This is a genomic window from Sodalis sp. C49, assembly GCF_046352915.1.
GTDB lineage: Bacteria > Pseudomonadota > Gammaproteobacteria > Enterobacterales > Enterobacteriaceae > Acerihabitans.
The window spans coordinates 3,572,750-3,630,420 of sequence record NZ_CP163303.1 but is presented as its reverse complement, the minus strand read 5'-3'; the positions used below and the strand labels follow the sequence as shown (position 1 = coordinate 3,630,420).

At 55.7% G+C, this 57,671-nt stretch carries 43 protein-coding genes, 2 tRNA genes and 3 rRNA genes (2 of these 48 running past the window's edge); 28 read left to right on the top strand and 20 right to left on the bottom strand.

Annotated features, from left to right (window positions below):
• Both viaA and ravA read right to left on the bottom strand, forming a co-directional pair.
• A protein-coding gene (viaA, locus tag ABUK12_RS16310) for an ATPase RavA stimulator ViaA (protein ID WP_410012833.1) crosses the window boundary here: on the bottom strand, positions 1–100 show its 5' end (the start). Its footprint begins 1,370 nt before the window's first position; 100 of the gene's 1,470 nt are visible here — the first part of the coding sequence; its start codon is at positions 98–100; the stop codon falls past the left edge of the window.
• A 6-nt stretch (positions 101–106) separates the two neighbouring features.
• The gene (gene ravA, locus ABUK12_RS16305; RefSeq protein ID WP_410012832.1) at positions 107–1,606 is read right to left on the bottom strand and encodes an ATPase RavA; all 1,500 of its coding nucleotides are present in this window, start codon (positions 1,604–1,606) and stop codon (positions 107–109) included.
• Between the two features lie 240 nt (positions 1,607–1,846).
• On the opposite strand from ravA, the gene kup reads away from it, so the two are divergent.
• Positions 1,847–3,715: a low affinity potassium transporter Kup gene (gene kup, locus ABUK12_RS16300; RefSeq protein ID WP_410012831.1), complete on the top strand. Its 1,869-nt coding sequence runs from the start codon at positions 1,847–1,849 to the stop codon at positions 3,713–3,715.
• Positions 3,716–3,806: 91 nt separating this feature from the next.
• Here the strand turns inward: kup and ABUK12_RS16295 are convergent, their stop codons facing one another.
• Positions 3,807–4,496 (bottom strand): FadR/GntR family transcriptional regulator, encoded by a 690-nt coding sequence (locus tag ABUK12_RS16295; RefSeq protein WP_410012830.1) that lies wholly within the window; start codon positions 4,494–4,496, stop codon positions 3,807–3,809.
• Between the two features lie 467 nt (positions 4,497–4,963).
• Between ABUK12_RS16295 and ABUK12_RS16290 the strand changes: the two genes are divergently transcribed.
• The 5 genes from ABUK12_RS16290 (at position 4,964) to rrf (ending at position 10,505) form a co-directional block, all read left to right on the top strand.
• Positions 4,964–6,506: ribosomal RNA gene (locus ABUK12_RS16290) — 16S ribosomal RNA — on the top strand.
• 75 nt (positions 6,507–6,581) lie between these two features.
• A tRNA-Ile gene (locus tag ABUK12_RS16285) sits at positions 6,582–6,658 on the top strand.
• Positions 6,659–6,848: 190 nt separating this feature from the next.
• Positions 6,849–6,924, top strand: a tRNA-Ala gene (locus tag ABUK12_RS16280).
• A gap of 346 nt (positions 6,925–7,270) precedes the next feature.
• Positions 7,271–10,263 (top strand): 23S ribosomal RNA (locus ABUK12_RS16275).
• A 126-nt stretch (positions 10,264–10,389) separates the two neighbouring features.
• Positions 10,390–10,505 (top strand): 5S ribosomal RNA (gene rrf, locus ABUK12_RS16270).
• The 16S, 23S and 5S rRNA genes sit together here with 2 tRNA genes alongside, the layout of an rRNA operon.
• A 620-nt stretch (positions 10,506–11,125) precedes the next feature.
• Here rrf and ABUK12_RS16265 read toward each other — a convergent pair.
• The 3 genes from ABUK12_RS16265 to mobA form a co-directional block, all read right to left on the bottom strand.
• Positions 11,126–13,372: an inverse autotransporter beta domain-containing protein gene (locus ABUK12_RS16265; protein WP_410012829.1), complete on the bottom strand. Its 2,247-nt coding sequence runs from the start codon at positions 13,370–13,372 to the stop codon at positions 11,126–11,128.
• A 525-nt stretch (positions 13,373–13,897) separates the two neighbouring features.
• The gene (gene mobB / locus ABUK12_RS16260) at positions 13,898–14,431 is read right to left on the bottom strand and encodes a molybdopterin-guanine dinucleotide biosynthesis protein MobB (RefSeq protein ID WP_410012828.1); all 534 of its coding nucleotides are present in this window, start codon (positions 14,429–14,431) and stop codon (positions 13,898–13,900) included.
• A 10-nt stretch (positions 14,432–14,441) separates the two neighbouring features.
• Positions 14,442–15,017, bottom strand: a complete 576-nt coding sequence (gene mobA / locus ABUK12_RS16255) for a molybdenum cofactor guanylyltransferase MobA (protein ID WP_410016671.1) — start codon at positions 15,015–15,017, stop codon at positions 14,442–14,444.
• A gap of 145 nt (positions 15,018–15,162) precedes the next feature.
• Here mobA and ABUK12_RS16250 point away from each other — a divergent pair, with 145 nt between their 5' ends.
• The 4 genes from ABUK12_RS16250 to polA all read left to right on the top strand — a co-directional run bounded on the left by ABUK12_RS16250 (position 15,163) and on the right by polA (position 20,343).
• Positions 15,163–15,432, top strand: coding sequence for a YihD family protein (locus ABUK12_RS16250; RefSeq protein WP_410016670.1), 270 nt, complete (start codon positions 15,163–15,165; stop codon positions 15,430–15,432).
• Positions 15,433–15,457: 25 nt separating this feature from the next.
• A complete protein-coding gene (locus ABUK12_RS16245; protein WP_410016669.1) occupies positions 15,458–16,444 on the top strand; it encodes a serine/threonine protein kinase in 987 nt (328 codons plus the stop codon).
• A 19-nt stretch (positions 16,445–16,463) separates the two neighbouring features.
• Entirely contained in the window at positions 16,464–17,090 is a 627-nt protein-coding gene (dsbA, locus tag ABUK12_RS16240) for a thiol:disulfide interchange protein DsbA (protein WP_410012827.1), read from the top strand.
• A gap of 457 nt (positions 17,091–17,547) precedes the next feature.
• Complete coding sequence (gene polA / locus ABUK12_RS16235; protein WP_410012826.1) at positions 17,548–20,343, top strand: DNA polymerase I; 2,796 nt, start codon at positions 17,548–17,550, stop codon at positions 20,341–20,343.
• Positions 20,344–20,621: 278 nt separating this feature from the next.
• Here the strand turns inward: polA and yihA are convergent, their stop codons facing one another.
• A complete protein-coding gene (gene yihA / locus ABUK12_RS16230; protein ID WP_410016668.1) occupies positions 20,622–21,239 on the bottom strand; it encodes a ribosome biogenesis GTP-binding protein YihA/YsxC in 618 nt (205 codons plus the stop codon).
• Between the two features lie 705 nt (positions 21,240–21,944).
• Between yihA and yihI the strand changes: the two genes are divergently transcribed.
• The gene (gene yihI / locus ABUK12_RS16225) at positions 21,945–22,478 is read left to right on the top strand and encodes a Der GTPase-activating protein YihI (protein ID WP_410012825.1); all 534 of its coding nucleotides are present in this window, start codon (positions 21,945–21,947) and stop codon (positions 22,476–22,478) included.
• Between the two features lie 186 nt (positions 22,479–22,664).
• A complete protein-coding gene (gene hemN, locus ABUK12_RS16220; protein ID WP_410012824.1) occupies positions 22,665–24,038 on the top strand; it encodes an oxygen-independent coproporphyrinogen III oxidase in 1,374 nt (457 codons plus the stop codon).
• On the opposite strand, the gene ABUK12_RS16215 is transcribed toward hemN, so the two are convergent.
• From ABUK12_RS16215 to glnA, 4 genes are all read right to left on the bottom strand, one after another.
• A complete protein-coding gene (locus tag ABUK12_RS16215) occupies positions 24,039–24,161 on the bottom strand; it encodes a YshB family small membrane protein (RefSeq protein ID WP_410012823.1) in 123 nt (40 codons plus the stop codon).
• 131 nt (positions 24,162–24,292) lie between these two features.
• On the bottom strand, positions 24,293–25,705 hold the full coding sequence (gene glnG / locus ABUK12_RS16210; RefSeq protein WP_410012822.1) for a nitrogen regulation protein NR(I): 1,413 nt from the start codon (positions 25,703–25,705) through the stop codon (positions 24,293–24,295).
• 7 nt (positions 25,706–25,712) lie between these two features.
• Positions 25,713–26,762 (bottom strand): nitrogen regulation protein NR(II), encoded by a 1,050-nt coding sequence (glnL, locus tag ABUK12_RS16205; RefSeq protein WP_410012821.1) that lies wholly within the window; start codon positions 26,760–26,762, stop codon positions 25,713–25,715.
• A gap of 137 nt (positions 26,763–26,899) precedes the next feature.
• Positions 26,900–28,309, bottom strand: coding sequence for a glutamate--ammonia ligase (gene glnA, locus ABUK12_RS16200; RefSeq protein ID WP_410012820.1), 1,410 nt, complete (start codon positions 28,307–28,309; stop codon positions 26,900–26,902).
• 396 nt (positions 28,310–28,705) lie between these two features.
• Between glnA and typA the strand changes: the two genes are divergently transcribed.
• On the top strand, positions 28,706–30,529 hold the full coding sequence (typA, locus tag ABUK12_RS16195; protein WP_410012819.1) for a translational GTPase TypA: 1,824 nt from the start codon (positions 28,706–28,708) through the stop codon (positions 30,527–30,529).
• 78 nt (positions 30,530–30,607) lie between these two features.
• Here the strand turns inward: typA and deoR are convergent, their stop codons facing one another.
• Positions 30,608–31,381, bottom strand: coding sequence for a DNA-binding transcriptional repressor DeoR (deoR, locus tag ABUK12_RS16190; protein ID WP_410012818.1), 774 nt, complete (start codon positions 31,379–31,381; stop codon positions 30,608–30,610).
• A gap of 47 nt (positions 31,382–31,428) precedes the next feature.
• On the bottom strand, positions 31,429–32,106 hold the full coding sequence (deoC, locus tag ABUK12_RS16185) for a deoxyribose-phosphate aldolase (protein WP_410012817.1): 678 nt from the start codon (positions 32,104–32,106) through the stop codon (positions 31,429–31,431).
• 193 nt (positions 32,107–32,299) lie between these two features.
• Between deoC and rbsK the strand changes: the two genes are divergently transcribed.
• From rbsK to fabY, 7 genes are all read left to right on the top strand, one after another.
• Positions 32,300–33,226 (top strand): ribokinase, encoded by a 927-nt coding sequence (rbsK, locus tag ABUK12_RS16180; RefSeq protein WP_410012816.1) that lies wholly within the window; start codon positions 32,300–32,302, stop codon positions 33,224–33,226.
• 4 nt (positions 33,227–33,230) lie between these two features.
• Positions 33,231–34,568 carry an L-fucose:H+ symporter permease gene (gene fucP, locus ABUK12_RS16175; RefSeq protein WP_410012815.1) on the top strand — a complete coding sequence of 446 codons (1,338 nt, stop codon included), beginning with the start codon at positions 33,231–33,233 and terminating at the stop codon, positions 34,566–34,568.
• A gap of 16 nt (positions 34,569–34,584) precedes the next feature.
• On the top strand, positions 34,585–35,604 hold the full coding sequence (locus ABUK12_RS16170; protein ID WP_410012814.1) for an aldose 1-epimerase family protein: 1,020 nt from the start codon (positions 34,585–34,587) through the stop codon (positions 35,602–35,604).
• Positions 35,605–35,745: 141 nt separating this feature from the next.
• Positions 35,746–36,333, top strand: a complete 588-nt coding sequence (yihX, locus tag ABUK12_RS16165) for a glucose-1-phosphatase (protein WP_410012813.1) — start codon at positions 35,746–35,748, stop codon at positions 36,331–36,333.
• 29 nt (positions 36,334–36,362) lie between these two features.
• Complete coding sequence (locus tag ABUK12_RS16160; protein ID WP_410012812.1) at positions 36,363–37,217, top strand: virulence factor BrkB family protein; 855 nt, start codon at positions 36,363–36,365, stop codon at positions 37,215–37,217.
• Entirely contained in the window at positions 37,214–37,651 is a 438-nt protein-coding gene (gene dtd, locus ABUK12_RS16155) for a D-aminoacyl-tRNA deacylase (protein ID WP_410012811.1), read from the top strand. Before ABUK12_RS16160 ends, dtd begins: the two co-directional genes overlap by 4 nt.
• A gap of 32 nt (positions 37,652–37,683) precedes the next feature.
• Positions 37,684–38,625, top strand: coding sequence for a fatty acid biosynthesis protein FabY (gene fabY, locus ABUK12_RS16150; RefSeq protein ID WP_410012810.1), 942 nt, complete (start codon positions 37,684–37,686; stop codon positions 38,623–38,625).
• 39 nt (positions 38,626–38,664) lie between these two features.
• Here fabY and ABUK12_RS16145 read toward each other — a convergent pair whose 3' ends face one another.
• The 7 genes from ABUK12_RS16145 to ABUK12_RS16115 all read right to left on the bottom strand — a co-directional run bounded on the left by ABUK12_RS16145 (position 38,665) and on the right by ABUK12_RS16115 (position 48,286).
• Positions 38,665–40,353: an AsmA family protein gene (locus ABUK12_RS16145; RefSeq protein WP_410012809.1), complete on the bottom strand. Its 1,689-nt coding sequence runs from the start codon at positions 40,351–40,353 to the stop codon at positions 38,665–38,667.
• A 137-nt stretch (positions 40,354–40,490) separates the two neighbouring features.
• Positions 40,491–41,870, bottom strand: coding sequence for a nucleobase:cation symporter-2 family protein (locus ABUK12_RS16140; protein WP_410016667.1), 1,380 nt, complete (start codon positions 41,868–41,870; stop codon positions 40,491–40,493).
• Between the two features lie 184 nt (positions 41,871–42,054).
• Positions 42,055–44,136 carry an ATP-dependent DNA helicase RecG gene (gene recG / locus ABUK12_RS16135; RefSeq protein ID WP_410016666.1) on the bottom strand — a complete coding sequence of 694 codons (2,082 nt, stop codon included), beginning with the start codon at positions 44,134–44,136 and terminating at the stop codon, positions 42,055–42,057.
• 79 nt (positions 44,137–44,215) lie between these two features.
• Positions 44,216–46,333 carry a bifunctional GTP diphosphokinase/guanosine-3',5'-bis pyrophosphate 3'-pyrophosphohydrolase gene (spoT, locus tag ABUK12_RS16130; RefSeq protein WP_410012808.1) on the bottom strand — a complete coding sequence of 706 codons (2,118 nt, stop codon included), beginning with the start codon at positions 46,331–46,333 and terminating at the stop codon, positions 44,216–44,218.
• 20 nt (positions 46,334–46,353) lie between these two features.
• The gene (gene rpoZ, locus ABUK12_RS16125; protein WP_132924177.1) at positions 46,354–46,629 is read right to left on the bottom strand and encodes a DNA-directed RNA polymerase subunit omega; all 276 of its coding nucleotides are present in this window, start codon (positions 46,627–46,629) and stop codon (positions 46,354–46,356) included.
• 54 nt (positions 46,630–46,683) lie between these two features.
• Positions 46,684–47,307 carry a guanylate kinase gene (gene gmk, locus ABUK12_RS16120; protein WP_410012807.1) on the bottom strand — a complete coding sequence of 208 codons (624 nt, stop codon included), beginning with the start codon at positions 47,305–47,307 and terminating at the stop codon, positions 46,684–46,686.
• A gap of 553 nt (positions 47,308–47,860) precedes the next feature.
• Complete coding sequence (locus ABUK12_RS16115) at positions 47,861–48,286, bottom strand: MarR family winged helix-turn-helix transcriptional regulator (RefSeq protein ID WP_410012806.1); 426 nt, start codon at positions 48,284–48,286, stop codon at positions 47,861–47,863.
• A 788-nt stretch (positions 48,287–49,074) separates the two neighbouring features.
• Here ABUK12_RS16115 and ABUK12_RS16110 point away from each other — a divergent pair.
• From ABUK12_RS16110 to ABUK12_RS16075, 8 genes are all read left to right on the top strand, one after another.
• The gene (locus ABUK12_RS16110) at positions 49,075–49,479 is read left to right on the top strand and encodes a VOC family protein (protein ID WP_410012805.1); all 405 of its coding nucleotides are present in this window, start codon (positions 49,075–49,077) and stop codon (positions 49,477–49,479) included.
• A gap of 203 nt (positions 49,480–49,682) precedes the next feature.
• Positions 49,683–50,627 (top strand): ABC transporter permease, encoded by a 945-nt coding sequence (locus tag ABUK12_RS16105; RefSeq protein ID WP_410012804.1) that lies wholly within the window; start codon positions 49,683–49,685, stop codon positions 50,625–50,627.
• A gap of 2 nt (positions 50,628–50,629) precedes the next feature.
• Positions 50,630–51,547 carry an ABC transporter permease gene (locus ABUK12_RS16100; protein ID WP_410012803.1) on the top strand — a complete coding sequence of 306 codons (918 nt, stop codon included), beginning with the start codon at positions 50,630–50,632 and terminating at the stop codon, positions 51,545–51,547.
• Positions 51,547–52,515, top strand: coding sequence for an ABC transporter ATP-binding protein (locus ABUK12_RS16095; RefSeq protein ID WP_410012802.1), 969 nt, complete (start codon positions 51,547–51,549; stop codon positions 52,513–52,515). The genes ABUK12_RS16100 and ABUK12_RS16095 overlap by 1 nt, the downstream gene beginning before the upstream one ends.
• Entirely contained in the window at positions 52,508–53,518 is a 1,011-nt protein-coding gene (locus ABUK12_RS16090) for an oligopeptide/dipeptide ABC transporter ATP-binding protein (RefSeq protein ID WP_410012801.1), read from the top strand. The genes ABUK12_RS16095 and ABUK12_RS16090 overlap by 8 nt, the downstream gene beginning before the upstream one ends.
• A gap of 11 nt (positions 53,519–53,529) precedes the next feature.
• Complete coding sequence (locus ABUK12_RS16085) at positions 53,530–55,092, top strand: ABC transporter substrate-binding protein (RefSeq protein ID WP_410012800.1); 1,563 nt, start codon at positions 53,530–53,532, stop codon at positions 55,090–55,092.
• A gap of 106 nt (positions 55,093–55,198) precedes the next feature.
• Positions 55,199–56,452, top strand: coding sequence for an MFS transporter (locus tag ABUK12_RS16080; protein ID WP_410012799.1), 1,254 nt, complete (start codon positions 55,199–55,201; stop codon positions 56,450–56,452).
• Positions 56,453–56,490: 38 nt separating this feature from the next.
• On the top strand, positions 56,491–57,671 hold the 5' portion of the coding sequence (locus tag ABUK12_RS16075; RefSeq protein ID WP_410012798.1) for a CocE/NonD family hydrolase. The gene runs 817 nt beyond the window's last position; only the first 1,181 of its 1,998 coding nucleotides appear in the window; the start codon lies at positions 56,491–56,493; the stop codon falls past the right edge of the window.

The following is a 57,671-nucleotide window of genomic DNA, read 5'->3' as shown; positions in this document are numbered from 1 at the left end:
CGGCTAACTGCGGGCTGGCAAGCAGCGTCAGGATAAAATCGTCCAGCAGCTCGCCTTCGTTGATGGATAAAAATAAATCCAGAGTGCTCAAGGCCAGCATGATGGGTTAACCTTGTCCGGCTTGCGCGAGCTGGCGGGACACTTCCAGCAGGCTATCTTCTATTTTAGCCACCCAATCGCGCGGGATGAACAGACAGGCTTGCTGTTCGCTGAACCGGGCGCGCTGCTGGCGATACTGCCTCTCCACCAAGGCCAACGCCTCTTGCAGCGCTTGCGGCGGTGCCGCCGGCGGGAGTTGCTCCTCCAGCGCCAATAGCGAGGCTTGCCGGCTGATATCCAATATTTCCAGCTGTCGCTCGGCGTTGATGCGTACCTCCAGGGGCTGGGCAAAGCCGATATTATTGAGCCGCCCTTTTAAAACCGTATCTTTAAGCAGCCACTGTTGCAGCGCCTCACGCTCGACGGCGATATGGGTCACGTTGACGTCATGCAATACCAGCGGTGTTTGCAATACCAGCCGCAGGGTGCCGTCGGTTATCGCTGCGGGCAGGGAATAGACCGGTTTACGATTTATCAATCCTTTGCGCGACTCGAACGCCAGGGCCTGCCGTTGGTTTTGCCGGCGACGGTGCGCCAGGCTTTCCCGCTGTATATCCTGGATTTTCAACAGCATGGTTTGCTGTTGATAGCCTTGCTCGATAAGCAACAATTCAACCTGGCGTTCCACCAGTTGCAGACTGTCCGGATCGTGCCACAGGCAATCCTTTAACAAGATGATGTCTATCGGGGCGATGGCCTGCCGGTCGCTGAAAAACGCGCTTGCCCGCAGCAGGCGCAACGCTTTTTTCCACCGCCGGTCGGAGACATAAGGCGCCTGAGTCACGGCATCCAGGCGCTGGCGCAGCAGGTAAATCAATTCAAAACATTCCGCCGGCAGGCTGATGAGATCTATTTTCGGCTGCCATGCCAGATATTCTTCGTCGGTAACGCCCAGGCCGTCGGGTAAAGCCTGCTCCCCGCTATCAGCCGTGTGAATCAGCAACGCGTGGAAATTGGCTTTCTCTTTGACCTTATGCAGCCACAAACGGATCAGCATACGGTCATACAGGGCTTCCAGGCCGCTGTCATTATCCGGGAGTTCATTGGACGCGGTTATCAGCAGCCGCATCGGCAATACCTGCTCGGTATCGCCGTTGCGAAAACGCCGCTCGTTAATGGCCGTCAGCAGGGTATTCAAAATGGCCGGTCCGGCTTTCCATATTTCATCAAGAAAGACAATTTCCGCCTCCGGCAGGTAGCCTTTGGTCAGGCGATGGTAACGCCCGTCTTCTTTCAGGGCCTGGATGGACAGGGGGCCGAACACTTCTTCCGGTGTGGAAAAGCGCGTCATCAGATAATCAAAGGCCCGCGCATGGCTGAACGCCAGTTTAAGACGGCGCGCGATAAGACTTTTGGCGATGCCGGGCGGACCCAATAAAAACACGCTTTCGCCGCATAACGCCGCCAGCAGGCACAGGCGCACGGTATGCTGCCGTTCGTACAGCCCGCTTTCCAGCGCGCTGCTCAGGCGATAAATTCTCTCAACCAGCGGGGATGAATGAGCCATAATAAATGTCTGATCCCGAGTAATTATGATGACGCAACAATAAACTACCGCTTTTTATAATGATAGGACTGAAAACAGGCGGGAGGCAGGGTCATTTCTTCCCGACGGGCTGATATCGATGCGAAGAAAGATGATATTAGATTAGGTATTCTGCTAGTTTCATGCATACTGTGCGCTTTTTGATGAGCTATGGATTAAGCCCACCAAACGCTACGGATACATTACAGCGCGAAAGAGGTTATGAGTAGAGAGAATAAGCAATCCCTATCGGCGGTAACATTGGCCGCTATCGGCGTGGTTTATGGAGATATCGGCACAAGTCCTCTATATACCCTCAGAGAATGCCTGGCAGGGCACTATGGTTTCGGCGTTGAACGGGGCGCGGTGCTTGGTTTCCTGTCGCTCATCTTCTGGCTGCTGATCCTTATTGTTTCCTTCAAATACCTGTCTTTCGTCATGCGGGCGGATAACGCCGGGGAAGGCGGTATTTTAACCCTGATGTCGCTGGCCGGCAGGAATACGTCGGCGCGCATGACCTCGGTGCTGGTTATCATGGGGCTTATCGGCGGCAGTTTCTTTTACGGCGAGGTTGTGATTACGCCGGCCATCTCGGTGTTGTCGGCCATTGAAGGGCTGCAAATCGCCGCGCCGTCGCTTGATGCCTATATCGTCCCCTTATCCGTAGCTGTCCTGACGCTGCTGTTCCTTATCCAGAAAAAAGGCACCGGCGGCATAGGCAAATTGTTCGCGCCGGTCATGGTGGTGTGGTTTCTGGCCCTGGCGGTGTTGGGCGCGCGCGGCATCATGGACAATCCCGAAGTGCTGTACGCCCTCAATCCCAAATGGGCGGTAAGCTTTTTTATTCAATATAAAACCATTTCGTTTTTTGCCCTTGGCGCGGTGGTGTTGTCGATTACCGGCGTGGAAGCGCTGTATGCCGATATGGGCCATTTCGGCAAGCTGCCGATCCGTATCGCCTGGTTCAGCGCGGTTCTGCCCTCGCTGGTATTAAACTATTTCGGCCAGGGCGCGTTATTGCTGAAATACCCCGCCGCCATCAAGAACCCTTTCTTTTTGCTGGCGCCGGACTGGGCGCTGATTCCCTTATTGATATTGGCCACCCTCGCCACGGTGATTGCCTCCCAGGCGGTGATATCCGGCGTCTTTTCCCTCACCCGACAGGCGGTGCGCCTGGGTTACCTGCCGCCGATGCGCATCGTCCATACTTCCGAGATGGAATCCGGCCAGATCTATATCCCCTTTATTAACTGGCTGCTGTATGTTGCCGTGGTGCTGGTGATCATGAGCTTCGAGCATTCCAGCAATCTGGCGGCGGCGTACGGTATCGCGGTTACCGGCACCATGGTGCTGACCAGCATCCTGTCCTGCACCGTCGCCATAAAAAACTGGCATTGGAACCGTTTGCTGGTGTTGGTATTGCTGATATTGCTGCTGGGCATGGATATTCCCATGTTCGCCGCCAACGCCCTGAAGATTTTCTCCGGCGGCTGGCTGCCGCTGCTGCTGGGTTTCCTGATGTTTATCGTCATGACCACCTGGAAGAGCGAACGCTTCCGGCTGTTGCGCAGGATGCATGAGCACGGCAATTCCCTGGAGGCGCTGATCGCCTCGCTGGAAAAATCGCCGCCGGTCAGGGTAGCGGGCACGGCGGTATTTATGTCGCGGGCGATGAACGTCATTCCTTTTGCGCTACTGCACAATCTCAAGCACAACAAGGTGCTGCACGAACGCGTGGTGCTGTTGACGCTGCGCACCGAAGACGCGCCATTTGTACACAATGTGCGGCGCGTCACCATCGAGCAGCTTTCGCCGACCTTCTGGCGGGTGGTTGCGAGCTACGGCTTTAAAGAAACGCCGGATATGGAGGAGATTTTCCATCGCTGCGGCCTGGAAGGGCTGTCGTGCCGGATGATGGAGACCTCTTTCTTTATGTCCCACGAATCGCTGATCCTGGGTAAACGCCCCTGGTATCTGCTGGTGAGGGGCAAGCTGTTCATCGCCTTAAGCCGCAACGCCCTGCGTGCGCCCGATCAATACCTGATTCCACCTAACCGGGTTATCGAGCTGGGCACCCAGGTGGAAATCTAAGTCGCCGGCTGATCTGTACTCCAGGCGAGCCAGCCCGGCAGGCCGTTTGTTAACGGCGGCGCGGGGGCCGCTTGCCGTCTTGCGCCGCTGACTAATCGTTTCCTGCCAGCAGCCGCTGGCAGGCCGCCATCGCCTCCCGCGAATCGCCGGCCAGAATGGCATCCACGATAGCCTGGTGCGGGTCGGCCTTCACGTTTTCATCGCTGACGATGGCGCGAAAATAGTTCTGATAGATGGAACTGAACAGATTGGCAAAAGATGAAAGGAAGGGATTGCCGCTGATTTCATAGATATGCCGGTGGAACTGGGCATCGACGTGTATCCAGCGTTCACGGTCAAAATGCGCATGCAGCAACTGCATCTCCTCCATCAGCATCACCAGCCTGTTTTTTTCCTCATCGGTGGCATTCACCGCCGCCAGCGCGCAGGCCTGCGGCTCAAGGCTGGTGCGCATGACCAGGAAGTGATCCATCACGCCGTCAAAATTCTCGCGGGTGACCCACCACCCTAGTAATTCCTGATCCAGAAAATTCCACTGGTGGCGCGGTAAGACGCGCGTGCCGATACGCGGCCGGGGCAAGAGCATGCCTTTTGCCGCCAATATTTTCACCGCCTCCCTGACCGCGGTACGGCTGACGCCAAACAGATCGCCCAGCTCAATTTCACCCGGCAAAATGTCGCCGGCGGCATATTCTCCCGCCAGGATGCGTTGTCCCAGCTTCTCGGCCAGAATATAGGAAAGGTTTCGTTGTGCGGCTTGTTGTTGCGGTGTCAAATGCATCGCGTCCCGTCCCATGTGTTTTAATTGACTCTATATTATGCCTGCGCACGGGCATATGGCGGGGTAAATGTCGTAAATGCAGTCCCGATCCCTGAATTTATCCAAGATTTGCTGAAAAATAAACCGATTGGCTTATTTTTACCAATTAACCCTTGTCAGGCTGGGGAAAGTCCCTATAATGCGCCTCCACTGACCGGGAACAAACGCTAACGCGATGCCGGGTCGGGAAGGGAAAAGCGCCCGGTACGGGCAAATAAAAGCTTGACTCTTCAGCGGGAAAACGTAATATACGCAACCCGCGCCAGGTGAGATTGATGCACGCTGGCCATGCTCTTTAACAATTTATCAGACAATCTGTGTGGGCACTCACAAGACCGTATCGAAACACAAAATACCAAGTCTTGAAGAGTGAACAAACAGTTAATTCATAAGATTAACAGTATGACAATCTTTGAGCATCAAGCTTTTAATTGAAGAGTTTGATCATGGCTCAGATTGAACGCTGGCGGCAGGCCTAACACATGCAAGTCGAGCGGCAGCGGAAAGTAGCTTGCTACTTTGCCGGCGAGCGGCGGACGGGTGAGTAATGTCTGGGGATCTGCCTGATGGTGGGGGATAACTACTGGAAACGGTAGCTAATACCGCATAACGTCGCAAGACCAAAGTGGGGGACCTTCGGGCCTCACGCCATCGGATGAACCCAGATGGGATTAGCTAGTAGGTGAGGTAATGGCTCACCTAGGCGACGATCCCTAGCTGGTCTGAGAGGATGACCAGCCACACTGGAACTGAGACACGGTCCAGACTCCTACGGGAGGCAGCAGTGGGGAATATTGCACAATGGGCGCAAGCCTGATGCAGCCATGCCGCGTGTGTGAAGAAGGCCTTCGGGTTGTAAAGCACTTTCAGCGGGGAGGAAGGCGATAAGGTTAATAACCTTGTTGATTGACGTTACCCGCAGAAGAAGCACCGGCTAACTCCGTGCCAGCAGCCGCGGTAATACGGAGGGTGCGAGCGTTAATCGGAATTACTGGGCGTAAAGCGTACGCAGGCGGTCTGTTAAGTCAGATGTGAAATCCCCGGGCTTAACCCGGGAACTGCATTTGAAACTGGCAGGCTAGAGTCTCGTAGAGGGGGGTAGAATTCCAGGTGTAGCGGTGAAATGCGTAGAGATCTGGAGGAATACCGGTGGCGAAGGCGGCCCCCTGGACGAAGACTGACGCTCAGGTACGAAAGCGTGGGGAGCAAACAGGATTAGATACCCTGGTAGTCCACGCTGTAAACGATGTCGATTTGAAGGTTGTGGCCTTGAGCCGTGGCTTTCGGAGCTAACGCGTTAAATCGACCGCCTGGGGAGTACGGCCGCAAGGTTAAAACTCAAATGAATTGACGGGGGCCCGCACAAGCGGTGGAGCATGTGGTTTAATTCGATGCAACGCGAAGAACCTTACCTACTCTTGACATCCAGAGAAGACTTCAGAGATGAGGTTGTGCCTTCGGGAACTCTGAGACAGGTGCTGCATGGCTGTCGTCAGCTCGTGTTGTGAAATGTTGGGTTAAGTCCCGCAACGAGCGCAACCCTTATCCTTTGTTGCCAGCACGTAATGGTGGGAACTCAAAGGAGACTGCCGGTGACAAACCGGAGGAAGGTGGGGATGACGTCAAGTCATCATGGCCCTTACGAGTAGGGCTACACACGTGCTACAATGGCGCATACAAAGAGAAGCGAACTCGCGAGAGTAAGCGGACCTCACAAAGTGCGTCGTAGTCCGGATTGGAGTCTGCAACTCGACTCCATGAAGTCGGAATCGCTAGTAATCGTGGATCAGAATGCCACGGTGAATACGTTCCCGGGCCTTGTACACACCGCCCGTCACACCATGGGAGTGGGTTGCAAAAGAAGTAGGTAGCTTAACCTTCGGGAGGGCGCTTACCACTTTGTGATTCATGACTGGGGTGAAGTCGTAACAAGGTAACCGTAGGGGAACCTGCGGTTGGATCACCTCCTTACCGAAATAGATACTAGATTGTGTAGTGTCCACACAGATTGTCTGATAACTGTAACGAGCAAGAAAAACCTTCTATAGGCTTGTAGCTCAGGTGGTTAGAGCGCACCCCTGATAAGGGTGAGGTCGGTGGTTCGAGTCCACTCAGGCCTACCATTCCTTCCCATGCTGCGTTGCGGCGCCACTCGTTTATTTCAATAAACTTCGTGACCCCACGCCTTGCCTGGAAACGAATGGGCTATCAAGTTGTTCTCCTTTCTAAATGCCATTGCTTTGTAGCTTAATTGATGCACAGCAATTTCAGTGCGGGAAAGAGTCTGGTTGATGTTAAAAGGTTAAACGACTTGGGGCTATAGCTCAGCTGGGAGAGCACCTGCTTTGCACGCAGGGGGTCAGCGGTTCGATCCCGCTTAGCTCCACCATTTCCTGATGGGATGGGTGGTAAGATTGTCTGGTTTTTCTTATTTATTTCAGAGCACACTCTTATGAGTATGCTGCGAAATACATGCTCTTTAACAATCCGGAACAAGCTGAAAATTTGAAAAAAACATGCTGAGCAAAATCAGTATGCGATTCTCTCAAAGCAAGCAAACCTAATAAGGTCGCCGTGTCGATGGCGCCCTTGTTGAGGAATGAGCGAGAAAGTCCCGGCCAAGGCGCACGGCGCGCAGCCAGCGGAGTGGACTGTATGTCCATGAGCATGGCGAGCACCGCGCAACACCGGCAGGGACCTTTCGCAGCCATTCCGAAGACACTTTAGGGTTGTGAGGTTAAGTGAATAAGCGTACACGGTGGATGCCTAGGCAGTCAGAGGCGATGAAGGACGTGCTAATCCGCGAAATGCGCCGGTGAGCTGATATGAAGCGCTATCAGCCGGCGATGTCCGAATGGGGAAACCCAGTGCAATTCGTTGCACTATCATTACGTGAATCCATAGCGTATTGAGGCGAACCGGGGGAACTGAAACATCTCAGTACCCCGAGGAAAAGAAATCAACCGAGATTCCCCTAGTAGCGGCGAGCGAACGGGGAACAGCCCAGAGTCACCATCAGCGCCTGCATCAGGAGAACGGTCTGGAAAGTCCGGCAACACAGGGTGATAGCCCCGTATCCGAAGGTGCAAGTGCTGTGAGCTCGATGAGTAGGGCGGGACACGTGATATCCTGTCTGAAGATGGGGGGACCATCCTCCAAGGCTAAATACTCCTGACTGACCGATAGTGAACCAGTACCGTGAGGGAAAGGCGAAAAGAACCCCGGCGAGGGGAGTGAAATAGAACCTGAAACCGTGTACGTACAAGCAGTGGGAGCCTTGATTTATCAGGGTGACTGCGTACCTTTTGTATAATGGGTCAGCGACTTATATTCTGTAGCAAGGTTAACCGTTTAGGGGAGCCGTAGGGAAACCGAGTCTTAACTGGGCGTTAAGTTGCAGCGTATAGACCCGAAACCCGGTGATCTAGCCATGGGCAGGTTGAAGGTTGGGTAACACTAACTGGAGGACCGAACCGACTAATGTTGAAAAATTAGCGGATGACTTGTGGCTGGGGGTGAAAGGCCAATCAAACCGGGAGATAGCTGGTTCTCCCCGAAAGCTATTTAGGTAGCGCCTCGTGAATTCATCTTCGGGGGTAGAGCACTGTTTCGGCTAGGGGTCCACCCCGGATTACCAACCCGATGCAAACTGCGAATACCGAAGAATGTTACCACGGGAGACACACGGCGGGTGCTAACGTCCGTCGTGAAGAGGGAAACAACCCAGACCGCCAGCTAAGGTCCCAAAGTCATGGTTAAGTGGGAAACGATGTGGGAAGGCATAGACAGCCAGGATGTTGGCTTAGAAGCAGCCATCATTTAAAGAAAGCGTAATAGCTCACTGGTCGAGTCGGCCTGCGCGGAAGATGTAACGGGGCTAAACCATGCACCGAAGCTGCGGCAGCGGACATATCACTTAAGACAATTGTACGGAAAACGATTGACGGAGCGCAGCGACGTCAATGCGTTCATCACGTCGAGTTGACTTAAGGATATGTCCGTTGGGTAGGGGAGCGTTCTGTAAGCCTGCGAAGGTGGCCTGTGAGGGCTGCTGGAGGTATCAGAAGTGCGAATGCTGACATAAGTAACGATAAAGCGGGTGAAAAGCCCGCTCGCCGGAAGACCAAGGGTTCCTGTCCAACGTTAATCGGGGCAGGGTGAGTCGACCCCTAAGGCGAGGCCGAAAGGCGTAGTCGATGGGAAACAGGTTAATATTCCTGTACTGGGTGTGACTGCGAAGGGGGGACGGAGAAAGCTAGGTTCGCCGGGCGACGGTTGTCCCGGTTTAAGCGTGAAGGTGGAAAGAGCAGGTAAATCCGCTCTTTTATTCAACACTGAGGCGTGATAACGAGCCACTACGGTGGTGAAGGAATTGATGCTACGCTTCCAGGAAAAGCCTCTAAGCTCCAGGTCACATCGAATCGTACCCCAAACCGACACAGGTGGTCAGGTAGAGAATACCAAGGCGCTTGAGAGAACTCGGGTGAAGGAACTAGGCAAAATGGTGCCGTAACTTCGGGAGAAGGCACGCTGGCATTAGGTGGAGGGACTTGCTCCCCGAGCTGAAGCCAGTCGCAGATACCAGCTGGCTGCAACTGTTTATTAAAAACACAGCACTGTGCAAACACGAAAGTGGACGTATACGGTGTGACGCCTGCCCGGTGCCGGAAGGTTAATTGATGGGGTTATCCGCAAGGAGAAGCTCTTGATCGAAGCCCCGGTAAACGGCGGCCGTAACTATAACGGTCCTAAGGTAGCGAAATTCCTTGTCGGGTAAGTTCCGACCTGCACGAATGGCGTAATGATGGCCAGGCTGTCTCCACCCGAGACTCAGTGAAATTGAACTCGCTGTGAAGATGCAGTGTACCCGCGGCAAGACGGAAAGACCCCGTGAACCTTTACTATAGCTTGACACTGAACATTGAGCCTTGATGTGTAGGATAGGTGGGAGGCTTTGAAGTGTGGACGCCAGTCTGCATGGAGCCAACCTTGAAATACCACCCTTTAATGTTTGATGTTCTAACTCCGGCCCATAATCTGGGTCGAGGACAGTGTCTGGTGGGTAGTTTGACTGGGGCGGTCTCCTCCTAAAGAGTAACGGAGGAGCACGAAGGTTAGCTAATCACGGTCGGACATCGTGAGGTTAGTGCAAAGGCATAAGCTAGCTTGACTGCGAGAGTGACGGCTCGAGCAGGTGCGAAAGCAGGTCTTAGTGATCCGGTGGTTCTGAATGGAAGGGCCATCGCTCAACGGATAAAAGGTACTCCGGGGATAACAGGCTGATACCGCCCAAGAGTTCATATCGACGGCGGTGTTTGGCACCTCGATGTCGGCTCATCACATCCTGGGGCTGAAGTAGGTCCCAAGGGTATGGCTGTTCGCCATTTAAAGTGGTACGCGAGCTGGGTTTAGAACGTCGTGAGACAGTTCGGTCCCTATCTGCCGTGGGCGTTGGAAGATTGAGAGGGGCTGCTCCTAGTACGAGAGGACCGGAGTGGACGCACCACTGGTGTTCGGGTTGTCATGCCAATGGCATTGCCCGGTAGCTACGTGCGGAAGAGATAACCGCTGAAAGCATCTAAGCGGGAAACTTGCCTCGAGATGAGTCTTCCCTGTGGCTTTAAGCCACCTGAAGGGACGTTAAAGACGATGACGTTGATAGGTCGGGTGTGTAAGCGCAGCGATGCGTTGAGCTAACCGATACTAATGACCCGTGAGGCTTAACCTTACAACACCTAAAGTGTTTGACGCGAAGAGAGCGTTGCCCCGAGGGGTGGCGAGAGAATTTTCAGCGAAGTTCCGGATAAAGGCCGATGGTCATCAGTAACAGGATGACGGTTGGTAAACGAATTTGCCTGGCGGCACTAGCGCGGTGGTCCCACCTGACCCCATGCCGAACTCAGCAGTGAAACGCCGTAGCGCCGATGGTAGTGTGGGGTCTCCCCATGCGAGAGTAGGGAACTGCCAGGCATCCAATTGACGAAGCCCTCTGTGTAAACAGAGGGCTTTTTCATGTCCGTAACCCTGGCGGTTCGCTACTCGAGTAAGAGAGTAGCACCCCCGGCAACGCCGGTGGAACGGAGCCGCAGGCGACGGCCCGCAGGGTGGCCGCCGCAGGCGGACATCAACTGCCAGGCATCCAATTGACGAAGCCCTCTGTGAGAACAGAGGGCTTTTTCATGTGCGTAACCCTGGCAGTTCGCTACTCGAGTCAGAGAGCAGGACAACAGGCGGAGCCTGTTGAACGCCGCTTGCGGCGGCCCGCAGGGTGGCCGCCGCAGGCGGACATCAACTGCCAGGCATCCCATTGACGAAGCCCTCAAAGAAAACAGAGGGCTTTTTCATGTCCGTAACCCTGGCGGTTCGCTACTCGAGTAAGAGAGTAGGACCCCCGGCAACGCCGGTGGAACGGAGCCGCAGGCGACGGCCCGCAGGGTGCCTGGCGCAGTCAGGCATCAACTGTCAGGCATCCCATTGACGAAGCCCTCTGTGCAAACAGAGGGCTTTTTCATAGCGATAAAACAGGCAAGCCAGCAGGGCAAAAGGGTACCCATTGGTAATAAAATAGCATCTGGCTGGCCTGACGTATTTTATACTATTATCGGTTGAACAAATATTGGTTTATTAGCGTCCACCTGCGTCGCGGAAATAACCTCAGTACTAACTTCATCACCATTATGTTTATCATCAATATCTTCATTTTTATCACCAATTACATGTCCTCGACGGCGAGCAAGTGTTTCAATAAGACTTTTATTAAGTTTTTTTGCGGAGTGAGAAGGATCTTTTGACTCATTTGATGGAATATCCTTTTTAAGCACCTGGGGCACTGAGGCTTTAATTTTAGAAAGTAAATCATGCTCAGACGGTTGCCGCCCCAATTGGTCATGATGTTCATTCGAGAAATTACTGGGCTGCCCCGATACTTTTCTTAACCCCTCCCGCGCTTTCTGAATAACATCCAATGTTATCTCCGGCCGGTGCGGTGGCTGTTGCCCAGAGCTTTTTTTGAGAATTCGCCTTTCCTTGGATTCACTATTGAAAGGCGGCGGTGGTGGCGGCGGCGGCGGTGGCGGCGAACCATTGGTACCGCTAGTGTCAGTGGCGATTCCATTATCTTCTGTCTGTGAAGACACTGACTTAGAATTATTTTTTCCTCTGTCGCTCATATCACTATTAATATCGCTAGCGTCAGTGGGGATGCCATCATCATCTGTCTGTGAAGACACTGACTTAGAATTATTTTTTCCTCTGTCGCTCATATCACTATTAATATCGCTAGTGTCAGTGGGGATGCCATCATCATCTGTCTGTGAAGACACTGACTTAGAATTCTTTTTTCCTCTGTCGCTCATATCACTATTAATATCGCTAGTGTCATCGGGGATGCCATCATCATCTGTCTGTGAAGACACTGACTTCACATCCTTTTTTTCATTTCCGCCCGGATTAACTATAGGCTGGATAATCTCAGGTTGATTTATATTATCCTGCGTTGATATAACCATCTTGCTCTCATCTGCGGTATTTTGTTCGTTAAGCTGACGCCACGGGTAGGGCTCGGTGTTTATGGTCATCTCACTGCGATTTGACGCATTTCCCCGCTTATCATACGCAACGGCTGAGACGACATACTGGTTGGTACCATGGCTGCTGAAGTCCGGAAATTGTACCTGGTAAGCATTATTGTTGAGGGTAACGACTTGACCCCCTGCAGGCTTCAGCGCGCTGTCGTCCCATTCAATACGGCTAATATCATGTTTAGCCGAGACCCTAAAATTAATGTGTTTTCGTTCGCCTTCAACCCCGCTCAGCTCCGTGGGTAGCTGGAAATGAATTTGTTCCCTGCGCTGATACTCAAGCACAATATTATTATTACGCGCCACAACATCCAATCGGCTGCCGGCCAGGCTGCGCCGCAGCGGCGTATAATGCGGATCCAGCTGTTTTGCTAAAGGTACATTAAAATGATAATTTAATGAAAGATTGGCTTTACCCTCTGTTTTGCCATTATTCCAACGCGCATGATCCGCGCCAAATGTAATCAGCGGTACCGGAGAATAGGTCAAGCCCGCGGTAAGCGCCGAGGGGTTTCGATACCGTTCATTGCGGCTGAGGGTTACGACCTCAGCGCCGAAATAGCGCTCATATTTTACTTTGGCGCCCACCTGGGGGTATGCCGGTAAAAACGTCTCCGCTACAAGATCAAAACCATTCGCGGCGCGTTCCTTGGTACCTGTGAGTAATGAAGACGTTTTCCAATCCGACAGGCGATAATAGCCGTTAGCCGCAAGCTTAATATTATCTCCCCAGACTTCAAATCCGATACCTGCCCGTTGATGATGATTGCCTGAGATTTGCGCGTCGTAAAAGGCGTTATATCCCAGCATCCAGCTCTCGAAAAAATGACGCTGCCCCACACCAATATTGATGATACTTTTGGCATTATGCCGTCTTATACCGAGCTGGCTGAAGAGCATCCGCTCGTCCCTGTTTGTCAAGGGCACCAGGAAATCAAATGAGGCGCCAGTCAATAAATTGTGTTTTATTGGCAAATTGACTGCCGAGGTGCCAGACGGCGTTCCGTGTTTAACGCGCGGGGCTGTCGTGTTGTCCTTGGAGGAAAGGGCATTTTCATTGAGCGAAGGGATTGATAGTAAAGATTCATGTAATGTATGGTCGTTAAAATTGGGTTGGGGTAATTTTTCCCTGATGGTAATATCTTCGCCTTTATGGGTGCTGGTTTTTTTAAGTTCCTTTTTTTTGTCAGTTGAAAAACAGCCGGCCAACAAGGCCGCTATACTAATAACGGTAACGTGCCATTTTGTATAAATCATATATAATGCCGTAAAGTAAATATTTCAAGCAGTTGCCAATACTGCCACATGATTATATTTATATGCAGGAAGTTATAAATTAAAAGAGAATGAATAATCAGTTTTCTCTGGCAGGCTTCACTGCATGTTTAATGATTATTTAATCTATGATTAAAACACAGGTTCGCTCCTTTCAGGGCCGCTTAGCAGCAAAACAGGCACGATCAAGGAAATGCCCCCATCGGCATGCCGGGACCAGTATAATAAATAAAAATAAACTCATCCCTCGATGGCCTGTTATAAAGCCATCTTGGGATTTTTTAAAATACGATTTATCTGAATGAAACGATGATAATTCTCGTCTTGACCTGATGATTGTAATTTAATCTATATAAACAGTTGATAACTTATTTGAAGAAATATCTTTTTTAGGCAAGTGATGAAAATCCAATCCACTCTTAAAACTTATTTAAAAGGGATTTCAATGCCCCATCCGTCTGCGTCCGGGATCGCCGTTCGCGCGCCGTTCGCGCCGGCGTTGCCCAATCAACCTACGCCGGACTGCTGCTGTACACGCAGCCAGTTGGCGATAAAAATCGCGATAGCATCGGGTTGGTTGATATCCAGCAGCGGCAGGTTGACGTCAATCTGCACGTCGCAGGCCACGGCAATGACATGGCCGTCAATCAATGGCCGCCACTCTTTGCCGGTATCCTGGCGAAACAGGGCGATTTTAGGCACCGGCTCGTCTTTGAACCCTTCGACCAGGATCACATCGATAAGCCCGCTGTCCATTTGACCGGCCAGCCAGGGTAATGTCGGCATCGCCAGGTCCGGTGTTTCGGTCATCAACGCCCAGCGCGCCTCGCTTGCCACCATGGTTTGCCTCGCGCCTGCCTTACGCAGTTCATAGCTGTCTTTCCCGGGTGTATCGACATCCACGTTATGATGGGTGTGCTTGATGATGCCCACGCGTATGCCGGCCTGGTTAAGCCGGGGAATGAGCTGGGTCAGCAAGGTGGTCTTTCCAGTGCCGCTGAAGGCGGTAAACGCCAACAAAGGGGGAACGGCATGCGACATAAAATAGTCCTTAGGTTTTTACCCAGTTCTGCACGTCAAGGGGGGTATTGAGATTATGGAAATTCGGGTTTTTCACCGGGAATATCACTCTTTCGGCGGCGATGCGGTTAAAAAACAACATTACCTTGCGTTCTCCCTGCGCCAGGAAGGCCTCCAGCTGAGAAATCAATACCCGGTGGAGCAGCGCAAAAGCCGGATGTTCCCGCCCTCCTGCGCTGGCAAAGGCGGCAAGAGCTTCCCGCTTACCATCCCATAACCGTTGCACTAAATCCCCCGGGAAAACCGGCACATCGCAAGGGGCGAACACCACCCATTGGGTCGGCGCTGCTTGTAACCCCGCCAGCATGCCGGCAAGCGGTCCGGGATAACCGGGCATGCTATCGCTCACAACCCGCAACCCGCTTTGCCGGTAGAGAGCGATATTGCGGTTGGCGTTAAGCAGCACGGTACCGACCTGGGGCGCCAGGCCGTCCAGGACATAGCGATAAAGGGGGATTTGATTGACCATAACCAACCCTTTGTCTTTGCCGGCCATACGTGTTGCTTGGCCGCCGGCCAGGATTACGCCTGTGATGTCCGCTTTTATAATAACTCTCCTCCAAAGCCTAATCATTGATAGGCAGGCTCACATATTAAGATACAATGTTTCACATGTTACAGAACAATCATGTTTATCCTGCCTGGTGGATCTTGATACATTAACACTGGGACCTATAGAGAGGGATTGCGTTATGAAATATCACCGCCTTAATGAGCTTATCGAACTGCTGCATCCGGCATGGCAAAAAGAGCCGGATTTGAATTTGCTGCAATTCCTGCATAAATTGGCGCAAGAGGCCGGTTATGACGGTGATTTAACCGCTTTGTCGGATGATACGTTAATTTATCACTTAAAAATGCGCGGTGCCGACAAAACGCAAGCTATCCCGGGTCTGCAAAAGGATTATGAAGAGGATTTCAAAACCGCGATTCTGCGGGCGCGCGGCATCATTAAAGACTAGGCAAGGGCGACGAAATGAGCGTTTTATGAATATAACCGCATTTAATTTCAAGACGTTGATGCCGGAGCTTATAATGGATGCCCTGGAAAACGTCGGTTTACGCATAGATTCTGGGCTTACCGCCCTCAATAGCTACGAAAACCGCGTTTACCAATTCCTGGATGAAGACAGAAAACGCTACGTGGTGAAATTTTATCGACCTGAGCGCTGGTCGGTTGAGCAGATCCTTGAGGAACATGAGCTTTCATTGGGATTGAACGAGGCGGAAATCCCGGTGGTGCCGCCGATGCTTATCAATGGATCCACGCTTTTGCAGCATGAAGGCTTTCATTTTGCCGTATTTCCAAGCGTCGGCGGCAGGCAATTTGAACAGGATAATGACGAACAGCTTGAATGGGTGGGGCGTTTTATCGGACGTATCCATCGCAATAACGGCGATAAATGCTTCACTACCCGTCCGACTATCGGCCTGGATGAGTATCTGTATGAGCCAAGGCGTGAATTTGAACGCAGCACGCTTATCGCGGGCAAACAAAAAACCGCTTTTTTACAATCCGTTGACACCCTAATAGCCGAAGTTAAGTTATGTTGGACGACGCAATGGCGTCCGCTGCGTCTGCATGGCGATCTGCATGCGGGTAATATTATGTGGCGGGACGGTCCGATGTTTGTTGACCTGGATGATGCCAGAAACGGACCCGCGGTTCAGGATCTTTGGATGCTGCTTAATGGCGATCGTATCGAACAGCAATATCAGCTGTCGCTTTTGCTTGAGGCTTATAGTGAATTCATGGATTTTAATCCGCGCGAATTGGCGTTGATAGAACCATTACGCGCGATGCGGATGATCTATTACCTGGCCTGGATTAGTCGGCGGTGGGGCGATCCCGCATTTCCCTATAGTTTCCCCTGGATGGTGGAAGCTGAGTTCTGGTCACAGCAAACACTCATCTTTACAGAGCAGGTGAAGCTATTGCATGAACCACCTTTACAGCTTATGCCTACGTATTAAACATTTGGAGAATAACTTAATGAAGAAGATTTGGTTGGCGCTTATGGGGCTCGCGTTGGCGTTTAGCGTTTCGGCCGCGCAATTTACCGAAGGGCAGCAATATATCCAACTTGATAAGCCAGCGACCGGTGAGCCGCAGGTATTGGAATTTTTCTCGTTTTATTGCCCGCACTGCTATGAATTTGAACAAAACTTCCATGTTTCCAGTACCGTAAAACAGGCTTTGCCCGCAGGAACCAAAATGATCAAATATCATGTGGATTTCCTGGGCGGCGATATGGGCAAGCAGGTTACCCAGGCCTGGGCCGTTGCCATGGCGTTGGGCGTGGAGGACAAAGTCAGTCCGCTGTTGTTTGACGGTATTCAAAAAACTCAGACGGTGCAAACACCCGCCGATCTGCGTAATGTCTTTATCCAGGCCGGTGTGAGCGGCGAGGAATATGACGGCGCCTGGAATAGCTTTGTGGTCAAATCCCTGGTGGTACAGCAGGAAAAAGCCGCGTCCGATTTGCAATTACGCGGTGTTCCAGCCATGTTCGTGAATGGCAAATATATGGTCAAGAACGATGGTCTGGATATGTCGTCAAAGGATGTCTACGTCAAACAATTTGCCGACGTGGTAAAATTCCTGCTAACGCAGAATTAAATACTTTAATGTATTACTTCAAAACGCCGGCCATGTCCGGCGTTTTTTATGCAATTGATTAACCTGCCTCACTAAGTTATTTCCCGCGTTGCGCCTGTCGGTCTGGAGGTTTTGTGTATATCCTTTTTTAGCCAAAAGCGCTTATCATTTTATGCAGGACTTTAAGCGGCGGGTTATATCCACAAACGCGAAATGCTACTGATAAATATGGGATTAGTGAAAAAATACCCATAACGCACTGATAAAGAAAGGTTTTTTTGTAAATCTCAACGTTATTAAAGATATAAACATATTAGCGGTTTTTTTTACTCACAAAGTTATCCACAGCACGATCGCGCGGATCAAGTCCAATCGCCAGTTTTTTTATCGTCCTTTTGCTACGCAAACATTCGTCTCAGGCGGCCAGCTGTGGCATGCTACCCCCTATGATGGCTGACTAAAAAGATCGAATTACGCTATGGCTCATATTGCAGACAATCCGTTAATCCTGGTTGATGGTTCCTCCTATCTCTATCGTGCCTACCACGCCTTTCCGCCGTTAACCAATAGCGCGGGAGAACCGACCGGCGCCATGTACGGCGTGTTGAATATGCTGAAAAGCCTGCTCACGCAGTATAAGCCCAGTCATGTGGCGGTGGTGTTCGACGCCAAGGGTAAAACTTTTCGCGACGAATTGTTCGAACACTACAAAGCTCACCGCCCCTCGATGCCGGATGATTTGCGCAGCCAAATCGAGCCGCTGCACAGCATGGTCAAGGCGATGGGATTACCCTTGCTGGCGGTATCCGGCGTCGAGGCGGACGATGTGATTGGCACGCTGGCGCTCGAGGCGGCGCGTACCGGCCGCGAAGTTCTGATCAGCACCGGCGATAAAGATATGGCGCAGCTGGTATCGCCGACGATTACGCTTATCAATACTATGTCCAACACCATTCTCGGGCCGGAGGAAGTGCGGGAAAAATTCGGTGTTCCACCGGAACTGATCATTGATTACCTGGCGTTAATGGGCGACAGTTCGGATAACATTCCGGGTGTGCCGGGCGTAGGCGAGAAAACCGCCCAGGCGCTGCTGCAGGGACTGGGTAGCCTGGATAATATTTACAGCGACCTGGCAAGCGTGGGCGGGTTGCCATTTCGCGGCGCCAAGACGTTGGCGCCAAAGCTGGAACAAAATAAAGAGCTGGCGTATTTATCTTATCAATTGGCGACGATTAAGACCGATGTGCCGCTTGATTTGCCTTTCGATAAGCTCATCGTGACCGAACCCGACGCGGCGGCATTGCTGCTGCTGTTCAAGAAATACGAATTCAAACGCTGGCTGGCGGATTTGGAAGCGGGCAAATGGCTGCAAGGCCGCATCAGCTCGGCCCCCGTCGCGCGCACCCCGTTTAATGCCCCGCCGGCCCAGGCCGATGAGGATGTTGAGGAGGCGGTGCAGCTTTCCCAGGAGGGTTACCAGGTCATCTACGCGCTGGCGGACCTCAACAGCTGGATAGAGCGGATAAAACAGGCGGGGCAGTTCACCTTCGATACCGAAACCGACAGTCTGGATACCCTGAGCGCCAACCTGATCGGGCTTTCTTTCGCCATTGTCCCCGGCGACGCCGCTTATTTGCCGGTGGGCCACGATTATCTCGACGCGCCGGACCAGCTAAATCGCGACGACGTGCTCAGGCTGCTGAAACCGGTGCTTGAAGACCCGGCCATTCGCAAAATCGGCCAGAACCTGAAATTCGATCGCGGCGTGTTGCAACGTTATGATATCGAACTGGCCGGCATCGCCTTTGACACCATGCTTGAATCCTATGTGCTTAACAGCGTGTCGGGCCGTCATGATATGGATAGCATGGCCGATCGTTTCCTGAAACACACCACGGTGACCTTTGAAGACATTGCCGGCAAAGGCAAAAACCAGCTGACCTTCAATCAAATCGCTCTGGAGCAGGCGGGCCCCTATGCCGCTGAGGATGTGGACGTGACGCTGCGGCTGCATGAAAAACTCTGGCCGCAGATTGAGCGCGAGGACGGCCTGAAAAAGGTCTTCGAGGAAATCGAAATGCCGCTGGTGCCGGTGCTGTCGCGCATTGAGCGTACCGGGGTATTGATCGACGAGAAGATCCTGGCTGCACATTCGGTTGAGCTGACGAAACGGTTGGGCGAGCTGGAAACCGAGGCGCATGAACTGGCGGGGGAAGCCTTTAATCTCTCCTCCACCAAGCAGTTGCAGGCGATTTTATATGATAAGCAGAAACTGCCGATCTTGAAAAAAACGCCGGGCGGCGCGCCGTCGACCAACGAGGAGGTGCTGGCGGAGCTGGCGCTGGATTACCCGCTGCCGAAGCTTCTCCTCGAATATCGCGGCCTGGCCAAGCTGAAATCGACCTATACCGATAAATTGCCGCTGATGATTAACCCGCACTCAAAACGCGTGCATACGTCTTATCAGCAGGCGGTTACCGCCACCGGCCGGCTGTCCTCAACCGATCCGAACCTGCAAAATATCCCGGTGCGCAATGAGGAAGGACGGCGGATCAGGCAGGCATTTATCGCGCCGAAAGATGCCGTTATCGTGGCGGCGGACTATTCGCAAATCGAACTGCGCATCATGGCGCATCTCTCGCGCGACCAGGGCCTGCTCAAGGCCTTCGCCGAGGGCAAGGATATACATCGGGCCACCGCCGCCGAAGTCTTCGGCCTGGCGCTTGAGAAGGTGTCTAATGAGCAGCGCCGCAGCGCCAAGGCGATTAACTTCGGCCTGATTTACGGCATGAGCGCGTTTGGTCTGGCGCGCCAGCTTTCGGTTGGCCGCGCGGAGGCGCAGCGTTATATGAACCTTTACTTCGAGCGGTATCCGGGCGTGCTGGAATATATGGAGCGTACCCGCAGGCAGGCAGAGGAACAGGGCTATGTTTCCACCCTCGACGGCCGCCGGCTGTATCTGCCCGATATCCATTCCCGTAACGGGACGCGCAAAAAAGCCGCCGAGCGCGCGGCGATAAACGCCCCCATGCAGGGCACCGCCGCCGATATCATCAAACGCGCGATGATCGCCATTGACGCCTGGCTGCAAAAAGACCGGCCGGAGGTGCGCATGATTATGCAGGTCCACGATGAACTGGTGTTCGAGGTGCGGCGTGACGCCGTGGAGTCGGCCACGCCGCGCATCAAATCCCTGATGGAAGGCTGTTTCGCCCTGGATGTGCCGTTGCGGGTCGATGTGGGTATGGGGGAAAATTGGGATCAAGCGCACTAAGTGGCGATACACTAAGCATTTTTCGTAATTAAGCTACATAAAAAGGTGATTTGGGCTGGGATTATGGCGCTGGGAACACCAAAAAAGTGAAATTAAACTACAAAAAATTCTTTTGCACAGCGATAATTTGATGTAAAGTTACAGATGTAGGGTACAGAGGTAAGATGTTCTATCTTTCAGACCTTTTACTTCACGTAATCGGATTTGGCTAAATATTAGCCGCCCCAGTCATTATTGGCTGGGGCGTTTTTTATTGTGCGCCATCCCGGCGCCGCGGGTTATTCCGTATACGGCGGTTCTTCATCCGTCGCCGGCGGGGTTTCACTGAACCAAGTGTCCAGCTTAAGGCGCAGCTTGTCGACGCCGGTTTTTTTCAGCGACGAAAACGCTTCCACCTGTATATCTCCCTCAAAAGCCGCCGCGGCTTCCCGCACCAGGTTCAACTGGGCTTTGCACGCGCCGGAAGCCAGTTTATCGGATTTGGTCAGCAGCACCAGGACCGGGATATCCACCCCAACGGCCCACTGCACCATTTGCTGATCCAGGTCTTTCATCGGATGGCGGATATCCATCAGTACCACCAACCCTTTTAAACTATGACGTTTTTGCAGGTATTCGCCCAGGGCGCGCTGCCACTTACGTTTCATTTCTTCAGGCACTTCGGCGTAGCCATAGCCCGGCAGATCCACCAGGCGTATTTCCGGCTCGACCTCGAACAGATTGATGAGCTGTGTGCGTCCGGGCGTTTTACTGGTCCTGGCCAGGCTTTTTTGATTGGTCAGGGTATTCAGGGCGCTGGACTTGCCGGCGTTGGAGCGCCCGGCAAACGCGACTTCGATGCCGGTATCCGCGGGCAAATGGCGGATATCGGGAGCGCTCATGACAAAATGCGTCATATGGTAGTTGTATGAGGTGATCAAATTTTCCTCTCCCTCGGGATGACTTATTGCCGCCAATTATACGGGGTAAACGCTAAAAAGCGGTTTTTATCTTTATCCGCAACCGCGCCGCCGCCATTGTTATGACCCGATGTGAACAACCAGGCCGGTTCACGTGAGTAATCGGCATTTTGTCTTTGTAAGAGATCGGCTCGCTACTCACTAAGCATTCTCGTTTAAATTAGAATTAATTAATTATAAATCATAACGTTAAATAATCATCGCGTTAACAAGAGCCCGTTGGCGCGCGCGGAGCGTATTGCGGGTAAAGCTCATTAGGCTACATTAGCAGACAAGGCATGGAGCGCCTGAAAGTGGCACTTTGCAGCGCGCAAAGCGCCATACTTGGCCCAGTGCTCCGCTTTAGCCCGGCACAAAGCCCTTTTCCTACCTTTCCCAGGGATGAATTCTGCTCAGGATGAGCGCGTAAGGGAATACACCCTAACCAATCCGCTTCGTATAGCGTAGAATAAAACATCATCGCAGCGACGACCCGATACACAGGATGTGGACCGTCAGGTTCATTGCCGTGGGGACTGTTTTTCTCGCGAAGCACCTTTACTTTATGGTGGCAGATTAACTGCCACCTTTTTTATTGGCAGGGTTTCTGATAGATTTCGCCGCAATTCCATACTTAATGACACTTACGACAGAGCAGACAACATGAATCCATCAGCAAAAGGCGGGCGCGGTAAACCCGTCGTCGCCAAGAACAAGCGCAAAAGCCGCGAAGAGTTGAATACCGAAGGGCGCGCCCGCCAGCGTCAGAAAAAACGGCGCGGCCTGGCTTCCGGCTCGCGGGCGCAGGAAGGTAATAAAAGCGGGAGCCGTAATACCCAGGCGCACGCCCCCGATCGCCGCATCGGCAGCAAAAAACCCGTGCCGCTTCTCGCCGACGGCCCCACGGTAAAAAAACCGGTGGCGCCGGACATCGTTATTCCCGTCACCACCGCTATCCTGCCGGAAGTGGAGCTGGAGAATCTGGAAAACGACGAACGCCTGGATGAATTATTGCAACGTTTGGAGCAAGGCAAAGAATTGTCGGCGCCCGAACAGGCCTATGTGGATAAGACGCTGGATCGCATCGATGAGCTGATGACCCAACTGGGCATTGAGATCGAAGATGATGAAGACGACGACGCCAAAAATGAAGATATGCTGCAATTGCTCAAGCGCGGCCAGAAAGATTCCTTTTAATCTTTGAACCCGCTGCTGCTGCTGATCGCGACGCCGTTGACATGTTATTTAGTGTGGTTATTGAGTAAACTATGGCGGCTCTCGCGACGTAAAGAACGGTTACGTTTGGCCCGGGTCGCCAGGCGAAAACCGGCCGCGCCCGTAAAACGGCGGGGACGGCGTAAATTTGGTAAGGAGTAAGCAGCCATGTCAGTGCCAGCGATAGAATGGGATTCGGCCCTCATTCAAAAATATAACCAATCCGGGCCGCGCTACACGTCCTACCCCACTGCCCTGGAGTTTAGCGAAGGGTATGGCGAACCGGCTTTCCTCCAGGCGGTGGCGCGCTATCCCACCCGGCCGCTGTCGCTGTATCTGCATCTGCCTTTTTGCCATAAGATCTGTTACTTCTGCGGCTGTAATAAAATCGTGACCCGCCAGCCGGAAAAAGTCGATCGTTACCTGGATGTGCTCGAGCAGGAAATCCGGCGCCGGGCGCCGTTGTTCCAGGACCGGCTGGTTACCCAGATGCACTGGGGCGGCGGCACGCCTACCTTTTTGTCGCCGGCGCAAATATCGCGCCTGGTGGCGGTGGTGCGCGCGCAATTCCGCTTTGCCCCCGGCGCGGAAATGTCCATTGAAATCGACCCGCGCGATATCGCGCTGGACATGATGGATCATCTGCATGGCGAAGGGTTTAACCGCATCAGCATGGGCGTGCAGGATTTTAACCCTGAGGTCCAGCGGCTGGTTAACCGCGAGCAGGACGAGCAGCTGATTTTCGACCTGATCGGCCGCGCCAAGGCGCTGGGTTTCCTTTCCACCAATATCGACCTGATTTACGGGTTGCCGCGCCAGACGCTGGCAAGCTTCCGGCATACCCTGGAACGGGTGATAACGCTTAACCCCCAGCGCCTGAGCGTATTCAATTATGCGCATATGCCGGCGCTGTTTGCCGCCCAGCGAAAAATTAACACCGCTGATTTACCCGATGCCGCGCAGAAAATGGACATTTTACAGTATTCCATTGCTGCGTTATGCGACGCGGGCTACCAGTTTATCGGCATGGATCACTTTGCGCGCCCCGACGACGAATTAGCCCTGGCGCAGCGCGCCGGCAAGCTGCATCGCAATTTCCAGGGCTATACCACCCAGGGCGACTGTGATTTGTTGGGGCTGGGTATCTCGGCGATAAGTATGATCGGGGATAGTTATGCGCAGAACCAGAAAGAGATGAAAAGCTATGTGGCAAGCGTTGCGCGCCAGGGCAACGGCTTATGGCGCGGCGTGGCGCTGTCGGAAGACGACTGTCTGCGGCGTGATGTGATCAAAGCGTTGATTTGTCAGTTTTATATCGATTTTAATGTGCTGGAAAGCCGCTATGGCATCGTTTTTAACGAGTATTTCGCCGATGACATCGCCCTGCTGCGGCCCCTGGAGCGCGACGGGCTGGTGGCTGTGGCCGACCGGGCGATTACGGTCACGGCCAAAGGTCGCCTGCTGATCCGCAACATTTGCATGTGCTTTGACGTTTACCTGCGCACTAAATCGCGCCAGCACCAGTTCTCGCGGGTGATTTGATCAGCTGAAAAAGTTAAGCAGCGCGGCGCAAAGAATGGCGGCCAGCGCGGTTTGCGGTGCATGGCCCACCGCGGCGGTCATATCCGCGCCCTGGGACAGCAAATTGATTAATGAATCTAACATGGTCTTCCTCCCGGTCAGCGACAAGATCATACTGTCTGCAATCGGGATGTAAAGGGCAAAATAACGCCGTTTTGCACGTTATTTTGCTTTTTTCTACGCCGCTATTCCGCCAGGTTATAAAACCTGGACTTTTATTCCATGCCCAGCTCTTTTAGCTTACGCGTCAGGGTATTGCGGCCCCAGCCGAGCAGCCTGGCCGCTTCCTGTTTATGACCTTGGGTGTGGCGCAGGGCGGTGGTCAGCAGGGTTCTTTCCATCTCCGGCTGGGCTTCGGAAAGCAGGTTCTGGTGACCGGAACGCAGGGCGCGGTCCGCCCATTGCGCCAGCAGGGTGGCCCAACTGTCCGGCAATGATTGAACCGTGGCGTCCGGCGCCGTGCTTTCAAATAACTCCGGCGGCAGATCCTGGATCAACACTTCCTGGCCGGCGGCCATGACGGTTAGCCAGCGGCAGGTATTTTCCAACTGACGGACATTGCCTTGCCATGGCAGGCGGGTCAGCGCGGTTTCGGTTTCCGGATGCAGGTTTTTCGGTTCAACGCCCAGCTCCTTGGCCGCCACCTGCAGGAAATAGCGCGCCAGGCGGGGAATATCCTCCCGCCGTTCCCGCAGCGGCGGTAAATGCACCCGGATAACGTTCAGGCGATGGAACAAATCCTCGCGGAATTTGCCCTCTTGCACCCGTACCTCCAGATTCTGATGGGTGGCGGCGATAATCCTGACGTCGACTTTGACCGGCGCATAACCGCCGACCCGGTAAAACTGGCCGTCCGCCAATACGCGCAGCAGGCGGGTCTGGACATCCAGCGGCATATCGCCGATTTCGTCCAGGAACAGGGTACCGCCGTCCGCTTGCTCAAAACGTCCCTGGCGTACCTGATTGGCGCCGGTAAAGGCGCCTTTCTCATGGCCGAACAGTTCCGATTCAATCAAATCCTTCGGGATCGCCGCCATATTCAGCGCGATGAACGATGCCTTGGCGCGCGGGCTATGGCGGTGCAGGGCATGGGCAACCAGTTCCTTACCGGTACCGGATTCACCGTTAATCAAGACGCTGATGGAGGAACGGGACAGGCGTCCGATAATGCGGAAGACGTCCTGCATGGCCGGCGCCTCGCCAATGATATCGGTAGTCGGGCCATTAGGCGGCTGCGCGCGCGCCGGCTGCTGCTGTTCCAGATAGTGGCTGACCGCGCGCTCAACCAGCGCCACCGCCTCATCGATATCGAACGGCTTGGGCAGGTAATCAAACGCGCCCTGCTGGTAAGCACTGACCGCGGCGTCCAAATCGGAGTGTGCGGTCATGATGATGACCGGCAGCATCGGATGGCGCTGTTTAATCTGTTTGAGTAATGCCAGGCCGTCCATGCCTGGCATGCGGATATCTGATAACAATACGTCCGGAGTTTGGGTGGAGAGCGCTTCCAGCACTTCATTGCCGCCTTCAAAAGTGGCGCAAGTCAGTCCGGCTCCAGTGAGGGCGCGTTCAAGCACCCAGCGGATGGAGCTATCGTCGTCGACGATCCAGACTATCCCTCGTTGCATAGTGACCTCACTGGCGAATAGGCAGGAACACCGAAAATTCGGTATGCCCCGGCCAACTGTTGAATTCAATTTTACCCGAATTTTGATCGATAAGACTGCGGGCAATGGATAACCCTAAACCGGTCCCGCCCTCACGGCCGCTGACCATGGGGTAGAACAGCGTATCCTGTAATTGCGCCGGTACGCCCGGGCCGTCGTCTTCTATATCAATTCGCGCTACCAAACGATAACGAACGCCGTGCAACGTTAACTGGAACGCGGTACGGGTGCGTATCGTGATCGTGCCACCGTCTTCACCCAGCGCCTGCAGCGAATTACGGGTAATATTCAGCAATACCTGTTCCATTTGATCGGGATCGTGAGCCAGTTCAGGCAGGCTGGGATCGTAATCCCGCAGGAGAGTGACGTTATCCGGCTTTTCCAGCGAGACCAGTTGGAAAACCCGCTCGGCCACCTGGTGAATGCTTTGCGTAACGTGCATGCCGGGCTGCTGCGGCCCGAGCAATCGGTCGACCAGGTTGCGCAGGCGGTCGGCCTGTTCAATGATCACCTTGGTGTATTCCAACAGCGAGGGATCGGGCAATGCTTTGGCCAGCAGTTGCGCCGCGCCGCGCAGACCGCCCAGCGGGTTCTTGATTTCATGGGCCAGGCCGCGCACCAGATCCCGTGCCGCCACCTGCTGGGCATGCTGAATCTGTTCCTGGCTGAGGCGGCGCTGATTATCCATCGGCGCCAGCTCCATCAGGAAAAAATCCTCGGGCAGGCGTTGCACGGTAAGGGAAAGGATATGCGCCCGCCCGTCAACCACCAACGTGACCTCGTTATCGGTAAACCCCTGGCCGGCGTTAAGGCTTTCGCGCATCAGTTCGACGTTGAGCGAAAAATAGCCCAGCAGCTCAGGCAACGGCGTGCCAAAAAGCTTGCGCGAGCTTTGCGCTAAAAGTTGTTGCGCCGCCGGATTGGCGTAATGAACGGCAAGGTCATTATCCAGCAGCAATATGCTGTTGATCAGGGAATTAAGGATCTGCCCAGCATCGGGCAATGAGCCTGTAGCCATAAAGCAGTCTCCCGCACTCTACCAGTGCATTTAGTCCGTTATGTCGTCATGCGCATGGCTGCGCGCAAGCTTTGCTGGAGAAAAAAGCCCATCCGAAGATGGGCTGAAAGTTTCCACGGCAACAAAAAAACGTCAAGTTATACGCTGTAATACAGCTCGAATTCCACCGGATGCGGCGTCATGCGAATACGGTCTACTTCTTCCGTGCGTAAAGTGATATAGGCGTCGATGGAGTCGTCGGTGAAAACACCGCCACGGGTCAGGAACTCGCGATCCGCGTCCAGCGCCTTAAGGGCTTCTTCCAGCGAACCGGCCACCTGTGGGATTTCTTTCGCTTCTTCCGGCGGCAGATCGTAGAGGTTTTTGTCCATGGCATCGCCAGGATGGATTTTGTTGATAACCCCGTCCAGACCGGCCATCAGCAGGGCGGCAAACGCCAGGTATGGGTTGGCGGCCGGGTCCGGGAAGCGCACTTCGATACGACGGGCTTTCGGGCTGGCGACCACCGGGATACGGATGGAGGCTGAGCGGTTGCGGGCGGAGTAGGCCAGCATAACCGGCGCTTCATATCCCGGGACCAGACGCTTGTAGGAGTTGGTGGTCGGGTTGGTCAGGGCGTTGATGGCCTTGGCGTGTTTGATGACGCCGCCAATGTAGAACAAGGCGGTTTCGGACAGGCCGCCGTACTTGTCGCCGGAGAACAGGTTATTGCCGTCTTTGGTCAACGACATATGGCAGTGCATGCCCGAGCCGTTATCGCCGAACATCGGTTTCGGCATAAAGGTCGCCGTTTTGCCGAAGGCATGGGCAACGTTATGCACGACATATTTATAAATTTGGATCTCGTCGGCTTTTTTCGTCAGGCTGTTGAAGCGGGTGGCGATTTCGTTCTGGCCGGCGGTGGCGACTTCATGGTGATGAGCTTCAACCACCAGGCCCATTTCTTCCAGGGTCAAACACATGGCGGAACGCAGATCCTGTGATGAATCCACCGGGGGAACCGGGAAATAACCGCCTTTGATGCCGGGACGATGGCCTTTATTGCCGCCTTCGTAAACTTTATCGGTATTCCATGCGGCTTCAACGTCGTCAATAGCGACATGGGAACCGGAAATTGACGAACCAAAGCGGATATCGTCAAACAGGAAAAATTCAGGTTCCGGCCCGAACAGCACGGTATCGGCAATGCCGGAGGTTTTCAGAAACTCTTCGGCGCGTTTGGCGATGGAACGCGGGTCGCGATCGTAGCCTTGCATGGTGGCAGGCTCAAGGATGTCGCAACGGATAATCAGGGTGGTTTCTTCATAGAAGGGGTCGAGCATCGCCGTGCTGGCATCGGGCATCAGCACCATGTCGGACTCGTTAATGCCTTTCCAGCCGCCAATGGAGGAGCCGTCAAACATTTTTCCATCTTCAAAGAAGTCGGCATCTACCTGATGGGCTGGTATAGTGACGTGCTGTTCTTTACCTTTCGTATCAGTGAAACGCAGGTCGACGAATTTTACTTCGTGCTCGTTAAGCATCGTCAAAACGTGTTCAGCGGACATAACTTGTATTCTCCCGGATGTGCCATTGTCGTCGTGGAACGAAATCGTATGGATCGAATTTTATTTAACTTAGCTGGGCTAGGCTAAACTGGACTGGTATAAACAGTAGCTAAAAGTGTGCCAACATTGCCAAAATGATGAGAAGGGCCGCGTTTCCGGCCTTATTAACCAAAGTCCGCCTGCACCAGATTGGTGGGATAGCGCTATATTAGTGCATTTGGGCAGTAAGTGGGCACTATTTTGGTGCAATAAATGGGGCGAGGTGAAATAATGCACTGAGAAAGGGATGACGAAGCGTCAAAAATGACGCAAATGCAGAGATCGTCGCGATCTTGTTTAGTCCCTCGCTTATTACGTGTACAATAACGCGCTATTTCTAATGCCTGAGGCAAAGTTGTGATCGAAAATTTGCGTAACATCGCCATCATCGCGCACGTCGACCATGGTAAAACTACCCTGGTCGATAAGCTGTTGCAACAATCCGGAACATTGGGTGACCGCAACGACGCCACCGAGCGCGTCATGGACTCCAACGATTTGGAGAAAGAGCGCGGGATTACCATCCTCGCTAAAAATACCGCTATTAACTGGCACGACTACCGTATCAACATCGTTGATACCCCCGGACATGCCGATTTCGGCGGCGAGGTTGAGCGCGTGATGTCCATGGTTGACTCGGTATTGCTGCTGGTCGACGCCATGGACGGACCCATGCCGCAAACCCGGTTCGTGACCCAGAAAGCCTTTGCCTATGGTCTCAAACCCATTGTGGTCATCAATAAAGTCGACCGTCCCGGCGCCCGCCCTGATTGGGTAGTGGACCAGGTGTTTGATTTATTTGTCAACCTCGGCGCAACCGATGAGCAACTGGATTTTCCGATCATATATGCCTCCGCGTTAAACGGTGTTGCGGGCTATGAGCACGAGAACATGGCCAGCGACATGACCCCGCTGTTTGAATCCATCGTCAAGAACGTCGAAGCGCCGAACGTCGACAGCGACGGCGCGTTCCAGATGCAGATTTCGCAGCTTGACTACAACAGCTATGTTGGCGTCATCGGTATCGGCCGCATCAAACGCGGCTCGGTTAAACCGAACCAGTCTGTTACCATCATCGACCATGAAGGTAAGCGTCGCAACGGCAAAGTGGGCCAGGTACTGGGCCATATGGGCCTGCTGCGCATCGAGTCCAAGCTGGCGGAAGCGGGTGATATCATCGCCGTTACCGGCCTTGGCGAGCTGAATATCTCCGATACCATTTGCGATCAGGCCCTGGTCGAAGCGTTGCCGCCGCTGACGGTGGACGAACCTACCGTTTCCATGTCGTTCGGCGTCAACACCTCGCCGTTCTGCGGCAAGGAAGGCAAATACGTCACCTCCCGCCAGATCCTTGAGCGCCTGAACAAAGAGCTGGTGCACAACGTGGCCCTGCGCGTGGAAGAAACCGTCGATCCGGATACCTTCCTGGTCTCGGGCCGCGGCGAGCTGCATTTGTCGGTGCTGATCGAAAACATGCGGCGTGAAGGTTTTGAAATCGCCGTATCGCGCCCGAAAGTTATCTATCGTACCGTCGACGGCAAGAAACAAGAGCCGTTCGAACAGGTTACCCTGGATATCGAAGAACAGAACCAGGGCCCGGTTATGGAAGCCATGGGCATCCGTAAAGGTGAAATGCGCGATATGCTGCCGGATGGCAAAGGACGCATCCGTCTTGATTACATCATCCCCAGCCGCGGCTTGATTGGTTTTCGTACCGACTTTTTAACCATGACGTCCGGCACCGGCCTGCTGTATTCGTCGTTCAGTCATTATGACGATGTCCGTCCGGGTGAAATCGGCCAACGCCAGAACGGCGTGATGATTTCCAACGGCCAGGGCAAAGCGGTAGCCTATGCCTTGTACAGCCTGCAGGATCGCGGCCGTTTGTTCCTGGGCCACGGCGCGGAAGTGTACGAAGGCCAGATTATCGGCATCCACACCCGTTCCAACGACCTGACGGTAAACTGCCTGACAGGTAAAAAACTGACCAACATGCGTGCTTCCGGCACCGATGAGGCCACGACGCTGGTGACCCCGATCAAGATGTCGCTGGAACAGGCCCTGGAGTTTATCGATGATGATGAACTGGTGGAAGTGACACCGCTGTCCGTGCGTTTACGTAAACGTCATTTGACCGAAAATGACCGTAAACGCGCTAACCGTTCGGGTAAAGAAGCTTAAACCCGTCGGCCCAGGCGGCGATAACGTAACAATGCCGGTCTGCGTAAGCAGCCCGGCATTTTTTTGCCCGTCGTTCAGCTATTCCCGGCGATAAAGCAGCCTGATGTCATGCTGTTGGCAATACTCATGAAATTTCGGCGGCGGCGATTGGTCGGTTATCAGGGTATGGAACAAGGATAAAGCACCGATAAAGGCAGGTTTGATGTTGTCGAATTTACTGTGATCGGCCACCAGGATCGCCTGCTGCGACATGGACAACGCGCGATGCTTCATGGTGAGTTCGTCAAAGTTAAAGCAGGTGGCGCCGAAACCGATATCAATACCCGCCGCGGAGATAAACGCTTTATCGGGGCGGATATTATCCAGGATGGAATATTGGGTCAGCGGCGTAAAGATGCAGTTGGCGGGGTGGAACTCGCCGCCGCATAAGATCACTTTGCAATTAGGATGATCTTGTAACGCCAGGAAAGTATTCAGGGAATAGCAGACGGCGGTAAACGCCAGGTCATCGTCAATCGCATCGATGATAAACGGGGTGGTGGTGCCGCAGTCGAAAAAAACCGTGTCGTCCGGCTCGATCAGCGCCGCCGCCAGGCGGCCGGTAAGGGTTTTTTCCTCAACGTGCTTGGCTTTTTGATCCGAAACAAAATAGTGGGTAACGTTATTATTGCGCGGATCGTTAACCACGTAACCGCCCAGCAGTACGACCTGCGCGGGTTCGGCGCTGAGATCGCGGCGGATGGTCATCTCCGAGACGCCCAGCAGGACGGCGGCATCTTTCAAATGAAGCTTATCTTCCCGCTTCAGGGCGAGTATCAGTTTATTAATCCTTTCTTCGCGCCGCGTTTCCATATGACATCCTGCGTTATCAGACCCGATTTCCGCCGGGTTCTCAGAAATTAATAGTCGCTGGCGGACGCCTTGCCCGATACGATCGCGACACCTGAACTGGTGCCGATTCGGGTGGCGCCGGCCAGGATCATGGCGGTGGCGGTCTGGCGATCGCGTACGGCGCCGGAGGCCTTTACGCCCATACCCTCGCCGACGGTTTCGCGCATCAGCCTGACATGTTCTTCTTTTGCGCCGCCGGTGCTGAAGCCGGTGGATGTTTTCACAAACGCCACCTTCAGTTCGCGGCATATCCGGCAAACCGCGACAATTTGTGGTGAACTCAACAAACAGGTTTCCAATATTACCTTCAACGGAATAGCCGCGCAAACCTCGCGGACCGCGCGGATATCGGCGGTTACCGCGTCAATATTGCCGCTTTTGAGCCAACCGACGTTAATCACCATATCTATTTCCTGCGCACCCGCCGCAATCGCCGCCTGCGCCTCGAACGCCTTGGCGGCGGTCAGGCCGGCGCCCAACGGAAAACCGATCACCGAGCAGACTTTTACCGGGCTGTCGCGCAGCAAGCGCGCGGCAAGCGGCACATACCCGGAATTGACGCAGACCGCATAAAATCCGCACTGTTTAGCCTCGCCGCATAACGTGGTGATCTGCGCTTCGGTGGCATCCTGCGCCAGCAGGGTATGGTCGATGTAAGGGGCAAAATCGATTTCAGGGGAAGTCATGTTAATGTCCTTTATGTGTATTATCACGATAATAATGTGAGAATAATAACATTACAGAAGCCTCTTACAATAGGCATGTGGCAATTTAATTTTCATTAAACGATGTGATCATTGTCATGTTACTAACATTTTTGTCTTGTTAGTGTTAATAAAATAACATTGAATAAGGTTAAAAATATGAGGGCTAATAATTATGGATATCGCAGTTATCGGTTCCAACATGGTGGATTTAATCACCTATATCAAAGAGATGCCTAAAACCGGGGAAACGCTGGAAGCCCCCGGTTTTGAAATCGGCTGCGGCGGCAAAGGCGCCAATCAGGCGGTAGCCGCCGCCAAGCTGGGGGCGGAGGTGATGATGATCAGTAAAGTCGGCGAGGATCTCTTTGCGGACAATACCGTTAACAACCTGGTGCGCCATGGGGTCGATACGCGCTATGTGGAAACGGTGGCGGGCGTATCCAGCGGCGTAGCGCCGATTTTTGTCGATCCAGATTCACATAATCGCATCCTGATTATCAAAGGCGCCAACGATCACCTCGGCGCGCAGGACATCGATCGGGCGGCGGAACAGCTCAAGGGCTGCCGGCTGATTATCCTGCAACTGGAAATTCCGCTCGCCACCGTCTATCACGCCATTGATTTTGCCGCCCGGCATCAGGTTCCCGTAATCCTTAATCCGGCGCCCGCCACCCGGGAACTGGATATCGCGTATGCCTGCCGGTGCGACTTTTTTATGCCTAACGAGACAGAGCTGGAAATTCTGACCGGCATGCCGGTGGACAGCGAGGAGCATATCCTGCTGGCCGGCCGTTCGCTGCTGGCCAAAGGATTGAAGAACCTGATTATTACCATGGGGCATCGCGGCTCGATGTGGCTAAGCGGCAACGAGGTGTACCGGGTCGATCCGGTACCGGTCGACGCCGTGGATACCAGCGGCGCCGGCGATGCGTTTATCGGCTGTTTTGCGCATTATTTTGTCGCGCGCGGCGATATCAAACAGGCCATGCGCTACGCGTCCGCCTATGCCGCCTACAGCGTCCGGGGTAAAGGCACCCAGCGTTCCTATGCCGAGGCTTCCCAGTTCCATGATTTCCTTGCCACCCTTCATCAGGAATAACATCATGCGCCACAATACGGTACAAATGCCTGACGGCTATTTAAACAAAACACCGTTGTTTCAATTTATCCTGCTGTCCTGCCTGTTTCCGCTATGGGGCTGCGCCGCCAGCCTTAACGATATCCTGATCACCCAGTTCAAAACGGTGTTCGCATTGAGCGATTTTGCCAGCGCCCTGGTGCAAAGCGCCTTTTACGGCGGTTATTTCCTGATTGCCATCCCGGCGTCGATGGTTATCCGCAAAAGCAGCTACAAAATGGCCATTATGATCGGCCTGTCGCTGTATATCATCGGCTGCGTACTGTTCTATCCCGCCTCCCATATGGCCACCTATACCATGTTCCTGGCGGCCATTTTTGCCATCGCCATCGGCTTAAGCTTTCTTGAGACCGCGGCCAATACCTACAGCTCGATGATCGGTCATCGCGATTACGCGACCCTGCGGCTGAACATCAGCCAGACGTTTTATCCCATCGGCGCGCTGATGGGTATTGTGCTGGGGAAATACCTGGTGTTTCAGGAAGGCGGCAGTTTAAGCAGCCAAATGGCCGCAATGACGCCGGAGCAGGTGCATCAGTTCCGTCTCAATATGCTGGAACTGACCCTGGAACCCTATAAATACCTGATTATGGTGCTGGTGGTGGTGATGGTGCTGTTTATGCTCACCCGGTATCCCCACTGCAAACCGCAGCCCGATAAGCAAAACCGCCGCGCCGCGCCCGGCATGGGCGAAACGCTGCGTTATCTTGCCGGCAATGCGCGCTTTCGCAAGGGCATCGCGGCGCAGTTTCTCTATGTGGGCATGCAGGTGGCCGTATGGTCGTTTACCATCCGTTTGGCGCTGAACCTGGGGGCGGTAAATGAGCGTGACGCGTCCAACTTTATGATTTACAGCTTTATTTGTTTTTTTATCGGTAAATTTGTCGCCAATTTCCTGATGACGCGCTTTACCCCGCAAAAAGTCCTTATCGCCTATTCTATCCTGGGCGTGGCGACGCTGGCCTATGTGGTGCTGGTGCCGAACTTCACCGCCGTCTATGCCGCGGTATTTGTCAGCGTACTGTTCGGACCCTGCTGGGCCACCATTTATGCCGGCACGCTCGATACGGTGGATAATAAATATACCGAAGTGGCCGGCGCGGTGATCGTTATGGCCATCGTCGGCGCCGCCGTGGTGCCGGCAATCCAGGGGTATGTCTCCGATCATCTCGGGTCGATGAAACAGGCGTTCGGCGTGTCATTATTGTGCTTTGCCTATGTCGGTTACTATTTCTGGGGCGAACTGCGCAATAAACAACCGCGAATCGCGACCGCGGAATCGATGATGGATAACCAACTTTAAGCAAGGAGTCAATATTATGGCCGCTGTTATTCATCTTACGCGCCAGCAATTCACCGGACAGCCGTTTCGTCTGGTGGAGAATGGTGAACTTAGCGTCACGTTATTTACCTATCCTTCGGGTATCGAGGCCGTGACCCTGCGCAATAGCCGGGGGTTTATCACCCTGCTGCCCTTTTACGGGCAGATGGTATGGGACGCGCAGTTCGACGGCCATAGCCTGCGCATGGAGAACCCCTTTAGCGAGCCCAAATGGGGCGAGTCGGTGGTGGATACCTATGGCTGCTTTGCGTTCCACTCCGGCCTGCTGAGCAACGGCTGCCCGGCGCCGGAAGATACCCATCCCCTGCATGGCGAAATGCCCTGCGCACGTATGGACAGCGCTTTCCTGCTGGTGGATGGCGACAGCGTAACCCTGGGCGGCGGCTATGAATATGTTAAAGGCTTTGGTGATCATTACCTGGCGTCGCCCTCGGTCAGGCTGGGCGCCGGCGCGACACTGATGACCATCGCCATGCGGGTCACCAATCTGGCCAGCGTGCCGATGCCGCTCCAGTATATGTGCCATATGAACTACGCCTATGTTCCCCTGGCGACCTTCAGCCAGAATATTCCTGCCGCGGCGTTTGCGCTGCGTACCTCGATTCCAGGCCATGTGCACCCCACGCCGCAATGGCTGGAATATACCGCCGGGCTGGCCCGCGATCCGTCGGCGCTTAAGGCGCTGGACCAACCGCAGTTCTACGATCCGGAAATTGTCTTTTTTGCCGACAACCTGGCAACCTATACCGATCGGGTGGAATGTGTTATGCAGGCGCCGGGGACGGGGCCGCGCTTTGTCACCCGTTTCGATACGGCGCAGTTTAACCATGCCACGCGCTGGATACTCCATAACGGCGATCAAAAAGTGGCGGCGTTTATCCTGCCGGCCACCTGCCGTCCCGAAGGCCATATCGCCGCCAGCCGGGCCGGCACACTGATTGCGCTGGAGCCGGGCGCGACGCGGGAATTCAGCGTGGAGACCGGACTGGCCGGTTAGCCTTCAGGACGCGGCACAACCGAATCGGCATGGCTGGGGTCAACGGCCGGCCGGCGAAAGCATCCGAATGCGTGTTCATGGCTGTTCAGTTGGCCCTTTTCCCGCTACAGTGGGAACATGATGAAAGATCGGGAGGGAGCCATGCTTTATATCTTTGATTTAGGTAATGTCGTGATAGATATCGATTTCAACCGCGTGTTGGGTGTATGGAGTAATCTCAGCGGTGTGCCCCTGGCCCGTCTGAAGAAACAGTTCGTCATGGGCGATGCTTTCGAGCAGCACGAAAGGGGCGATATTACCGATGAGGCGTTTGCCGCCCTGATCTGCAATGAATTGGGCATCGCCCTGAGTTTTGAGCAGTTTACCGCCGGCTGGCAGGCGGTGTTCGTCGGCGTGCGTCCCGAGGTCATCGACATCATCCATCGCCTGCGCGAACAGGGCCACCGGGTAGTGATATTGTCCAATACCAACCGTTTGCACTGCGACTATTGGCCGAGCCAGTATCCCGAGATCCAGCAGTGCGTGGATAAGCTCTATTTATCGCAGGACCTGGGCATGCGCAAACCCGACCCGGCGATTTATCGCGCCGTGCTCGAGCAGGAAGGGGTAAGCGCCCAGGACGCGGTTTTCTTCGATGATAACGCCGAGAATATCAAGGGCGCGCAAAGCATTGGCTTACAGTCGGTTCATGTAACGGATCCGGGCGTAATACCCGCTTATTTTGCGTAAGTGGCGTATTCATCGGGGAGGCTGTGGCGATGAGAGCTGCTTATCGGAAAAAATTTATCCGTTTTTTCTCGTTCTGTTCCCTGTTATATAAACGTATCGACCATGACGGGATGACGGTGCTGGCCGGCCATCTGGCCTATGTATCCCTGCTTTCGCTGGTGCCGCTGGTTACCGTCGTATTTGCGCTTATCGCCGCCTTTCCGGTCTTTTCCGGCGCCAGCGTCCAGCTGAAGTCGTTTATCTTCCATAACTTCATGCCGGCCACCGGCGACGTTATCCAGCGCTATCTCGAGCAGTTTATCCTTAATACCAGCCAGATGACGGCGGTGGGAACCTGCGGGCTTATCGTGACCGCGCTGTTGCTGATTTATTCGGTCGATACGGTGCTGAACACCATCTGGCGCAGCAAAAACAAGCGGCCGATCATTTTCTCTTTCGCGGTTTACTGGATGGTGTTGACGCTGGGGCCGATACTGACCGGCGCCAGTATGGTGATAAGCTCATATTTAATCTCCCTGACCTGGCTTAACAATACCGGCACCACGACATTCGTCACCCTGGTGCTGCGGATATTCCCGTTGGTGCTTTCCTGCGCCTCATTCTGGTTATTGTATTGCGTCGTGCCCACGGTGCGCGTTCCCGGCCGGGATGCCCTGATCGGCGCGGTGGTGGCGGGCGCGCTGTTCGAACTGGGTAAAAAGGCCTTCGGCTTATATGTCACCATGTTCCCATCGTATCAGCTGATTTACGGCGTGCTGGCGGTGATACCCATCTTATTTCTTTGGGTCTATTGGAGCTGGTGTATTGTATTACTGGGGGCGGAGATCACCGCCTCGCTGACGGAGCACCGGCGGTTGCGGCAAGAGGAGCGGTTATCGCGATGATTGCCTTGATACAACGGGTGTTGCGCGCGGATGTCGCCATCGGGGGCTTAAGCGTGGGCGCCATCGGCCCCGGTTTGCTGATCCTGCTCGGCGTCGAACGGGATGACGACAGGCAAAAGGCGGCAACGTTATGCGAGCGCGTTTTGGCCTACCGCATCTTCGGCGACGGGCAGGGTAAAATGAATCTTAATGTCCGCCAGGCCGGCGGCGACGTGCTGGTAGTATCCCAGTTCACGCTGGCGGCGCAAACCGATAAGGGGCTGCGCCCCGGCTTTTCGCACGCCGCCCCGCCCGCCCTGGCCGAAGAACTGTATGAGTATTTTAACGACTGCTGCCGTAAGAAGGATATCAGGACCGAGACCGGCCGCTTCGGCGCTGATATGCAGGTCTCGCTGGTGAATGACGGCCCGGTGACCTTCTGGCTTCAGGTATAAGACGTTAAAGCCCTTTATAGAGAGAACATGGCATGTATCACCTGCGCGTTCCACACACCGAACAAGAACTCAGCGACTACTATCAGTTCCGCTGGGAAATGCTACGCAAGCCGTTGCATCAGCCGCAAGGTTCCGAAAGGGACGCCTATGACGCGACGGCGCATCACCAGATGGTGGTCGACGAAAACGGCAAGCCGGTGGCCATCGGCCGGCTGTACATCAATGCCGACAATGAAGCCTCCATCCGGTTCCTGGCGGTCGACCCTCAGGTACAGGATAAAGGCCTGGGCACGCTGGTGGCCATGACGCTGGAGTCCGTGGCGCGCCAGGAAGGGGTCAAACGGGTGGTCTGCAGCGCGCGCGAGGACGCGGTGGACTTCTTCGCCAAGCTGGGGTTTATCAACCAGGGCGAAATCACGGTGCCGTCCACCACGCCGATACGCCATTTTTTAATGATCAAGCCCATCGTGACACTGGATGATATTTTGCACCGGCCGGACTGGTGCGGCCAATTGCAGCAGGCTTGGTACCAGCATATTCCGCTCAGCGAAAAGATGGGCGTGCGCATCAGCCAGTACACCGGCCAGAAGTTTATGACCACCATGCCTGAAACCGGTAACCAGAATCCCCACCATACCCTGTTTGCCGGCAGCCTGTTTTCGCTGGCGACCCTGACCGGCTGGGGGCTGATATGGCTATTGCTGCGTGAGCGCCAATTGGGCGGCACTATTATCCTGGCCGATGCCCATATCCGCTATCTCACCCCGGTGACCGGCCGGCCCTGCGCCGTGGCGGATCTGGGTTCGCTGAGCGGCGATCTCGATCGCCTGGCGCGCGGACGCAAGGCGCGGGTACAGCTTGAGGTCGAGTTGTTCGGCAATGAAGATAAAGGCGCCATATTCAAAGGCGTTTACCTGGTATTGCCGCCAGCGCCGGACAAGCCGCTGGAGCGCGGCGGCTCCCAGGCCGGCTAATATGGGCAAAAAGTGGGCATGAGGGACAAGTCATGCCGTTTACGGCGCTGCCGGCGCCAGTTCTCCGTTGACCATGGTTTGATCCACCGTTTGGCCCTGTACGTTCAGCGCATGCAGCCTGCCGTTCAGGGTGGGTTTAAACGGCGCGTTGGCGGGCATTTTCCCGGCCAGCGTGAGCTGCGTATTGCCGTTGCCCGGCAAGGGCGCCACGGGCCAGCCCCAGCGCTGCAGTATGTTTAACGGCACCGCCCGTCCGTTAAGATTCAGGGTAAATCCCCGTTCGCCCTGCTGGTTGATCACCGCCGTGGCCTCAAACAGCCCCTCGCCGGCAAAGGCGCTCAGTTCGGTGACGGCGATCCTGCCCTGGTCGGCGGTTAACGCCAGCGACGGGCGCCGGACATCGATTTTATTAAAGGTGGCGTCGCTGCCGTTAAGGGTCAGGCTGCCGGACCAGATGCCCCATTGATGATCCCGCGCCAATACCAGGTTTTTGCCATAGCCGTCCAGCGCGGTGATTTGAAATGGAAACGCGGGATTAATATCTATCAGCAGATTGCGGTTGGCGGTAAATTTGTTCACCTGCACGTCGGCCAGCCACGAGGGCAGGGGTTGCAGCCAACTGTCCAGCCATTGCCCGGGCAAGGTATATTCCAGCCCAGCCACCATGAATTCGTCCAATTCCAGACGCTGGCCGTCCCGCAGCCAGCGACCCGAGGTGCGCATCAGTCCCCCCTGCCAGCGCCCGCTGAACTGGCGTATTTCGATGCCCTGCGGCGACAGGGTCATATTGGCTATGGGATCGTTTAAATGCACGGCGCCGTTAATCAGGTCGCTGGCGTTAAACGACAGGCTACCGTCATCCGACGACCAGTCGCCATCCTGAAAGGTAATATTGCGCAGGGTTAAATCCAGATCGCTAAAGGCCCAGTTCTTGCCTTCCATACGCGCATCAATTAAATCGAAGCGATGGATGGTGATTTTAGGCACCTCCGATAGCTGGCGCAGAAACTCATCCAGGCTTTGCGTGGTCTGCATGCGTACATTGCTCAGGCGCAGGTTATCCACCTGCCAGGCGCCGTCTTCGTCCCGCCGCGCATTGCCGGTTAATTCCCCCTGGGATAAATCGGCGCCCAGATTATCCAGCCGCAGCTGGTTATTATTGATTTCGCCCTGCACCAGGACGTTTTCCGCCGGGATGCCGTTAAGGGTGAGGGAACGGGCGCTGATCTGGAAACGGGCGTTACGCCCCAAGGGAAAGCCGGTCTGCGGTTGCCAGGGAGTGATGCCGGCATTGACGTTTTGACCGTTCAGCTCCCAGCCGCCGTAAGGGGACTGGATGGCCATGCCATTGAGCTGCAGCACATCCGCCTGCAGCGGGAATGCCAGCGAGGCGGGGTCCAGGTTTAGGGTGCCGTCCTGCAGCTGGATGCGGTAGAAGTGATAGGGATCGGTGAATTGGCGGATGCTGAATCCGGCCACCAGCCGTTTGGCCACAAGCGTAGCCCGGCGTTCTTTTTGCCCGAAAGAGATGTTGTCGAAATAAATGTCGCCCGGATCGGACCAGTTGTGGGTGATCTTATTAAACGATAATTGGTAGCCGGTATGCTGGGTGACTAACCGGCTAACCCAGCCGGCGCCCCAGGTGGTTTGCAGCAACACGTAGATCAGGATAATTATCAATAGCACTATCAAAAGTATTGATAATAAGAGTTTCCCAATAAATTTCATTGCTCAAATCCATAGCTGTCATAAAGGTTACCCAGTTTATGCCGTAATTAACGGGGCTTCTCAATAGCCAATGTGCTTCAGACAAAAAAAAGCCGCCGTATTGATACGGCGACCGCAAAAAAATGATAGCTAACTAATTAATTATGTTCCGGCGGGAACAATAAATTCAAGATGATGGCGGTAATGCCGCCGGCGGCAATGCCGGAGGACATCAGGGTCTTCAGCCACTGCGGCGCGAACTGCAAAATCAGCGGCTGCTGCGACACGCCCAGCCCTACCGCCAACGATAGGGCGATAATCATAATGGCGCGGCGATTAAGCCGTTCACGGGATACGATACGTACGCCGGACGCGGCGATGGTGCCGAACATGACGATAGTCGCGCCGCCCAGCACCGGCTCGGGAATATGCTGTACAAAGCCGCTGACCACCGGAAACAGCCCCAGCGCAATCAGCATCAGCGACACCACAAAACCAACATAACGGCTGGCGACGCCGGTCAGTTGGATGACGCCGTTATTTTGACCGAAACAGGAGTTTGGGAAAGTGTTGAACACGGCCGACAGCATTGAATTCAGGCCGTTGGCCAGCACGCCGCCTTTCAGGCGCCGCATATAGATGGGGCCGCGTACCGGCTGTTCCGAGACGTCGGAGGTGGCGGTAATATCGCCGATGGTCTCCAGCGAAGTGACCATAAATACCAGCATCAGCGGGATAAGCAGATCCCAGTCAAAACCCAGGCCGTAATACAGCGGGGTCGGCACCATGATTATGGATTGCGCCGGCGCGGGAGCGGTCTGCGGCAACATGCCCATCATCCAGGCCGCCAGATAGCCCACCGCCATGGCGATCACCAGCGAGGCGACCCGCAGATAGGGATTGCGCTGACGATTGAGCAGGATGATGACCAGCAGCACCACGCCCGCCAGCATCAGGTTTTTCGGCGCGCCGAAGGTATGATCGCCCATGGCGGCGAAACCGCCGCCGATGGAAGTCAGGCCGACCTGGATCAGGGAAATGCCGATAATCATCACCACGATACCCGATACTAGCGGCGTAATGATGCGCCGGGCCAGGTGCAGTACGCGGGATAATAAAATTTCCGTGCAGGACGCCACCATCAGCGTGCCGAACAGGGCCGCCATCATCGTGGGCACATCGGCGCCGCCGTTTTTCAGCGCCAGGCCGCCCATGATAAGCGGCGTGACAAAGTTAAAGCTGGTGCCCTGGATGGACAGCAGGCCCGATCCCACCGGTCCCCAGGTCTTGATTTGCAGCAGTGAGGCCAGGCCGGAGGCAAACAGCGACATGCTGATAATATGCTGCGTGTCCTGCGCCGGGAGCCCCAGCGCCTGGCAGATTAACAGGCCGGGCGTAATCACGGCGACAAACATGGCCAGCAGATGCTGGCAGGCGGCAAACAGGGTTTCCGCCAGCGGCGGACGATCGTCGAGGTGATAAATCAGCTCGCTTTTGGCAACGGGAATCGGCGCGTCATCAACGTCAGTGGCTGGCATGGTCATGGGGGGAAACATTCCTGGGCGGCAAAGGAGGCATTTTAATCATCCTGTTTTTAAAAGCAAACGATTGCTCGCGACCTGCGCCCGCGCCGGTTGATATAGGTCAATGCCGGCGCAGATTTCAGGCCGGCGCCCCGGGTGCCGATGCCGGCAGGAGGGAACAAGAGGGAATACTTATGGCTCAGGCGTTGGTATAGCGCACGCGCTCCGGCATCCAGCGCTCAATCAGCGCCTGGGCGGCGGCGGGATAGTGTTGGTGGATATGGCGCGCCAGCCGCTGGACTTCCGGGATCATGGCCTGGTCGCGCAGCAGATCGGCCACTTTGAATTCCGCGTTGCCGGTCTGGCGCGTGCCCAGCAATTCCCCGGGGCCGCGGATCTCCAGATCTTGTTGCGCGATGATAAAACCGTCGTTGGTATCCCGCAGCACCTGTAGACGCCGCTGCGCGGTTTTGCTCAGGGGCGATTTATAGAGCAGCACACAGTGCGAGGCCACCGCGCCGCGTCCCACGCGGCCGCGCAGCTGATGCAGCTGCGCCAGTCCCAGGCGTTCCGGGTTCTCGATAATCATCAGGCTGGCGTTGGGCACATCGACGCCAACCTCAATAACGGTGGTCGCCACCAGCAAGTGAACCTCACCGGCCTTGAATGCCTGCATAATCTGCTGTTTTTCCTGTGATTTCATGCGCCCATGCACCATCCCGACGGTCAGTTCCGGCAGGGCGGCGGCGAGCCCCTCCCAGGTGGCCTGCGCCGCCTGGGCTTCCAGCAGATCGGATTCCTCGATGATGGTGCAGACCCAATAGGCCTGGCGCTGCTCCTGTAAGCAGGCTTGGCGCACCCGCTGGATGACATCTTCGCGCCGGGTGTCGGGAATGGCCACCGTGGTCACGGGCGTGCGGCCGGGGGGCAGCTCATCGATAACCGAGGTATCCAGATCGGCGTAGGCGGTCATGGCGAGCGTGCGCGGGATGGGGGTGGCGGTCATGATGAGCTGGTGGGGATGGAACCCCTGCGCCAGGCCCTTCTCCCATAATGCCAGGCGCTGATGCACGCCAAAGCGGTGCTGCTCGTCGATAATCACCAGCGCCAGCCCCGAGAATTGCACCTGTTCCTGGAAAATGGCATGGGTACCCACCACCATCGCCACCCTGCCGGCGGCGATGGCATCTTGCTGGGCAATACGCGCCTTGCCTTTTTGTTTGCCGGCCAGCCAGCCCACCTCAATGCCCAATGGCTCAAACCAGTTGCGAAACGTTTGCGCATGCTGCTCGGCCAGCAGTTCGGTGGGCGCCATCAAGGCCACCTGCTTGCCCTGGGCAATGGCTCGCAGCGCCGCCAGGGCCGCCACCAGGGTTTTACCCGAGCCGACGTCGCCCTGCACCAGACGCATCATCGGCACGGGTAGAGCCAGGTCGCTCTCGATTTCCGTCGCCACCCGTTGCTGGGCGCCGGTGGGCGCGAAGGGCAGCCGGCCGAGGAATTGCTGCTTGAGATGATGATCGGCGGTCAGCGCCAGCGCCAGCTCCTTGCGTACCCCAGCCCGCACCGCCAGCATACTGAGATTATGGGCCAGCAGCTCCTCCAGGATCAGCCGCCGTTGCGCCGGGTGTTTGCCCAGCTCCAGATCGGCGAGCGAAATGTCCGGCGCCGGACGGTGCAGAGTGCGCAGGGCGTCGGGCAGGCTTATCAGGCCCCGGCTCAGCTCCGGCGGCAGCAGCTCGGCAATCGGACAGGTATCAAGCAGGGTCAGCGCCTGGTCTGTCAGGCTGCGCAACGTCGCCTGGCGCACGCCTTCGGTGGTGGGATAGACGGGAGTTAACGACGGCGCGAGGGTGACGTCGTCATGATCGCCGAGCACATGATATTCAGGATGGATAATTTCGGCGCCCTGCTGGCCGCGGCGGATTTCGCCATAGGCGGTAACGCGCCGGCCGGGAGCCAGGCTATTTTTCATCGCGGCGTTAAAGTTGAAAAACCGCAGGGTCATCATGCCGCTGTCGTCGCGCATGCGGCAGGTCAACATGCGCCGCCGGCCAAAGCTGATATCGCAGGCCAGCACCTCGCCCTGCACGGTGACAAACATGCCGGGCAGCGCATCGCCAATGGGGTAGAGACGGGTGCGATCCTCGTAGCGCGAGGGCAGATGCAGCAGCAGGTCCTGCAGGTTTTCCAGGCCAAGCCGCGCAAGCCTTGCCGACTGGGCGGGGCCGACCCCTGAAAGCGAACTCAGCGGTATGGCATTCAGCAGACGGCCTTCCATCATTCAGCACTCCGTGGCAGGTAAACTGGCCCGCAATGGCGGAACGGCCATGATGTCGCGCCGGTTGGCGGCCAGGTTGTTAGTTGCGGTTACGGGTGACCCGGATGACATCCGGCATAACGCGTATTTTACGCATAATATTCGCCAGATGGACACGGTCGCGCACGGTCAGGCGGATAAACGCGCTATAGACCCGCCCGTCTTTCTCTTCGGTGTTCAGGCTTTGGATATTGGAATCGGCGGCATTGATAGCCGCGGTCAGGTTGGCCAGCGCGCCCTGGTGATTAAACATATCCGCTTTAATCTCGGCGATAAACTCCTGCTCGGTATCCAGATCCCATTCCACCGCCATGAATTTTTCCGCTTCTTTCTGGTAGCCGCGGATATTGCGGCAGGATTCATGATGAACCACCAGCCCTTTACCCGGGCTGACATGGGCGATAATCGGATCGCCGGGAATAGGGCGGCAGCATTTGGCAAAGGTGATAAGCACGCCTTCCGCGCCTTTGATCGGCAGGGTTTTGGGACCGGAAACGGAGGCGCCGGACGGCGCCATATTGGACTGGTCGCCCTGCAGATTACGGGCAATCACCACGCTCATGGCGTTGCCCAGGCCGATTTCCGCCAGCAGATCGTCCAGGGAGGCCAGTTTCATCCGGTCCAGTTCATGCTGGATATTTTCCGGCGGCACCTCGGCCAGTTTACGGCTGCCGCCAAGGGCGTGGTTCAATAAACGCCGGCCCAAACTGACGGAATCGTCGCGTTTGAGGTTTTTCAGCATCTGGCGAATTTTGGCCCGCGCCTTGGAACTGACGACAAAATTCAGCCAGGCGGCGTTGGGACGGGCGCCGGGGGCGGTAATAATTTCCACCGCCTGTCCGCTGGTCAGGGCCTGGGACAAGGGGTAAGGCTGGCGATCGACCCTGGCGCCGACGCAGGCATGGCCGATATCGGTATGCACCGCGTAGGCAAAGTCCACCGGCGTGGCGCCCGCCGGCAGTTCGACGATGCGTCCTTCCGGGGTAAAGACGTAAATTTCGTCCGGAAACAGATCGGACTTAACGCTTTCAATAAATTCAAACGAGCTGCCGGCGCTTTGCTGCAGCTCCAGCAGGCTTTGCATCCAGCGCTGCGCGCGGATCTGCGCCGTGGTGCCGGTTTCACCCTGTTCTTTATAAGCCCAGTGCGCCGCCACGCCCATTTCCGCCATCTGGTCCATGTCCTCGGTGCGGATTTGTACTTCCACCGGTACGCCGTGGGGGCCGATCATCGAGGTATGCAGGGATTGATAGCCATTGGCCTTGGGAATGGCGATATAGTCCTTCACCCGTCCCGGGCGCGGTTTATACAGGCTGTGCATCTGTCCCAGTACCCGGTAGCAGGTATCCACTTCGCCGACGATGACCCGGAAGGCGTAGATATCCATGATGGAGTGAAAGCGCTGCTCTTTGAGATGCATTTTGCAATAAATGGAGTACAGATGTTTTTCGCGTCCGCTGACGCGACAGGGAATGCCCGCTTCGGTCAGCCGTCCTTCAATTTCCGCCAGGATTTTCTGGATCATCTCTTTGCGGTTGCCGCGCGCCGACTTGACCACTTCCTTGATCACCCGGTAGCGGTTGGGATACAGCGCCTCGAAGCCCAGTTCCTCAAGTTCGGTCTTAAGGTGATGGATACCCAGCCGGTGGGCCAGCGGGCTATAGATTTCCAGGGTTTCGCGGGCGATGCGGCGGCGTTTATCAGGACGCAGCGCGCCAAGGGTGCGCATATTGTGGGTCCGGTCGGCCAGCTTTATCAGCACCACCCGGATATCCTGCACCATGGCCATGATCATTTTGCGGAAATTTTCCGCCTGGGCTTCTTTTTTGTCGCGAAACTTAAGCTTATCGAGTTTCGACACGCCTTCGACCAACTCGGCCACGGTTTTACCGAACAACTGCTCCATGTCCTGGTAGGTGGCCGGGGTATCCTCAATCACATCATGCAGCAGCGCCGCCATCAGCGTCTCATGGTCAAGACGCATTTCGGCCAGAATACAGGCCACGGCCACCGGATGGGTGATATAAGGCTCGCCGCTGGAGCGTGACTGTCCCTCGTGAGCATCACGGGCGACAAGGTATGCCTGCCGGAGGAGTTTAATCTGATCCTCGGGCAGGTATCGTTGAATCAGCAGATTCAGGCTTTCAAACAGATACAATTGTGAACCGTTGTCCGAATTTAGCGACGACCTTCAGCAATAGCGGTTACCGCCTGGATTTCCGCGGCTTCCTGCTCCTGCTGTTCCTGGCGATCCCGCAAGTCGAGGATCTGATTGGTAATCAGGCCTTCTTCTATTTCACGCAGGGCGATAACGGTGAATTTGTCGTTTTCTTCCGCCACCAGGGGATCTTTACCGCCGACCTGAAGTTGGCGAGCGCGACGGGCAGCGACCAGCACCAGGTCAAAACGATTACCAATTTTTTCAACGGCGTCTTGTACAGTTACGCGTGCCATATGTGAGCTACTCCGCAAATAGAGAAATGACTGGGCATCATACTGAAAGTTGTTTCAGTCCGCCAACAGTTTGGTGATTAAAGCGTCATGCCGTAATTTTTGCCGGCCCAGACGCAGACGTTCGGCACGAATAATGGTTTTTAAATCCATCAGGGCCGTATTGAACTCGTCATTCACAATCAGGTAATCATACTCGGCATAATGCGACATTTCCGCCACCGCCTGCGCCATACGGCGGGCAATGACCTCTTCGCTATCCTGCCCGCGGCCGCGCAGGCGCCGATCCAGCTCTTCCCTGGACGGCGGCAGCACAAAGATGCTGCGGGCCTGGGGCATGCGCTCGCGAATTTGCTGCGCGCCCTGCCAGTCGATATCCAAAAACACGTCCACGCCGGTGGACAACACCTGTTCGATGGCCTCGCGCGACGTGCCGTAATAATTGCCGAAGACGTTGGCGTATTCGAGGAAGCACTCCTCCCCGATCATGCGCTTGAACTCAGCCTCGGAAATAAAAAAATAATGTTCCCCGTCTTTTTCCCCCGGACGTATGGGCCGCGTGGTGTGGGAGATCGATACCTGGGTGTCGTAAAGCGGTTGTGTTTTAAGCAACGCCTGGATCAGGCTTGATTTTCCCGCGCCGCTGGGAGCGGAAACAATGTAAAGCGTACCATGAACCATAGTGGGAATTTTTCGGCTGTAGTTGATGTCTTTAGTGGATAACCGTCGTTGATGAATCGACGCGTGAAGACGATATCGTCTCACATTATACACGGCATTGATGCAGGTTGCAGCTTCCCTTGCTGTTTAGCGCCGGGCTTTTGCGCCCTTGGCGCCAGGGTGACGGCGGCGGCAAGCATAGCGGGCGCTCAAATAATGGATGTGGTTTACGCTTTTTCGATTATTACATAAAGGAAACTTAAGTGATGAGCCGCTAACTATTTCAGAATCATAGGGGGATGGGATGTCATGGCCAACGTTGCCCCGATAGTAGTCGCATATATCCAGCGAGGTTGGGCTTTATTAACGGCCAGTTTTCCATTCAACCCGGTGTGGCCGAAAAAGCAATAGACATGCATTTATCAAGAATTGCTTATACTTTTGCTACCCGAAGGCGTTCCCTCATCGACAAATAACGCCCTGTGGATGAGGGAAATTTGATACTGCTTATATTTTAGAGCGGCATGGTTTATGCCGCCCATTAAATAGGATATGCAGCGGTCTAAACCGACAATTAACGCTGGCCTGCTTCGAGGGTATTGCAAATTTCACCGAATTTTTCCAATTGCGCTTCAGATAAAGGCGCCAGAATACGCTCAAGGATAGTACGATGAGTCTGCTGGGCAATTTCCAGTTTATCGCGTCCTTTTTCTGTAATATAAACATGTTTAACCCGGCGGTCGGTCGGGCTTTGCTGGCGCTGCAGCATTTCGTCTTTCTCCAGGGCGTCCAGCACCGTCACTACCGTACGGGAAGAAAATCCCATATAATTTTTGATATCCGTGGCGCTGGTCTTGCCATGGGTAATCAATTGCAGGATCTTCATTTTGGACAATGAAAGTCCTTCATTGACCAATTGGCCGTTCACTTCTTTTCTCAGGCGATGATAGATGCGAGATAAAGATTCTACGGTAACTGACATGTCTATTTTTTTGTCCATTGTCGTTCCTCTCTGTAAATTAAGACGATTTACTCGCCGCGATGGCAGGTTAAAAGCTGTTATATTGATACAGGGATTAATTTATCCCTCCGGCATTGAGTTAGTGAAAAACGCCTTGCACAGCAATAACGTTCTACCCGCAATCCACCGGTAGCAAAGAAACCGTCAATATAGTTCGCGCAAAGCGCTACAAGAATCATGAATTGCCCTTCCCTAAGAAGAGCCATTTACAATATTGATTGTTAAAGCCAGTGCAGTTTATATGAATATTTTCTATTTTGAAACATGGCTAATAGAAAAATACGCATGTAATATTGAAATATCACGGCAGTGATATTTTATTTTATTTTATTACTTTTATATTAACTTTATAGCCTGCTATCTTTATATTTTTACAAAAAGTAAAAAATAATAACTTCATGATATATATAGGTATTTTACAAATAACATCAATTAAAAAAGTGACTCACTTATATTGTTAAGTAATAAAATAATAAAGATTTAAAAAAATTAATTTAAATAAATTCCTCACAAAAACATCACCGCGGAATAATTTCCGGGAAATTTTCATTTAAATAACTGATTTATAATCATAATTTTTTCGTTTTACCAAAACCCGGCTAAGACGTCGACGAATAACCGTGAAGTATCAAGGCGTTATTATTTTATACTCCAGCGCCAGGCTGTAAATGCGTCGGGGATAAATCTATTGTCGCGCCGCGAATAGGGGTGGGTAGGGCCGGGACACCTATAATCAATACGTATCTGTTCATTTCGGAGGATAGCCGATGTTTAGCCATATCCAACTGGGCGCACGGGAGCTGCCGCGCATGATTGCCTTTTATGATCGCGTTCTCGCCGAGCTGGACTTAGTAAGGATGACGCCGCAGGAGCTGGACTGCCCCGCCGGCATTATCTGGAGCAAAGCCGGTCAGCGCTGGCCGCAGTTTGTGGTCCGGCGTCCCATCAACGGCCTGCCCGCCACCTGGGGCAACGGTTGCCAGGTGAGTTTTGCCGCGCCATCGCAGGACGCGGTGGCCTCAGCCTGGTCGGTGGCCCTCAGCCAGGGCGGAATCGACGAGGGCGAGCCCGGTGTCCGCGCCATCTATGCCGATGATTTTTACGCCGCCTACTGCCGCGATCCCGAAGGCAATAAACTCTGCTTCGTCCATGCCGGCGGGGTAAATCCCTAGCGGGAAGCGCGGCGAGGCATACGGCGTTCTTATATGTCGTTTTTTTGCTAAAACGCGTCGTAATAACGACGTTCAATGGGTGTAAACACTGGCAAGCTTGCTTACGTTTCCTGCTGCCATCAAGCAGAATCCGGCCTGTCCACCGTGGCCTTACCGGTGTGCCGGCGGATGTTCCTTAGCGAAAACTTAAACAGGCTGGGCTTATGTTTTTTTACCTGCTTCGGCGGCTTATGCTGGCGGCGTCAGTGATGTTGCTCGCCATCTCGTTACTTTTTTGCCTGGTGTTCCTGGTGCCGGGCGATCCGGCGTCGGTGGCGCTGGGGCCGCGCGCCAGCGAAGCGCAAAAACAGGCGCTGCGCGAACATATGGGGCTGGACCGGCCGGCCGTCGTGCAGATCGCCCGCTTTATCGCTAACGTGGCCACCGGCGATCTGGGCGAAGACGTCCTCACCCACCGGCCGGTGGCCCAATTGATTGCCCGCGCCCTGCCCAATACCCTGATTCTGGCGCTGTCGGCCATCGCCTGGGCCGTTCTCCTGGGCATCCCGCTGGGCTGCTGGGCGGCGCTGCGCCAGAACAGCCTGGCCGACCGCCTTATCGGCCTGATGTCCACCAGCGTTATCGCCCTGCCGGCCTTTGTGGTGGCTATCTATGCCCTGCTGATTTTCGCGGTCACCCTGAAATGGTTTCCCGCCATTGGCGCGGGACAGCGGGACGATCCCGTTTCCCAGCTGAATGCCCTGGTACTGCCGTCGCTGACGGTGGGCCTGAGCTGGATCGGTTATCTATCGCGGCTGGTGCGGGCGTCCATGCTGGAAGTGCTTAAGGAGAACCATATCCGCACCTATCGGGCGTTCGGCATCGGCGAGCGGCTTATCGCCATGCGTTATGCGCTGCCGATTGCGGTAGTGCCGGTGGTATCTGTGCTGGGGGTCGGCATCGGCTCGCTGTTATCCGGCGCGGTGCTGACTGAAATCGTTTTTGCCCGTCCCGGCCTGGGCAAGCTGGCCTTTGATTCGGTGATTTCACGTAATTTTCCGGTAGTGATGGGCACGGTGGTGGTGACCTCCGGCTTTTATGTGCTGGCCAACCTGATTGCCGATTTGATTAACACTTTTCTCGATCCGCGCGTGCGGCAGGAGCTTTGACCATGGCTCTTATCACCACCAATACCCCGGTCGCGGCCACCCCGGTTTCCGCCGCCGCGCCGCGTCCCGGCGCCTTTCGCGTGCTGCGCCAGGTCTGGTCGGGCGGGATGGGCCGTTTTGCCCTGATCTGCGTCGCCGCGCTGCTGGCCTGTGCCGTTTTCGCCCCGTGGCTGGCCCCGCACGATCCCATCGCCATCAAGGCGGCGCTCAGGCTGAAGGGGCCAAGCATGGAATATTGGCTGGGCAACGATCAGCTGGGGCGCGATATTCTCTCGCGCCTGATTTATGGCAGCCGTATCGCCATGACGGTGGCGTTTATCGGCACCGGCGGCGCGCTGTTGATCGGGTCCATGCTGGGGCTGCTGGCCGGGTATGGCCCACGGCAAGTCGATACGCTGCTGATGTTGTTTTGCGACGCGCTGATGTCGATTCCGATGATTTTATTCGCGCTGGCGGTGGTGACGCTTATCGGCTCAAGCGTCGTCACCATCATCATGATCATCGTCACCTTTATGGTGCCGGGGTATTTCCGGGTCGTGCGCAGCCAGACGCGGGTGCTGAAACGTATGGAATATATTGTCGCCGCCCGCGCCATGGGCGCCTCTCCCCTGAGCGTGGTATTCCGCCACCTGATCCCCAATCTGGTGGGTACCCTGCTGGTACTGGTGGCCATGGATATCCCGGCGGTGATCGCCATCGAATCCGGCCTGAGTTTCCTCGGCCAGGGCGTGCAGCCTCCCGACGCCAGCTGGGGCACGGTGCTCAACGACGGTTATTCCTATATCCGCCAGGCGCCGCATATCGTTATCGCCGCCGGCATCCCCATTATCCTGGCCACCCTGGGGTTCACCTTTCTTGGCGAGGCGCTGCGCGACGCGCTTGACCCGCGCACCGCCCGGCAATCCAGAGGAGAGAGCTGATGGCCCTGCTGGACATCCACGATCTGTCGGTCACCTATGACTCGGCCAAAGGTCCGCTGAAAGCGGTGCGTAATATTTCCCTGTCCGTGGACAAGGGCGAGGTATTGGGATTGGTGGGGGAGAGCGGCTCGGGCAAATCGACGCTGGTCGGCGCCATGCTGACCCTGCTGCCGGCCAACGCCCATGCGAGCGGTCAACTGCGCTACAAGGACCAAAACCTGCTCGACCTGCCGGAATACGCCAAGCGACGGCTGCGCGGCAACGGCATCGCCACGGTTTCCCAGGACCCGTTTACGGCCCTGAATCCGGTGATTACCATCGGCAGGCAACTGCTGGCGTTTCAGCACCATAAATCGGGATCTAAAGCGGAAAAGCTGGCGCGCGCCCTGGTAATGCTTGAGCGCGTCGGAATTTCCGACCCCAAAGGGCGGTTAAAGCAATACCCGCATGAGCTGAGCGGCGGCATTCGCCAGCGCATCGCCATCGCCGCTGCCCTGCTGACCGAACCGGAACTGCTGATCGCCGACGAACCCACCACCGCGCTGGACGCCACCACCGAAATGCAGGTGGTGGAGGTGCTCAGGGCCAGCCGGAAGCTGGTGGACGGCGCCATTATTTTTGTCACCCACGATTTACATCTGGTCAGCGCCCTGTGCGACAAGGTGGCGGTGATGTACGCCGGGGAAATTGTCGAAGCCGGGCCGATAAAGCAGATTTTTTCCGCGCCGTCCCATCCGTATACCCAGGCGTTGCTGGCCTGTGATCCTGAACGTATCGAGGTGGCGACGCGGGAACTGCCGTTTATCGCCGGCTCGGTGCCCATGCCCAGCATCAATCGCGTCGGCTGTCCTTTCCAGCCCCGCTGCGGTGTGGCCTTTGCTCCGTGCGGCGTGCAAAACCCGCCCGACACCCTGCTTGACGCCGACGGTTGGGTGGTTCGTTGCCATAAGGTGAATGCCCATGCTTGAGATCCGGGATTTAGTCGTCCGCTACAAGACGGGCACCCTGCTGAGCCGCCTGCGGCCCGGCGCGGTCCGCCATGTCGATGTGTTGGCGGGCGTCAGCCTGCATGTGCCGCCGGGCAAGACGTTGGGCCTTATCGGTGAAAGCGGCAGCGGCAAAACCACCCTCGGCCGCGCGGTTATCGGCCTGGCGCCTACGGCGCGCGGCAGCATTCAGGTCAACGGCCGCGAACCGCATGACGCCAGCGATTTGTCCTGGCGCGCCATTCGACGGGAAACCGGGCTGATATTCCAGGACCCGATGGCCGCGCTCGACCCGCGCATGACCGTCGAATATCTGGTTACTGAGCCGTTTACCGTCAACGGCCGGGAGATTAAACGCCGGGTGGAGGCCTCCCGGCTGCTCGACCTGGTGGGGTTGCCGTCGCTGTTCCTCGACCGCTATCCCCATCAGCTGTCCGGCGGCCAGGCGCGGCGGGTGGCGGTGGCGCGGGCGCTGGCACTGCGTCCGAAGCTTATCATCGCCGACGAACCCACGGCGGGGCTGGATCTGTCGGTGCAGGGTGAGTTGCTGAACCTGTTGACCGCCCTGCAGCGCGAGCTGGGCATGAGTTACCTGATCATTACCCATAACCTGGCCATCACCCGCCACGTTACCGACCGTATCGCCATTATGTATCTAGGGCGCATCGTGGAAACCGGTCCGACCGACGTGGTGTTCCGCCAGCCGGCCCATCCCTATACCCGGGCGCTGCTGAGCGCGAAAAGCAAACATAATCCGCCCAATGCCGGCGTGCTGACCGGCGAGGTACCCACCCTGGCGCGCCGGCCTTCCGGCTGTGAATTCCATACCCGTTGTCCTCTGGCGACCCTGCTGTGCCGGACCGCCGCACCCGTATTACGTCCCCTCAGCGGGGAGCACCAGGTTTCCTGTCATACCCCTTTGATTAACGCGCAACCCCAACAGGCTCAGCCCAGCCGCATCATAGTTAAGGAGATGCATCCATGAAAGGCCCCTCGATGAACAGACGTTCCCTTCTCAAGACGATGGCGATTCTCGCCGCGGGGGCTTCCAGCTCGCTGATGATCGGCGGCCAGAGGCTGGCCTTTGCCGCGGATAATAAAAATAAGATCCTGCGGGTGCAAAACGACCTGGATATTACCAACCTCGATCCGGCCAACCGCAGCGGCTGGTATGACGAAATGGTGATGTTCGCGGTGTACTCCGGCCTGTGCCAGTACAAGGCGGGCACCGAGTGGGGCTGGCAGTTGGATGCGGCTGAATCGCTGGAGCAGGTGGACCCGCTGACGGTGCATTTCAAGCTGAAGCCGGGCATAAAATGGACCGGCGACTTCGGCGAGATGACGGCGGAGGATGTTAAATACTCTTATGAACGTTTCCTTGACCCAAAACTGTCCGCCATCTATGCCTCCGACTGGGAGGCGTTGGATCACGTGGAAATCAAGGGCACCTATGAGGGCGTTATCCATCTCAAGCACCCGTTTGCGCCGTTGTTCACCAGCACTCTGCCGCACGCTTCAGGCCTGATCGTCTGTAAAAAAGCGGTGGAAGCCGCCAAGGACAAAAAAATCGCCACCGATCCGCTGGCGTCTTCCGGCCCGTATAAGATTGGCGAATGGCTGCCGCGCGAGCGGCTGACCCTGGTGCGCAATGAAAAATGGAGCGGCCCGCACAGTTTTTATGATCAGATCCAACTGGTGCCGATTGGCGATTTGAACACGGCGGAAATCGCCTTTGAAGCCGGCGATCTGGATATGACCAAAATCAACATCAGCGCCATACCCAAGTACCAGGGCGGCGTTGAAGGCACCACGCTTACCGTGCGGCCGGCGCTGGCCTATACTTGGCTCGGCATGAACGTTGATCATCCGCTGCTGAAAGACCTGCGGGTGCGCCGGGCCATCCAGCAGGCGATCGACGTGCCGTCCATCCTGGATGCCGCCTTCGGCGGCGCGGTGAAACCGGCGTTTGGCCTGGTGCCGCCGCCGCTGCCCGGCGCGCGCGGCAAAAATATCTATCCGTACTCCCCGGAGGCCGCCAAAAAGCTGCTCAAGGAAGCGGGCGTGTCCAATCTGCAACTGCGGCTGGACTTAACCACCTCCACCGACGGCGGCACCGTGGCGCAGGTGATCCAGGCGCAGCTGGCCGAAGTGGGCATCACGCTTAAAATCAATCAGATGGACGGCGCCGCTTTTGTCGCCGCGGGCCAGGAGTCCGAAGGCACCGCCTGGAAGGACGCGCAGCTGCGCATGACCACATTCACCACCGCGCCGGACGCCAGCTGGGTTACCGCGTGGTTTACCTGCAGCCAGGTGGGCATCTGGAACACCCAGCGCACCTGCGACAAGGCATGGGATCAGTTGAATCTTGAGGCGGCCAATGAGCTGGATCAGGCTAAACGGGCCGCCATGTACGTCAAGCTGCAGGATCAGCTGGAAGAGACCGGCGCCTATGTCTTTTTATATCACGGCAGCAACGCCTGGGTGACACCCGCCGCTATCCATGGCGCCTGGACGCCCGACGGCCAGTGGCCGTTGTTCCGCGAAATCAAAAGCGTCTGATCGGCCGGTTTTACCGCCCGGGCGGGTAGCGCCGGGCTTTATCACTGAAAAAAAGAATATCGGCCCGGGCTGTTGAGTGCGCCCGGCGCCGGATGTGGGAGCTTCCTTGACTACTGCCCGTATTCCCCTCGCCCCGAAAAAAAGCGTACGCACCGCCGCCAGCGCACTGAGACATCCCAACTACCGACGGTTTTTCGGCGGTCAGCTGTTATCGGTGATTGGCAGCTGGATTCATACCATCGCCCTGGGCTGGCTGATTTGGCGGCTGGGCGTGTCGTCGCCGGTGATGCTCGGGCTGCTGGCGTTTTGCAGCCAGGGACCCATTCTGCTGTTTGGTTTGTTTACCGGCGTTATCGTCGATCGCTGCGATCGGCGCCGTCTGGTGCTGGCCACGCAAATCGGCCTGACGCTGCTGGTGGCGCTGCTGTCGATACTGACGTTAAACCATTGGATTACCGGGGAAATCGCTATTGTCATCGCCCTCGGCCTGGGCCTTATCAGCGCGTTTGATCTGCCGGGCCGGCAGTCACTGGTGGTCGACCTGGTGGAATATAACGACCTGGGCAACGCGCTGGCGCTGAACTCGGTTATTTTTAACGGCGCCCGCCTGATTGGACCGGCGCTGGGCGGCGTGCTGGTGGATACCGTCGGGGAAGGGTGGTGTTTCGCCTTTATCGCCGCCTCTTATGTGCCGCTGATTCTGTTTTTATCCACCATGCGTATTCCTCAGCGTCCACCGGTAACGCGCGACGGCAACCTGCTGACGGAAATGGCGGAAGGGTTGGCCTTTCTGCGCCAGGATCCCGACGCCCTGCGCATCCTGCTGCTGGTCGGGCTGTGCAGCCTGACCAGCGTGCCCTATTTTTCCTTTCTGCCCATGCTGGCGGATACGGTGTTGCAAGGGGGCCCCGCCGGGTCGGGCATTTTAATGAGCATTACCGGCGTTGGCGCGCTTATGGCCGCCCTGCGCCTGGCATGGAGCAGCGATATCGGCAAGATGCGCCCCTGGCCGATGTGGGCGGCGCTGATGCTGGGCATCTCGCAGATATGCCTGGGCCTGTCGCATCTGTTCTGGCTCAGCGCCCTGATAGCCGCGCCGATAGGCTATGCCATATTGACCCAGAACCTCAGCTCGAACTCGCTGCTCCAGCACCGGGTGCCCGACGCCCTGCGCGGCCGGCTGATGTCGTTTTATTCCATGATGCTGATAGGCACCGTGCCCATCGGCGCCATCATCTGCGGCGGCGCGGCCGAACTGCTCGGCCTGCCGCTGACCATGATCATCGGCGGCCTGGCATGCCTGGCGGGCGTCGCCGCCATTGCCGGCTGGGACCATTTCGGCGCCCGGCGCAACGCATGATTTCCCCTTTTCAGCCCTTATCGCCGGGAGGCACCCGCATGTCTGACATCGTTGAACCATCACTCGTGGTACCGCCATATCGCCAAATCGTTATTCCGCTGTCGGATGGCGTGCAGCTCGCCGCCCGGCTATGGCTGCCGGAAGGCGCGGCGCGAGTCCCCCTGGTGCTGGAATGGATCCCGTACCGCCAGTCCGATAATACGGCGGTGGGGGATGCGATGATCCATGGTTTTTTTGCCGCCCACGGCATGGCCGCCATGCGTATCGACCTGCGCGGCAGCGGCAACTCCACCGGGTTGCTGCAAGACGAGTATCTGGCCCGTGAGCAGGACGACGCGGTGGAAGTTATCGCCTGGATTGCCGCCCAGGAATGGAGCAACGGCAGTGTCGGCATGATCGGCATCTCCTGGGGCGGTTTTGCCGCGCTGCAAATCGCCGCCCGCCGCCCGCCGGCGTTGAAGGCCATTATTACCTGCTGCTCCACCGACGATCGTTATGCCGACGACGTGCATTTTATGGGCGGGGCGCTGCTGACCGACGGGCTGCAATGGGGCAGCGGCTTGTTTACCCAACTGGGACGGCCGCTGGACCCGGCCCATGTGGGCGAAAGCTGGCGCAGCCTGTGGCTGGAACGCCTTAACGGCATGGAGCCGCCGCTTGGCCGGTGGCTGGCGCATATGGAGCGCGACGATTTCTGGCGGCATGGTTCGGTGTGCGAAAACTACGATGATATCCAATGCGCGGTCTATGCGGTGGGCGGCTGGACCGACGGTTATTCAGACGCCATTCTGCGCCTGATGGCTAATCTGAAGGTGCCGCGCAAAGGGCTAATCGGTCCCTGGACCCATATCTATCCCAACTGGGGCACGCCGGGGCCGGCTATCGACTTCCTCGGCGTTTGCCTGCGCTTCTGGCGGCAATGGCTGCTGGGGGAGGAGACCGGCATCATGGACGAGCCGATGCTGGATCTCTGGCAGGGGGAAAACCTGCGTTCCGAACCGTCGTCGCTGACCCTGGACGGTCATTGGATCAGCGCGCCGGGCTGGCCGGTGGGATCGCAACCCCGGGATTTCTACCTGTCCGGCGGCGGGCTAGCCGACAGCGCGCCCGCGCCCGCCTCACCGCGGGTGATAGCCACGCCCATGCACTGCGGCCTGATGGGCGGCGAATGGTGCCCGCTGGACGGCGGCGGCAATGCCCCTGAATTCCAGGCCGATCA

What these genes read in the sequence shown, in the direction of transcription:
- ravA (WP_410012832.1), bottom strand. Translation starts at nt 1,606, where the DNA reads ATGGCTCATTCATCCCCGCTGGTTGAGAGAATTTATCGCCTGAGCAGC.
- kup (WP_410012831.1), top strand. Translation starts at nt 1,847, where the DNA reads ATGAGTAGAGAGAATAAGCAATCCCTATCGGCGGTAACATTGGCCGCT.
- ABUK12_RS16295 (WP_410012830.1), bottom strand. Translation starts at nt 4,496, where the DNA reads ATGCATTTGACACCGCAACAACAAGCCGCACAACGAAACCTTTCCTAT.
- ABUK12_RS16265 (WP_410012829.1), bottom strand. Translation starts at nt 13,372, where the DNA reads ATGATTTATACAAAATGGCACGTTACCGTTATTAGTATAGCGGCCTTG.
- mobB (WP_410012828.1), bottom strand. Translation starts at nt 14,431, where the DNA reads ATGTCGCATGCCGTTCCCCCTTTGTTGGCGTTTACCGCCTTCAGCGGC.
- ABUK12_RS16250 (WP_410016670.1), top strand. Translation starts at nt 15,163, where the DNA reads ATGAAATATCACCGCCTTAATGAGCTTATCGAACTGCTGCATCCGGCA.
- ABUK12_RS16245 (WP_410016669.1), top strand. Translation starts at nt 15,458, where the DNA reads ATGAATATAACCGCATTTAATTTCAAGACGTTGATGCCGGAGCTTATA.
- dsbA (WP_410012827.1), top strand. Translation starts at nt 16,464, where the DNA reads ATGAAGAAGATTTGGTTGGCGCTTATGGGGCTCGCGTTGGCGTTTAGC.
- polA (WP_410012826.1), top strand. Translation starts at nt 17,548, where the DNA reads ATGGCTCATATTGCAGACAATCCGTTAATCCTGGTTGATGGTTCCTCC.
- yihA (WP_410016668.1), bottom strand. Translation starts at nt 21,239, where the DNA reads ATGACGCATTTTGTCATGAGCGCTCCCGATATCCGCCATTTGCCCGCG.
- yihI (WP_410012825.1), top strand. Translation starts at nt 21,945, where the DNA reads ATGAATCCATCAGCAAAAGGCGGGCGCGGTAAACCCGTCGTCGCCAAG.
- hemN (WP_410012824.1), top strand. Translation starts at nt 22,665, where the DNA reads ATGTCAGTGCCAGCGATAGAATGGGATTCGGCCCTCATTCAAAAATAT.
- ABUK12_RS16215 (WP_410012823.1), bottom strand. Translation starts at nt 24,161, where the DNA reads ATGTTAGATTCATTAATCAATTTGCTGTCCCAGGGCGCGGATATGACC.
- glnG (WP_410012822.1), bottom strand. Translation starts at nt 25,705, where the DNA reads ATGCAACGAGGGATAGTCTGGATCGTCGACGACGATAGCTCCATCCGC.
- glnL (WP_410012821.1), bottom strand. Translation starts at nt 26,762, where the DNA reads ATGGCTACAGGCTCATTGCCCGATGCTGGGCAGATCCTTAATTCCCTG.
- glnA (WP_410012820.1), bottom strand. Translation starts at nt 28,309, where the DNA reads ATGTCCGCTGAACACGTTTTGACGATGCTTAACGAGCACGAAGTAAAA.
- deoR (WP_410012818.1), bottom strand. Translation starts at nt 31,381, where the DNA reads ATGGAAACGCGGCGCGAAGAAAGGATTAATAAACTGATACTCGCCCTG.
- deoC (WP_410012817.1), bottom strand. Translation starts at nt 32,106, where the DNA reads ATGACTTCCCCTGAAATCGATTTTGCCCCTTACATCGACCATACCCTG.
- rbsK (WP_410012816.1), top strand. Translation starts at nt 32,300, where the DNA reads ATGGATATCGCAGTTATCGGTTCCAACATGGTGGATTTAATCACCTAT.
- fucP (WP_410012815.1), top strand. Translation starts at nt 33,231, where the DNA reads ATGCGCCACAATACGGTACAAATGCCTGACGGCTATTTAAACAAAACA.
- ABUK12_RS16170 (WP_410012814.1), top strand. Translation starts at nt 34,585, where the DNA reads ATGGCCGCTGTTATTCATCTTACGCGCCAGCAATTCACCGGACAGCCG.
- yihX (WP_410012813.1), top strand. Translation starts at nt 35,746, where the DNA reads ATGCTTTATATCTTTGATTTAGGTAATGTCGTGATAGATATCGATTTC.
- ABUK12_RS16160 (WP_410012812.1), top strand. Translation starts at nt 36,363, where the DNA reads ATGAGAGCTGCTTATCGGAAAAAATTTATCCGTTTTTTCTCGTTCTGT.
- dtd (WP_410012811.1), top strand. Translation starts at nt 37,214, where the DNA reads ATGATTGCCTTGATACAACGGGTGTTGCGCGCGGATGTCGCCATCGGG.
- fabY (WP_410012810.1), top strand. Translation starts at nt 37,684, where the DNA reads ATGTATCACCTGCGCGTTCCACACACCGAACAAGAACTCAGCGACTAC.
- ABUK12_RS16145 (WP_410012809.1), bottom strand. Translation starts at nt 40,353, where the DNA reads ATGAAATTTATTGGGAAACTCTTATTATCAATACTTTTGATAGTGCTA.
- ABUK12_RS16140 (WP_410016667.1), bottom strand. Translation starts at nt 41,870, where the DNA reads ATGCCAGCCACTGACGTTGATGACGCGCCGATTCCCGTTGCCAAAAGC.
- recG (WP_410016666.1), bottom strand. Translation starts at nt 44,136, where the DNA reads ATGGAAGGCCGTCTGCTGAATGCCATACCGCTGAGTTCGCTTTCAGGG.
- rpoZ (WP_132924177.1), bottom strand. Translation starts at nt 46,629, where the DNA reads ATGGCACGCGTAACTGTACAAGACGCCGTTGAAAAAATTGGTAATCGT.
- gmk (WP_410012807.1), bottom strand. Translation starts at nt 47,307, where the DNA reads ATGGTTCATGGTACGCTTTACATTGTTTCCGCTCCCAGCGGCGCGGGA.
- ABUK12_RS16115 (WP_410012806.1), bottom strand. Translation starts at nt 48,286, where the DNA reads ATGGACAAAAAAATAGACATGTCAGTTACCGTAGAATCTTTATCTCGC.
- ABUK12_RS16110 (WP_410012805.1), top strand. Translation starts at nt 49,075, where the DNA reads ATGTTTAGCCATATCCAACTGGGCGCACGGGAGCTGCCGCGCATGATT.
- ABUK12_RS16105 (WP_410012804.1), top strand. Translation starts at nt 49,683, where the DNA reads ATGTTTTTTTACCTGCTTCGGCGGCTTATGCTGGCGGCGTCAGTGATG.
- ABUK12_RS16100 (WP_410012803.1), top strand. Translation starts at nt 50,630, where the DNA reads ATGGCTCTTATCACCACCAATACCCCGGTCGCGGCCACCCCGGTTTCC.
- ABUK12_RS16095 (WP_410012802.1), top strand. Translation starts at nt 51,547, where the DNA reads ATGGCCCTGCTGGACATCCACGATCTGTCGGTCACCTATGACTCGGCC.
- ABUK12_RS16090 (WP_410012801.1), top strand. Translation starts at nt 52,508, where the DNA reads ATGCTTGAGATCCGGGATTTAGTCGTCCGCTACAAGACGGGCACCCTG.
- ABUK12_RS16085 (WP_410012800.1), top strand. Translation starts at nt 53,530, where the DNA reads ATGAACAGACGTTCCCTTCTCAAGACGATGGCGATTCTCGCCGCGGGG.